Annotated in this window: 37 protein-coding genes and 1 pseudogene (1 of these 38 cut by a window edge); 21 read left to right on the top strand and 17 right to left on the bottom strand. The window is 46.8% G+C overall.

Translation table 11 applies throughout. The annotated features are described in order from the left end of the window. From QUB64_RS07095 to alaS, 4 genes are all read right to left on the bottom strand, one after another. Positions 1-375: the 5' end (the start) of a hypothetical protein gene (locus QUB64_RS07095; RefSeq protein ID WP_333267194.1), read on the bottom strand. Its footprint begins 1,146 nt before the window's first position; only the first 375 of its 1,521 coding nucleotides appear in the window; it begins with the start codon at positions 373-375; its stop codon lies off the left edge, out of view. Beyond that, positions 362-721: a hypothetical protein gene (locus QUB64_RS07090; RefSeq protein WP_333267192.1), complete on the bottom strand. Its 360-nt coding sequence runs from the start codon at positions 719-721 to the stop codon at positions 362-364. Before QUB64_RS07090 ends, QUB64_RS07095 begins: the two co-directional genes overlap by 14 nt. Before the next feature lie 453 nt (positions 722-1,174). Then, positions 1,175-4,645, bottom strand: a complete 3,471-nt coding sequence (locus QUB64_RS07085) for a CHAT domain-containing protein (RefSeq protein WP_333267190.1) — start codon at positions 4,643-4,645, stop codon at positions 1,175-1,177. A 330-nt stretch (positions 4,646-4,975) separates the two neighbouring features. Beyond that, the gene (alaS, locus tag QUB64_RS07080; protein ID WP_333267188.1) at positions 4,976-7,627 is read right to left on the bottom strand and encodes an alanine--tRNA ligase; all 2,652 of its coding nucleotides are present in this window, start codon (positions 7,625-7,627) and stop codon (positions 4,976-4,978) included. Between the two features lie 1,499 nt (positions 7,628-9,126). On the opposite strand from alaS, the gene QUB64_RS07075 reads away from it, so the two are divergent. The 7 genes from QUB64_RS07075 to QUB64_RS07045 all read left to right on the top strand — a co-directional run bounded on the left by QUB64_RS07075 (position 9,127) and on the right by QUB64_RS07045 (position 22,764). After that, complete coding sequence (locus tag QUB64_RS07075; RefSeq protein WP_333267186.1) at positions 9,127-9,735, top strand: hypothetical protein; 609 nt, start codon at positions 9,127-9,129, stop codon at positions 9,733-9,735. Between the two features lie 6 nt (positions 9,736-9,741). Further along, positions 9,742-12,579, top strand: a complete 2,838-nt coding sequence (locus tag QUB64_RS07070; RefSeq protein ID WP_333267184.1) for an OmpA family protein — start codon at positions 9,742-9,744, stop codon at positions 12,577-12,579. 2 nt (positions 12,580-12,581) lie between these two features. Further along, positions 12,582-13,118: a Rab family GTPase gene (locus QUB64_RS07065; protein ID WP_333267183.1), complete on the top strand. Its 537-nt coding sequence runs from the start codon at positions 12,582-12,584 to the stop codon at positions 13,116-13,118. Next, positions 13,115-14,659, top strand: a complete 1,545-nt coding sequence (locus tag QUB64_RS07060; protein ID WP_333267181.1) for a PAS domain-containing sensor histidine kinase — start codon at positions 13,115-13,117, stop codon at positions 14,657-14,659. Before QUB64_RS07065 ends, QUB64_RS07060 begins: the two co-directional genes overlap by 4 nt. 286 nt (positions 14,660-14,945) lie before the next feature. Continuing rightward, positions 14,946-17,735: an adenylate/guanylate cyclase domain-containing protein gene (locus tag QUB64_RS07055; protein ID WP_333267178.1), complete on the top strand. Its 2,790-nt coding sequence runs from the start codon at positions 14,946-14,948 to the stop codon at positions 17,733-17,735. Between the two features lie 204 nt (positions 17,736-17,939). Then, positions 17,940-21,635 (top strand): PAS domain S-box protein, encoded by a 3,696-nt coding sequence (locus QUB64_RS07050; protein ID WP_333267176.1) that lies wholly within the window; start codon positions 17,940-17,942, stop codon positions 21,633-21,635. A gap of 4 nt (positions 21,636-21,639) precedes the next feature. Further along, positions 21,640-22,764, top strand: a complete 1,125-nt coding sequence (locus tag QUB64_RS07045) for a hybrid sensor histidine kinase/response regulator (RefSeq protein ID WP_333267173.1) — start codon at positions 21,640-21,642, stop codon at positions 22,762-22,764. Positions 22,765-23,345: 581 nt separating this feature from the next. Here QUB64_RS07045 and QUB64_RS07040 read toward each other — a convergent pair. Both QUB64_RS07040 and QUB64_RS07035 read right to left on the bottom strand, forming a co-directional pair. Continuing rightward, a complete protein-coding gene (locus QUB64_RS07040) occupies positions 23,346-24,548 on the bottom strand; it encodes an NAD(P)/FAD-dependent oxidoreductase (protein WP_333267171.1) in 1,203 nt (400 codons plus the stop codon). 66 nt (positions 24,549-24,614) lie between these two features. Further along, a pseudogene (locus QUB64_RS07035) lies at positions 24,615-25,893 on the bottom strand (RNA-guided endonuclease InsQ/TnpB family protein). Between the two features lie 507 nt (positions 25,894-26,400). Here QUB64_RS07035 and QUB64_RS07030 point away from each other — a divergent pair. Together QUB64_RS07030 and QUB64_RS07025 are read left to right on the top strand one after the other, a co-directional pair. Further along, positions 26,401-26,679: a hypothetical protein gene (locus QUB64_RS07030; RefSeq protein ID WP_333267169.1), complete on the top strand. Its 279-nt coding sequence runs from the start codon at positions 26,401-26,403 to the stop codon at positions 26,677-26,679. Positions 26,680-26,729: 50 nt separating this feature from the next. Beyond that, entirely contained in the window at positions 26,730-27,269 is a 540-nt protein-coding gene (locus tag QUB64_RS07025; RefSeq protein ID WP_333267167.1) for a DUF2231 domain-containing protein, read from the top strand. Positions 27,270-27,473: 204 nt separating this feature from the next. Here the strand turns inward: QUB64_RS07025 and cutA are convergent, their stop codons facing one another. The 4 genes from cutA to QUB64_RS07005 all read right to left on the bottom strand — a co-directional run bounded on the left by cutA (position 27,474) and on the right by QUB64_RS07005 (position 31,874). Continuing rightward, a complete protein-coding gene (cutA, locus tag QUB64_RS07020) occupies positions 27,474-27,794 on the bottom strand; it encodes a divalent-cation tolerance protein CutA (protein WP_333267165.1) in 321 nt (106 codons plus the stop codon). A 233-nt stretch (positions 27,795-28,027) separates the two neighbouring features. Continuing rightward, on the bottom strand, positions 28,028-28,177 hold the full coding sequence (locus tag QUB64_RS07015; protein ID WP_333267163.1) for a hypothetical protein: 150 nt from the start codon (positions 28,175-28,177) through the stop codon (positions 28,028-28,030). Next, a complete protein-coding gene (locus QUB64_RS07010; RefSeq protein ID WP_333267161.1) occupies positions 28,170-29,069 on the bottom strand; it encodes a pentapeptide repeat-containing protein in 900 nt (299 codons plus the stop codon). The genes QUB64_RS07015 and QUB64_RS07010 overlap by 8 nt, the downstream gene beginning before the upstream one ends. A 252-nt stretch (positions 29,070-29,321) precedes the next feature. Further along, positions 29,322-31,874: a VIT domain-containing protein gene (locus QUB64_RS07005; RefSeq protein WP_333267158.1), complete on the bottom strand. Its 2,553-nt coding sequence runs from the start codon at positions 31,872-31,874 to the stop codon at positions 29,322-29,324. 288 nt (positions 31,875-32,162) lie between these two features. Between QUB64_RS07005 and QUB64_RS07000 the strand changes: the two genes are divergently transcribed. The 3 genes from QUB64_RS07000 to QUB64_RS06990 all read left to right on the top strand — a co-directional run bounded on the left by QUB64_RS07000 (position 32,163) and on the right by QUB64_RS06990 (position 35,929). After that, the gene (locus tag QUB64_RS07000) at positions 32,163-33,134 is read left to right on the top strand and encodes an Rpn family recombination-promoting nuclease/putative transposase (protein ID WP_333267156.1); all 972 of its coding nucleotides are present in this window, start codon (positions 32,163-32,165) and stop codon (positions 33,132-33,134) included. A 251-nt stretch (positions 33,135-33,385) separates the two neighbouring features. Beyond that, complete coding sequence (locus QUB64_RS06995; RefSeq protein ID WP_333267154.1) at positions 33,386-35,044, top strand: CTP synthase; 1,659 nt, start codon at positions 33,386-33,388, stop codon at positions 35,042-35,044. 459 nt (positions 35,045-35,503) lie between these two features. Further along, positions 35,504-35,929 (top strand): hypothetical protein, encoded by a 426-nt coding sequence (locus QUB64_RS06990; RefSeq protein ID WP_333267152.1) that lies wholly within the window; start codon positions 35,504-35,506, stop codon positions 35,927-35,929. Between the two features lie 107 nt (positions 35,930-36,036). Here QUB64_RS06990 and QUB64_RS06985 read toward each other — a convergent pair whose 3' ends face one another. From QUB64_RS06985 to QUB64_RS06970, 4 genes are all read right to left on the bottom strand, one after another. Then, the gene (locus tag QUB64_RS06985) at positions 36,037-37,062 is read right to left on the bottom strand and encodes an ROK family protein (RefSeq protein ID WP_333267149.1); all 1,026 of its coding nucleotides are present in this window, start codon (positions 37,060-37,062) and stop codon (positions 36,037-36,039) included. 96 nt (positions 37,063-37,158) lie between these two features. Next, positions 37,159-37,740 carry a hypothetical protein gene (locus QUB64_RS06980; RefSeq protein WP_333267147.1) on the bottom strand — a complete coding sequence of 194 codons (582 nt, stop codon included), beginning with the start codon at positions 37,738-37,740 and terminating at the stop codon, positions 37,159-37,161. Positions 37,741-38,127: 387 nt separating this feature from the next. Further along, positions 38,128-39,309 carry a murein transglycosylase A gene (gene mltA / locus QUB64_RS06975; RefSeq protein ID WP_333267145.1) on the bottom strand — a complete coding sequence of 394 codons (1,182 nt, stop codon included), beginning with the start codon at positions 39,307-39,309 and terminating at the stop codon, positions 38,128-38,130. A 41-nt stretch (positions 39,310-39,350) separates the two neighbouring features. After that, positions 39,351-39,605, bottom strand: a complete 255-nt coding sequence (locus tag QUB64_RS06970) for a hypothetical protein (protein ID WP_333267143.1) — start codon at positions 39,603-39,605, stop codon at positions 39,351-39,353. Between the two features lie 871 nt (positions 39,606-40,476). On the opposite strand from QUB64_RS06970, the gene carB reads away from it, so the two are divergent. Continuing rightward, entirely contained in the window at positions 40,477-43,788 is a 3,312-nt protein-coding gene (carB, locus tag QUB64_RS06965) for a carbamoyl-phosphate synthase large subunit (protein WP_333267385.1), read from the top strand. 313 nt (positions 43,789-44,101) lie between these two features. On the opposite strand, the gene QUB64_RS06960 is transcribed toward carB, so the two are convergent. Beyond that, entirely contained in the window at positions 44,102-44,341 is a 240-nt protein-coding gene (locus tag QUB64_RS06960) for a DUF6737 family protein (protein ID WP_333267141.1), read from the bottom strand. Between the two features lie 53 nt (positions 44,342-44,394). Then, on the bottom strand, positions 44,395-44,997 hold the full coding sequence (locus QUB64_RS06955) for a Uma2 family endonuclease (protein WP_333267139.1): 603 nt from the start codon (positions 44,995-44,997) through the stop codon (positions 44,395-44,397). A gap of 273 nt (positions 44,998-45,270) precedes the next feature. Between QUB64_RS06955 and QUB64_RS06950 the strand changes: the two genes are divergently transcribed. From QUB64_RS06950 to QUB64_RS06920, 7 genes are all read left to right on the top strand, one after another. Continuing rightward, on the top strand, positions 45,271-45,933 hold the full coding sequence (locus QUB64_RS06950; protein WP_333267137.1) for a vWA domain-containing protein: 663 nt from the start codon (positions 45,271-45,273) through the stop codon (positions 45,931-45,933). A gap of 4 nt (positions 45,934-45,937) precedes the next feature. After that, on the top strand, positions 45,938-46,201 hold the full coding sequence (locus QUB64_RS06945) for a hypothetical protein (protein ID WP_333393999.1): 264 nt from the start codon (positions 45,938-45,940) through the stop codon (positions 46,199-46,201). Between the two features lie 336 nt (positions 46,202-46,537). Next, the gene (locus tag QUB64_RS06940) at positions 46,538-47,317 is read left to right on the top strand and encodes a PP2C family serine/threonine-protein phosphatase (RefSeq protein WP_333267135.1); all 780 of its coding nucleotides are present in this window, start codon (positions 46,538-46,540) and stop codon (positions 47,315-47,317) included. Between the two features lie 38 nt (positions 47,318-47,355). Continuing rightward, positions 47,356-48,024 (top strand): glycerophosphoryl diester phosphodiesterase membrane domain-containing protein, encoded by a 669-nt coding sequence (locus QUB64_RS06935; RefSeq protein ID WP_333267133.1) that lies wholly within the window; start codon positions 47,356-47,358, stop codon positions 48,022-48,024. Positions 48,025-48,175: 151 nt separating this feature from the next. Further along, positions 48,176-48,868 (top strand): hypothetical protein, encoded by a 693-nt coding sequence (locus QUB64_RS06930; protein WP_333267131.1) that lies wholly within the window; start codon positions 48,176-48,178, stop codon positions 48,866-48,868. Between the two features lie 448 nt (positions 48,869-49,316). After that, positions 49,317-51,077, top strand: a complete 1,761-nt coding sequence (locus tag QUB64_RS06925; RefSeq protein ID WP_333267129.1) for an NACHT C-terminal helical domain 2-containing protein — start codon at positions 49,317-49,319, stop codon at positions 51,075-51,077. 338 nt (positions 51,078-51,415) lie between these two features. Beyond that, positions 51,416-53,527, top strand: a complete 2,112-nt coding sequence (locus QUB64_RS06920) for a DNA-binding protein (RefSeq protein ID WP_333267127.1) — start codon at positions 51,416-51,418, stop codon at positions 53,525-53,527. A 523-nt stretch (positions 53,528-54,050) separates the two neighbouring features. Here QUB64_RS06920 and QUB64_RS06915 read toward each other — a convergent pair. Continuing rightward, the gene (locus tag QUB64_RS06915) at positions 54,051-55,163 is read right to left on the bottom strand and encodes a precorrin-8X methylmutase (RefSeq protein WP_333267125.1); all 1,113 of its coding nucleotides are present in this window, start codon (positions 55,161-55,163) and stop codon (positions 54,051-54,053) included. A gap of 498 nt (positions 55,164-55,661) precedes the next feature. Here QUB64_RS06915 and QUB64_RS06910 point away from each other — a divergent pair, with 498 nt between their 5' ends. Next, a complete protein-coding gene (locus QUB64_RS06910) occupies positions 55,662-57,575 on the top strand; it encodes a heavy metal translocating P-type ATPase (protein WP_333267123.1) in 1,914 nt (637 codons plus the stop codon). Positions 57,576-57,671 lie beyond the last annotated feature (96 nt).

The following is a 57,671-nucleotide window of genomic DNA, read 5'->3' as shown; positions in this document are numbered from 1 at the left end:
ATTAACTTTTTCGGGGACGCGAATTTGCAAACCCAAGGCATAGCTGTCATCAATCCGCACTGGTTGGGCGAAACCTTTGAGATTAATTTGCTGGTTGTCGTGGGAAATATCCTTAGCAAAAGCGAGAGAATTGCGGCCGCCCACAACTTGTTTGTCAATCAGGTTAACTCGCCATCCGAGAGGTTCGTCTTTTTTGGATAAATAGCTGCCGTTGAATCCTTTACCCACTGCTAATTTAGCTTGCAATATCTCGTTGCACTTTTCCCACAGTTTGGTTAATTCTACAAGAGAACTCGACTCTGTTTCTGAAGGTTTGCAGAGGTGATAGGCAAATAAATAGACGTTCGGGGCATAGATTTTGCTATTTTGAGTCATTGCCTTTATCAGATTTATGTGCATCGAGTTGTTGAAGTTTTTGGCAAGCTTCTTCAATGGCTTGACGCAGAGTTTGAGTGGTATTGGTTAACATCTGTTGTGTAGTTGGGGTGGGTTCGCCCGCATCGTCGAAATCTTTCCGCACTTGTTCTTTTAAAGTTTCTCCCAATCCATGATGGGCGCACCACTTGCTGATAGTCATAGCAATCGGGAATAATTCATCATCGGCTGATTCAGCTATTTCTGTATCTAGTTTGGGTAAATCTTGCCATGTTGTGGGCATGAAAATGCTCGGATTTTCGCGCAGCCATTTGAAGAAGACAATGATAACTTTTTCAGGTTCCATAAAATAATTCTCCGTTAATAAAATGTCAGGGTTGGTTGGTTGGGTTGGGGCGGGTTTATGTAATTTTTTTGTGGGAATCAAAGATGGTTGGTGAACCCGCCCCAACGAAATTTGGTAATACAATCATACATCTAAAACACCAAGATTTGTAGGGGCGGGTTCGCCGAAATTTAGGTCATCAAATCGCAGAACTCGAAAACCCGCCCCCACCCATCGCAGATACCCAAAAACCTCTGACGCGATCGGGGTTGGTTGGTTGGGTGGGGGCGGGTTTTTGTAAGTTGTTTGTGAGAATCTTCGATTGTTGGTGAACCCGCCCCTACGAGATTTGGTAATACTAAAATACATCCAAAATACTAAGATTGGTAGGGGCGGGTTCACCCAAATTTAGGTCATCAAATCGCAGAACTCGAAAACCCGCCCCTCCATCCCACAACCCGAAAAATCTATATCCTAATATCCAGTAGCACAGAATGCCGCCCAATACTTGGGATGACTAAACGGCCGTTGCTCTGGCGACAATACTAACCACAGTTCCACACTTTCGCCCGATTTTTTATCTAAATTTAAGGATTTAACCCAAACTCCAAAATCCTCCTTACTGACTGCGCGCATCCAGTTTTGGGCGGCGTTCAAAGCCACGGCTACTGAAACTTTCCGTAGCAATTCCTGATAAAATTTTATCATTAAAATCGCCGTCGCCAAATCATCAACTGACCACAACGTGCTGACAACATTCATACTTCCAGCATACAAGAAGCCGCTGGGTAAACCAATATACTCATCAGTCATTTCTGTTAAACCAGTTAACCCGGTTTCGCAGGCGGAGAGTGTCACCAGATTGCACTTGCTTAATTCTAAATCGGCAAAGATTTCTCGCAAAGTTAGGCATTTTTCCGGGATGGCTTTTCGCCCGCTTCGCATCGTCACATAGCGGGGAGTTTCGGGCCTATCCTCTTGAAGCCCCCCCTTACCAAGGGGGGGTTGGGGGGGGTTAATTTCCTCTGGAAGCCCCCCCTTACCAAGGGGGGGTTGGGGGGGGTTAATTTCGAGGATTTGCGGCGGGTTAATTTCTGAGGTTGATTCGATCGCACCAGCGAGGGCTAGAAGGGACAGCAGCGGATAGTCAAAGTTAAAGACTCCGTGACAGGAAAAGTGGATGTAGCTAGCATTGGAGAGGTTTTTGAGGTTTTCGTTGAAGGCGATTTTTGTGGCTTGTTGTTTGATTAATATGTCATGGGGATTGAATCTTTGTTTGATGATTTCTACTTCCATGTCGGCGTTCGATAAATCTTCGGTGGGATTCTGAATCGCAAATAATGGCTGAAGTTCGGGGGCGGGAGATGGGCGGGTTTTGCTGCGTTTTTGTACGAGTTCTAGTAGTTGCAAACTGGGGGCGTATTTCACGCCGCTGGGGAAGCAGTCTAGGAGGTTTTTCGTAGGGGCGGTGCCCCCGTGCCCGCCCTCCGTGAATGGTAGGGCGTGGAGGGGGAATAGGTGCAAGTAGCGATGGGGTACTAATATTAGTTGGCGGCAGCGATTCGGGATTTTGGCGACTATCTCATCTAGCTGCAAGATTTCGGAGAGTTTGTGCAGTTTTGCGGATAGGGTTTTTTGCCAGATTTTTTGTTTGGCTTTGTCGCGGTATTCGTTGAGATAGTCGTTTTTCCAGGTTTCTAATTCGGCTAATTCGGTGGCGGTAATTGGTATTAAGTCTATTTTGTCGCGGGTGATGATGAAGGCCGATCCCCCCCAGTCTTGGTTGTTAAAGTTGTCTGGATTGCCGATGTACCATTCTACAATTGCTGTTTCTGTATCTAATGTTTGCTGGAATTCGGCGATGTTTATGGGTTCGACTTTCTGGGTTAGCTTGAATTCTGGTTCTCGCTGTTTAAAGGGTTCGAGGAATTGGGCTAGTTGGTGCAATGCTGTTGCTAAGTTGTCTGTTTGTTGTTGTTGCGATTCGGGGGTGAGGTTGCGGGATTGAGTTGTGCGTTGTGTGTCTGAGTCTTCCGGAACCCCCCCCGGCCCCCCCTTGGTAAGGGGGGGAGTTGGAGTGGGAGTTGGTGTTTCCGGAACCCCCCCCGGCCCCCCCTTGGTAAGGGGGGGAGAAAGAGTGGGAGAGGATGATTCTGTTTCTAGGAATTGTTGGGCGGCGGCGATTTGGCTGCGTAAGTTTCTGAGTTGTTGTTTTTCGGATTCGGTGGCGGTTTTGGGATAGATTTCGCTGTTGGTGAAGAGTTCGACTAGGTAGCGGGATTTGCTGCGTTCTACGGTTTGGACTGCTTTGTGATATTGTTGGTGGTTGATGCAGGATTGCATCATTTTTTCGTAGATATCGAGGTTTTCTTCTATTATTTCTCGTTTGCGGCTTGGGGATGTTACCCACTCGCGGCTTTGTTCGACTGCTTCGATCGCTTTTTCGTAGCCAAAGATGGCTGTTTCCCACAAGCTTTCTCTAAATCCTAAATCGCCTAAGTTTTGCGCTGTTAGCAGACATTGAAGCGGTAAGGTGGTAGGAGTATAAACTTGTAAAGCTGCTTGATAAAATGCGATCGCCCTTTCTAAATTATCACCCCTGTCTTCCTTGATTCTGTTTTTGTAAGCTTCTCCCAAATTATTTTGAGTCATTGCCCAATCTTGGGGAAAAGCATCGCGGGTGCGAACTTGTAAAGCTGCTTGATAAAATGCGATCGCCCTTTCTAAATTATCACCCCTGTCTCCCTTGATTTTGTATAAGTAAGCATTTGCCAAATTATTTTGAGTCGTTGCCCAATATTCGGGAAAAGCTGGGCGGGTGTAAACTTGTAAAGCTGCTTGATAAAATGCGATCGCCCTTTCTAAATTATCACCCCTGTCTCCCTTAATTCTGTTTCTGTAAGCAATTGCCAAATTATTTTGAGTCATTGCCCATTTTTCGGGAAAAGCTTGGCGGGTGCAAACTTGTAAAGCTGCTTGATAAAATGCGATCGCCCTTTCTAAATTATCACCCCTGTCTCCCTTGATTCTGGAATAGTAAGCAGTTGCCAAATTATTTTGAGTCGTTGCCCAATATTCGGGAAAAGCTGGGCGGGTGTAAACTTGTAAAGCTGCTTGATAAAATGCGATCGCCCTTTCTAAATTATCACCCCTGTCTTCCTTGATTCTGTTTTTGTAAGCTTCTCCCAAATTATTTTGAGTCATTGCCCAATCTTGGGGAAAAGCATCGCGGGTGCGAACTTGTAAAGCTGCTTGATAAAATGCGATCGCCCTTTCTAAATTATCACCCCTGTCTCCCTTGATTCTGTCACTGTAAGCAGTTGCCAAATTATTTTGAGTCATTGCCCAATCTTGGGGAAAAGCATCGCGGGTGCGAACTTGTAAAGCTGCTTGATAAAATGCGATCGCCCTTTCTAAATTATCACCCCTGTCTCCCTTGATTCTGTTTCTGTAAGCAGTTGCCAAATTATGTTGAGTTATTGCCCATTTTTCGGGAAAAGCTTGGCGGGTGCGAACTTGTAAAGCTGCTTGATAAAATGCGATCGCCCTTTCTAAATTATCACCCCTATCTCCCTTGATTCTGTATAAGTAAGCATTTGCTATACTGTTTTGATTTATGGCCCAATCTTCTGGGTAATCTGCGCGGGTAAAAATAGTTAATCCTATATCCAGACAAGCAATAGCAATCTCTATGTTGCTGCTCCGACTGCCTTGCTGAAGACTTAAAAATTCAATATTTAAATTGTATAAAATATTGGCATGATTTTCTGCTCGATCTGCCTCCAAATTGGGCAGTGTTTCCGTTGCCCACTCTCGCAAATATTGGGCAAATTCATCGTCTAATAATTCTAGATTGGCTTGCAGGATGGTGGTTTCTTCTTCGCTGTCCCCGGTGAGGAGAGATTGAATCAGGGTGAGATAGGCTTCGCGGCGTTCTTCGTTCATTTTTGACTACCCATGTTTGTTGAATTTTACATTTTGGGGGGAAATCAAGGGTTTTTTGGGTGGTTTTTAGGGTTCAAGAAACCGGGTTTTTATGGATATTTAGGGTGATTTGCAAGTATTTGGGATAAAAACCCGGTTTCTGGGTGGGTTTCTGGGTTCTGGGATAGACTTTTGTTTACCGCCGAGGCTAGATCCCCCCTAGCCCCCCTTAAAGAAGGGGGGGACAAGATTCCGATCGAAGTCCCCCTTCTTAAGGGGGATTTAGGGGGATCTGGCCTGGGCTATAAACGAGAGATACAAAGAGTTTTAGTCTCCTACACAAAACCCAGATTAACCCAACCCTTCAACCAACAAATTGCGAGCACAATCCAACGCTTCCTGCAACTTACTAGCATCGCGTCCCCCAGCCTGCGCCAAATTAGGCCGCCCGCCGCCTTTTCCGCCGCAAAGTTGAGCAATTCCCCCGATAAACTTGCCAGCTTGCAATCCTTTCCGATTAACTTCTGGACTAAAAGCAGCTACCAAACTTACCTTGTCCGCATCAGCAACCGAAGCTAAAACAACCGCTGCATTTCCTAATTTTTGCTGCAATCTTTCCGCCGCAGTTTTCAGCGCTTCTGCATCCACATCTCCTAATTGAGCTACAATGATTTTGAATTCTCCGAGATCCTCCGCCGCATTTAACAACTGGTCAGATTTGGCGATCGCCAATTCCGACTTCACAGCAGCCAACTGCTTCTGAGTATCCTTCAACTCATTCTGCAAATTAGTAATCCGGTTGGGTAACTCTTCCGGCTTCGCCTTAAATCGATCGCCCAAATCGCGCACCACCCTGTCTCGCACGTTCAAATAATCCAACACAGCTTGGCCCGAAACCGCCTCAATCCGGCGAGTACCGGCCGCTACCCCAGCCTCGGAAACAATCTTAAACAGCCCGATTTCAGCCGTATTGCTGACGTGAGTCCCCCCGCACAATTCCATCGAAACGCCGGGAAAATCGATAACCCGCACCACGTCGCCGTACTTCTCGCCAAACATCGCGGTAGCGCCTTTTTCTCGCGCTTGGGCGATCGGCATTTCGGCAACTTCCGCAGCGTGGGCTTCAGCAATCCAACTATTAATTAAATCCTCAATTTTCTCCAACTCTTCTGCTGTCACAGCGCGGGGAGAATTGAAGTCAAACCGCAATCTGTCTGTCGATACTAAGGAACCTGCTTGGGAAATTGAATCGTCTACAATCTTTCGCAAAGCTGACTGCAATAAGTGAGTTGCTGTGTGGTTCGCTTGAATCCGGCGGCGGCCGCTATTGTCAATTTTCGCAGTCAAACTATCGCCAACTTTCAGCGTTCCCCGTTCCACAAACCCGAAATGCACGAAGAAATCGGATTCCTTCTTCACATCATCAACTCTCACCAACAAACTCTGACCGTTTTCTCCGCTGTTCAAATAACCTTTGTCCCCAAGTTGTCCGCCGGATTCTGCATAAAATGGCGTTTGATTCAACACAACTTGTACCTCAGTTCCCGCCTCTGCTGATTCCACAGCTTGACCGTCAACTAAGATAACTTTTACTTCGGCTAAACTCGACAATTCAGTATAGCCAACAAACTCTGTTCCCTGGATTGTTTCAGCTAACTTATCTAAGGAACCCTGCACTGTTAAATCAATGCTTTGGTGAGCTTCTTTTGCGCGAGTTTGCTGTTCCTTCATCGCCACTTCAAAGCCGTCCAAATCAACAGTTATTCCCTGTTCTTCAGCAATTTCTTGAGTCAGTTCTAAGGGGAAACCGTAGGTATCGTAAAGGGTGAAGGCATCTTGTCCGCTGATTTGGAGGTTGGCTTGCTGTTTTGTACGATCGACAATTTCCTCAAGCAGCTTCTCTCCACGTTCCAAAGTCTTGAGAAACTGCGCCTCTTCCCTTGCCAATTCTGCCTTAATTTGAGCTTCGCGCTGCCGCACGTTGGGATAAGCTGCTTCCGAAAGGGCGATCGCACTTTCGGCCACCCGCACCGTAAATTCGCCCTGAATCCCAATCAGCCGCCCGTGGCGCACCACCCGCCGGATCAAGCGGCGCAAAATGTAACCGCGGCCGACATTTGACGCGCGAATTTCGTCTGCAATCATGTGTACCACAGCCCGAATGTGGTCGCCAATTACTTTCAGCGAAACCTTGACATTTTCATCGCTTTTGTGGTAATCAATTCCGGCAATTTCCGCTGCCGATTGGAGGATCGGAAAAATCAAATCTGTTTCGTAATTGTTGGGGACTTTCTGGAGGATTTGCGCCATCCGTTCCAATCCCATCCCCGTATCAATATTTTGATTTTGCAGCGGTGTTAAATTGCCTTCTGCATCCTTATTGTACTGCATGAAAACCAGGTTATAAAATTCAATAAACCTGCTATCATCTTCGAGGTCAATATTATCGCCTCTTTCGGGGTGGAAATCGTAATAAATCTCGGAACAAGGGCCGCAGGGGCCTGTGGGGCCAGATTGCCAGAAATTGTCTGCTTCTCCCATGCGTTGAATGCGATCGCCCGGAATCCCAATTTCATCGCGCCAAATCGCAAAAGCTTCGTCATCTTCGCGGAAAACGCTAACAACTAAATTGGATGCTGGTAAACCGAAAACCTCGGTAGAAAGTTCCCAAGCCCACGCAATGGCTTGTTTCTTGAAATAATCCCCAAAACTGAAATTGCCCAACATCTCAAAAAACGTGTGGTGGCGGGCGGTGCGGCCGACGTTTTCGATGTCGTTGGTGCGGATGCACTTTTGCGAAGTGGTGGCGCGCGGTGATTCTGCCGCCCGCTGTCCGAGAAATATCGGCTTAAATTGTAGCATTCCGGCGATCGTCAGCAATACCGTCGGATCTTCCGGCACCAAAGAAGCGCTGGGCAAAATTTTGTGTCCCCGCTGGGCGTAAAAGTCGAGGAATGTTTGGCGGATTTCGCTGCCGCCCAGAGACTTAGGAGTAATAGACATGACAAAAACACTTAAGTATGTAAAGTTGTAGCAACAATAGAATTTATAGGAATTGAGCACGGGTGTCCAGAAACCGGGTTTTTCAACCAGAATAGTTGCTTAAAATCCTCAATCTCGGTGAAAAAACGCGGTTTCTTTGCGGGCAGCCGTGCGTGAGTCCTAACTGACATCTATGTGGATATTTATATCATTATACTTAGTAATGTAAAGAGCCATCAAGTTTTACAAATTGTGCTTTACTCCTCCCAAAGACCGTGCTAACTTAACAATAGACACCGGGACAGAAAGAAACAGGAGGTCGCTATATTTAGAAGCAAAGTTCAAGGATATAGACATGGTGTCTCCGGTCTAAATTCCGAGGCGCGGCCGAAATTAACCGAACACAACTTGGAATAGTGGCAAAACTGCCGATCGCGCAGTTCAGCCAAACCGCAGTCGAGTCAGACTAATTGTGCTTGCGGATTAAAAGTAAAGCTGCACAAGTTGTAAACCCTAGTAAGTAATAGTTCTCTACCGGAAACACATCTCGTTTGTTAGAAAATCAAAGGTTCTTATATTATTGGGTCCGATCGTTGTCGATCGGGCCCTACGCTTTTTTATAGGGAAATGGGAAGAGGGGGAGAGAGGGAGAGGGAAGAATGCCGATGGAAGCATCTCTGCGCAAGCTCTTATAGTGCTGTCCCCGAAGAGCGAGTCTTTGATAGTGCGAGCGTCTCGCTCGCTTGCGGAACTCACGTAGAGCGTCCCCGAAGAGCGAGTCTTTGATAGTGCGAGCGTCTCGCTCGCTTGCGGAACTCACGTAGAGCGTCTCGCTCGCTTGCGGAACTCACGTAGAGCGGGGACGGTCGCTTGCGGAACTCACGTAGAGCGGGGACGGTCGCTTGCGGAACTCACGTAGAGCGTCCCCGAAGAGCGAGTCTTTGATAGTGCGAGCGGGGACGGTCGCTTGCGGAACTCACGTAGAGCGTCTCGCTCTATTCGTGCTATCCGGCTCGGACTGCTGTGACTCGATCGAGCTTTTGAGTTATACCTTATACAAAGCGAGCGATCGCCCCCGCCCGCTTTGTGCCGTGGCCCCGGCGCTGTGGCATTAGGCACGGTCAAAGATGCGATATCATTGAAAAGTCAGTACAAGACATGAAAACCTACCTCGCTGTCTGGAGGAAAATCTACGCCCATAGGAGCTTGCTGCAAGGCAAGGATAGCAAACCGCTATTTTTGGGAGCCTCGTTGTGGCTCTGATAATTGCCTCCAAGAACCTGAATTTCACGGAAATTTAGAGTTAAACTTCTCAAGCATCTCATCCCCGACTTTCGGGGTGGGAGTGTCTCAAAGTCGAGCTGTGCCTCAAAAAGCCCCTGTATCTGACAACTGTCACCAATAACAGTCAAAGTCAGTAGCACGTATGAAGGGCCTGCTGAAACGGTTCGACTAGCAGTTTAACAAAAAATATAGTACAGTTCTTAAATTCACAATTTTGGGAGATTCGAGGTAAAATCATGGCCGAAATAACCAAAGAAGAAATGCGCGAACGCCTGGGAAATATTGACCAGATTCGCGATATAATTTTCGGGGCGCAGCTTAGAGAATACGACAATCGCTTCGATAAAATAGATTCCGACTTGTCGATGATGCAGCAAGATATGCAGGCTCGCATCGAACAGGTGAAAACAGTTCTGTCCACAGAAATGAGAGCGGCAGTTGATTCGTTAGAAAAGAAAGTTAAATCGCTCACCTTAAACTCGCAAGAAGAAAGCGCCGATCTCCGGCAGCAAATCGATCGCGTTAACCGCAAATTCTCCAGCACCATCGAAGCCCTCGACGAAGCCATCGACAATCAAACCAGTTCGATTCGCGACGAACTCTCCCAAACCAGAGAGCGACTCTCCGAAGAAACCCGCACTTTGAAAACACAGGTTTTTGAAGAACTCGATCGGCGCTTTTCCATGCTCAGAGATGTTAAAGTTTCCAGAGACGACATGGCAGAAATTCTGTTTGAACTCGGCATGAGGCTCAAAGGCACAGAATTTGTGCCCGAACTTAAAGGCGTTGCTGATAATAAGTTAAATAACGATTTTCTGTTACCGGAGCGCCACCACCACGGATAATAACGCATGGCTTTACCGAAAGAAAATCCGGAAGTTGAAAATCAGCTAGAGGGTTTTGTTTCTCAACCTGACGAGTCTGCTGCCGATGCAGCAACCCAGCTAGAACCCTTGCTGAATCTGTTAGTCGATCTCAAAATTATTGCTGGTTCAAAGCAGCAAAATCCCGAGCCCGAAGGTGACAGCAGCGGCAAAAACGGTCAAGCTGGGGCCCTCGGCGGGTTGATGGATTTGTTAGGTATTTCTGAGCAAGAGCAACAGGAAATTGCAGCCGTCGGGCCAGAAACTCGCTCTCGCCAATCCGAAGGTGACAGCAGCGGCAAAAACAATCAAGCTGGGGCTCTCGGTGGTTTGATGGATTTGTTAGGTATTTCTGAGCAAGAGCCAGAGGAAATTGCAGCCGTCGGGCCAGCAACGGGAGCTCGCCAACCCGAGTCTACTGATTCCCCTGCTGTTGCAGGCGAGTCCAAAAGTTGGCTGTTTGCTACTCACAAACTCAACACTTCTGAACTGGAAAAAAACTATTCTTCAGCTAAAACTATAGATATTTCCGCAGATGTTTCGGATTTGGAGAGAGAATCGCCGCTACAAGAATTGCCCTTGACAATTTCTGATTCTCCCCAGCACCTACAGGGCGAAAAATCCCAGGATTCTGACACCGCTATAGGGGATTCGCCCATTCCCCAAACTCTGGCACCAACCGCAGCAACCGATCGCAATTCCCCAGCGCGCGGACTTTCACAGCCATCAGAAAAAATATATGCAGATCCAAGTGTGGCATCGATTGAACCGAAGCCACAGTCGCAAGCACAGCCGACACCTCTATCGCAGCGATCGGAAATCTTAGGCGAAATTAAACAAGACTTCAGTGAAGCCGACAGCGCGATGGGAAGGCTGCAAAATCTGATTTTTGGTTCGCAAATGTCAGATATCGAGCAAGTGAAAAATCTCCTAGCAGAAACCGATTTGCCGGGGGTGCGCAATTTGCTCGCAAGCATCGACTCTAAATTAGGAAAACTCGAACACCAAATCTACGATCCCCAAGAGCTGATCGCCCTAATGCTGCCTTGGATCGCAGAAATTCTCAGCCGCAAAATTGCCGATTCCCGAGAAGAAGTTGTTAACGCGATAGTCCCAATTATTGATGAAGTAATTAGGGCTAAAACTGTGGAAAACAGGCAAGCAATGAGTTCGGCGATAGGTGAGTTGCTCCCCGACGCACTTGCTCAACAAATAAAAGATTCGCCAGCAGATATTGCTCGGGCGATCGCCCCAGAAATGGGTTTGGCGATTAAAGAGCAAATTCGCCTCGATCAAGAGTCGATCGCCCAAGCCCTCGCCCCGGAAATGGGCAAAGCGATTACAGCCCAAATCGCCCTCGAACGCGACTCTATGGTGGATGCTCTCTATCCCGTCATTGGCAGTACGATCTCTAAATACATGGCAGAAGCTATTAAAACTATCAACGAAAAAGTCTCAAATAGCTTAAGCATGGAAGGAGTTGGGCGCAAAATTCGATCGCAAGTACAAGGAGTCTCGGAAGCTGAATTAATCCTCAGAGAATCAATACCTTTTGCCGTCCAAGCAGCATTCTTAATTCACAAAGCCTCAGGCTTGGTAATTTCCGAAGCTCAACACTCAGGCAATTACCAGTTAGAATCGGAAATGGTAGCAGGAATGCTGACAGCTATTCGCAGCTTTGTGAACGAATGCATCGTTCAGCCTGGGGAAATTTCTGAACTCAATCTAATTGAATACGGCGACTCAAAAATTATGCTAGAAGTAGCGGGATACTGCTACATGGCAGTCATCATTAAAGGAGAACCGCCACAGTCGTTCATCAACAAAGTGCGACAAACAGTTACTACTCTCATCCTTAATTACGCTAAATTAATTCACGAGTTTAACGGCGATCCCGGTACTATACCGGACTCTCTGCACCCGTTGATCGAAAGCTTATTCGAGCCGCTGGAAAAGCAAAAATCAACAAAACTCCCGATCGCCCTGATCGGCATGAGCATGGCAGCCATGAGCTTAATCTTAGTACCTTGGGGAATTTATCAGTCTCGCAGCAGCGTTGACCGCAACCTCGCAACAAATGCCGCTTTAGCTTTAGCATCGACCCCAGAATTAGCCGTTTACCGCTTAAACGCCGAGGTTGAGGGCAACACTCTCAAGTTAACCGGAAAATTGCCAAATCCAGAATTGCGCGCCAAAGCCGCCAAAATAGCCGCATCAACTGTACCAAATCTGAAATTAGACAATAAAATTGTCGCTGTAGATGTACCTCCAGATCCCGTGTTGACGGCGGGTGAGGTGCAGCGGATCACCGCTGTCTTGAACCGCTTGTCGGGCGTTTCTATTTCTAGTCGGTATGGCGATCGCAAAGTTACAGTAGAGGGTACAGTCATGGAGGGTGCAGACTCACAGAAAATTGCTCAGTCCCTGAAGCAAATTCCCGGCGTTCAGTCGGTCGTCAGCACTGTTAAACTAGATCCGCTCAAAATTGCAACCCGCATCTACTTCGACCAAGGATCGACAACATTAGACTCAACATCGGGAGCAATCCTCGCCAGTGTCAAAAGTTTCATGGATCAATATCCTCAAAAACATATTAAGATAATTGGACACAGCGATCGCACAGGGGAACTTGTCACAAATCAACAGTTGTCGATCCAGCGTGCCGCAGCAGTGCGAGATGCTTTAGTGCGGCAAGGTGCTGACCCGAAGCGCCTCCAAGCGCTCGCCAGCCCCAATCCTCCGGCCGGCGTGGAGCCCAATCAACCGCTACTTTTAAGCAGATGCGTGCTATTTGAACCAATAACTAAGATCGTAAACAGCAAATAATTATGTCAGTTACTATATCTAAAAAAATGTGCATGATCGGCGACTTTGGCGTCGGTAAAACCAGCCTGATCCGCCGTTTTGTCGATCGGGAATTCAGCGACCAGTACCTCTCGACTGTCGGAGTGAAAATTTCCCGCAAAAGTATCATACTAGAAAACACAAAACAGCAGGAAATCGTCACAGCACAGTTGCTGATTTGGGACTTAGAAGGGCATACAAAATTCAAAGGAATCGCACCGACTTACTTGCAGGGAGCTAGCGGCGTCTTAATCGTTGCCGATGTCAGCCGCTCCGAAACAGTTGAGCGAATCTCCGAACACGTTAAGCTTTTTTCTTCAGTCAACCCCAAAGGGTCAATTATCATCGCTTTGAACAAAGTAGACTTGATTGACGAGGAAAAATTGGCACTGCTAGTGGAAATCTCCCACTCGATCGGTCAAGACAAAGTAATAGCAGTTTACACCACATCGGCTAAAACAGGCAAAGACGTTGACGAAATCTTTCAGAAACTAGCTTACACAATGGTAGAACAAGTATGAACCCCCTTTTTAAGAAGCTCTTGGGCCCGCGACAAACAGAGTATCTGGTAGTAAATCACAATTTCATCATTCAGGAAACCTCTGGCGAAGTGCAGCATTATGCCGATACTCCCGGCGACGCGCTCCCCGGTGCAGATGCTCGGATCAGTTTTCCCGAACTGATTGGGATTGAAAATATCCTGATGTCGATCGTGATGGGACGGCGGCCGAGTTTTGAACTCAAAGGTATCGCTCGGTTTGCCGACAACAACCGCCCTTTATACTTTGATATGTTGGCTATAGAACATGAAAACGAACAAGATATGGCAAGTAATTTGCTAATTTTGATTGAAGATACCACCGAAAAAATGGTGATGAAGCAATCCTTGATGCAGAGGGCGAATGAAGCTAATCTTTTGGTGAGCGCCTTAGCCGCTTCTAAAGATTATATAGATAAAGTTATTCGCTCGATGGGTGATGCTTTGTTGGTGACAACAACCTCAGGAATTATCAAAACAGTCAATCAATCGGCACAATGGTTATTTGGGTACAGCGAAGCAGAATTACTCGACCACCCCCTTTCCATAATAGTTGTCGAAGAAAAATTGCTTTACCAAGCTCGCCACCGCTATATTTTGTCTCAAAAAGAACTGCTCAGAGAATTGGAAGTAGTCTGCATTACTAAAGCAGGAGAAGAAATTTGGGTGGAATTTTCCTGTTCGGCAATTCAGACAGAATTAAAGGGGCTGTACGATTTCATCTATATCGGCAGGGATATTACAGGACGCAAGCAAGAAGACATAGAAATTCGTCGCTCTTTGGCAAAAGAGCAAGAACTCAGACAGCTAAAATCTCGTTTTTTCTCGATGCTCGCTCACGAATTCGGCAATCCTTTAAATACAGTATTATTTGCTACTCAAATCCTCAAAGAATACGGCGACGAAATCACCCACGCGGAAAAACAAGAATACCTCGAACACGTTAAATCAGCATCTAAACACATGGCTCAGCTATTAGATGACGTGCGGTTGCTCAGCAGCGCCGAAGCAGGAAAACTCAAATTCAATCCCGCACCAGTTGACTTGCGAAAATTTTGCAGCGAGTTAGTAGAATCAATTAAAATTAGTTACGGACAAAATCATAAAATTCACTTTATTTGCCGAAAATCTCTTCCGCCCGCGAAAAACCCCGCTCGGGAGTCGGAGGAAACACAACACTGGCCCGCACTGGATTCCAAATTGCTGCGGCACATATTGACAAATTTGCTGTCAAATGCTGTCAAATATTCGCCGATCGACAGCTATATTGATTTTGAATTAAATTGTCATAATGAAGAAGCTACATTTAAAATAAAAGACGCAGGCATTGGCATTCCTATAGAAGACCAAGAACAACTGTTTGAATCTTATTACCGAGCCCAAAATGTCGGAAAAATACCCGGTACAGGACTGGGTTTATCCATAGTCAAGCAGTGTGTAGACTTGCACGGAGGTCAAATCGAATTTTCTAGCGACACAGGGTTAGGCACTACATTTATAGTCACAATTCCATTTGACAAATAAAGGTAATACGATTTTCGTATTGAAGATTTTCGTATTGAATATTTGGGAATGACCCCTCCCAAAAACGAGTACCGTGCCAGGTACGCGAGCGTCAGCGTCGATCCCAAAATTTTAGACAAAAGTTCAAGCTGCCAGATTCATCTATGCAGTAAATTTCAAATCTCAAATCGACTAATGACGGCAGGACTAATGACGGCAGGACTAATGACGGCAGGACTAATGACTCATGACTCATGACTCATGACTATCACGAACAGAGGGCGCGTTCACCACTAAAAAATCCAACATGACAACCCTGTTAAAAAAACTGTTGGTTCCCCACCACTTGGAGTACCTAGCACTGGATCGAGACTTTTTAATCCAAGAGACATCTCTCCAAGTGCAGCGCTTTGCCGACTGTCCCGAGGAAGTAGCGGCCGGCAACGATGTCCGCATTCCCTTTCCCGAATTGGTGGGAACTGAAGAAATTTTAATCGATATTTTTGAAGGGCGGTTGCCAAATTTTGAATTAAAAGCGATGACGCGAGTATTAGAAAATGGCTCGCGGCTTTATTTTGATATGTATATCGTCGAGTTTAGCAATGACGATAACGAGCAGAGATTAATTGTATTTTTTGAAGACGTAACCGACAGGATGGGTTTGGAACAAACTCTAGTCCAAGCTACCAATGAAATGAATATTTTATTGAGTACCTTAGCGGCAACTAATAATTATGTTGAAAAAATTATTACTTCCATGGCCGAAGTTTTGTTGGTGACAACGGCATCGGGAAAAATCAAAAAAGTCAATCAAGCGGCTCAAGATTTGTTCGGTTACAGCGAATCAGAATTAGTAGGCCAGCAAATAGACGCTCTTGGTGCTGAGGGATCGTCTTTGCAAGCAGTCAGCCAAGAGCAGCCTCAACAATCTCAAACTAACACCGAAGTAATTTGCACGGCAAAAACCGGAGAAAAGCTCACAGTTTCCTTTTCCTGTACGGCGATTCCGACTGACATGAAAAGTATTTCTGCAACTTCTGCAGCCCTCCAAGATTTCGTGTACATCGGTCGCGACGTTACGGACAGACAGCGAGCCCGCAAGCGCAAAGTAGCTCAGTACGTCACCACTCACATCCTCTCTACATCCGAAACAATCAAAAAAGCTCTAGAAGCAATTCTCCCGGCAATTTGTGACAGTTTGGGGTGGGATACTGCTGAACTTTGGATGCCACCGGAAGCTGGGGAAAAACTGCTGTCAGGAAATAAGAGAATAACTGCGGTTTCCGACCCCAATTCGCTGCGGTGCATCGCCAGTTGGACAAAACCCTCTGTTTCCATCCCCAAATTTGCCGAATTTGCCCAACAAATGACCTGTGGATTCGGCGAAGGATTACCCGGTCTCGTTTGGGCCAGCGGTTCCTCTCAGTGGATTGCAGATGTCACAGAAAGCGACAGTTGTCGGCGCCGAGAAATTGCGGCTCAAGAAGGACTGCACGGAGCTTTTGGTTTCCCAATTTTGGGCGACTACGAGCAGGAAAATTCGGAAAGATCTGTGTTGGGGGTGATGATTTTTTTTAGTCGCGAAGTGCAGTGTTTTGATGAAGAATTGCTGCAAACAATGACAACAATCGGCAGCCAAATTGGTCAATTTCTCAAGCGCAAGCAAGCCGAAATAGCTTTGCGGGAAAGTGAAGAACAACTGCGAGACTTATTTGAAAATGCTACTGACTTAATTCAAAGTATTGGAGCTGACGGTCATTTTTTGTATGTAAATAGTGCTTGGCGGCAAACTCTGGGCTACAGCGAAGCAGAAATTGCTCAAATGACTGTTTTTGATATCATTCATCCCAACAGTTCCCCAGAGTCTATGGATATATTATATCAAGCTATAACTAAAAAGAATGTTAATGAAAATACATTTTATCCCGACTCTATTCAAGTAATATTTATTACTAAAGCTCACGAACAAATTTTGCTAGAAGGCAGCATAAACTGTAAATTTTTGGAAGGTTCGTTAGTAGCAATTAGGGCAATTTTGCGAGACATTACGGCTCGCAAGATGGCGGAAGAGGCTCTAGCAAAATCTGCGTCCCTGCTGCAAGCAACCTTTGATTCTACTGCTGACGGTATTTTAGCTATTGATAGGAGCGGAAAAATAGTTACTTTCAATCGAGAATTTGTGGAAATGTGGGGCGTACCTAGCGATGTGATGGCGCTGCGAGATGACGCAACAACGATCGCCTTTGTGCAGAACCAACTCAAAGACCCGCAAGCATTCCAAGAGAGAATAGAATCGCTTTACGAGCAGCCAGAAGCCGAAAGTTTCGATTTGTTGGAATTTCAAGACGGCAGATTTTTTGAACGCCATTCGGAACCGCAGCGGCTGGGAGATAAAATTATCGGCAGAGTTTGGAGTTACCACGATATTACGGAACGCAAGCAAGCAGAAGATGCTCTGCGGGAAGAACAAGTAAAATCAGAAAAGCTGCTGTTAAATATCTTGCCGAACCCAATAGCAGAACGGCTCAAACAAAACGAAACTACTATTGCCGAATACTTTCCGGAAGTGACTGTTTTGTTTGCAGACATTGTGGGGTTTACAGCTTTATCTTCTGTCATGAATCCGATCGACCTCGTGGAGCTTCTGAATAAGATTTTCTCAGGATTCGATTTGTTGTGCGAGCGGCACGGCCTAGAGAAAATTAAGACCATCGGCGACGCATATATGGCGGTAGGAGGGCTGCCCTACCCTCGGGCAGACCACGCAGAGGCGATCGCCCAAATGGCCCTAGATATGCAAACAGAAATAGCTCGGTTTAATGCTCAGAATAAGAAATATTTTAGCATCCGCATCGGCATCCACAGCGGCCCGGTTGTTGCCGGAGTAATTGGCATCAAAAAGTTTATTTACGATTTGTGGGGCGACACGGTAAATATTGCTTCTCGCATGGAATCTCATGGTTTGCCTTGGCGGATTCAAGTCAGTGAAACTACTTATCACTTATTGAAACACAATTATTTGCTTGAGGGGCGGGGAACTATTGATGTTAAAGGTAAAGGGGCTATGAAAACTTATCTGCTTGTTGGTAAAAAATAAGCTTAGTCAGTAGTCAGTAGTCATTAGTCATTAGTCAGTAGTCATTAGTCATTAGTCAGCAGTCATTAGTCAGTGGTCATTAGTCAGTAGTCAGTAGTCAGTGGTAATTAGTCAGTCATCAGTTATCTGTCATCAGTCATCAGGCCGATCGCTAAAAGTGTTGCTAAAGTTAGTTAGGAATACTTTTCGGCTAATACTTATCTTATGGAACTTGCTAATTTGTCGGTAAATTTACGATCGCCTTTAGAATTTGTCGATCGCCCAACGGTGACAGTTGCGCCCTCAACTTCCCTCGGGGAGGCGATCGCCCTGATGCGTCGGGCGATGGACGCTTGTCCGCTTCCCGACTCAAACGAAACGGTAAAAGCATGGATTAGTTGCGTCTTAGTTGTCGAGGAAAATCAGCTAGTCGGACTGCTAAGCCCGCCAGATGTGCTGAACTTAGCCGCCGCCGAATCCGGATGGCAAGAAATGCAAGTTGCCGACGCCATGACGCGGAATTTAGTTGTCTTAAAAGAATCTGAATTTACCGATATTTTTACCGCATTTAAGCTATTTTGTCAATACTCGATCGATTGCTTGCCAATTGTGGACGAACAAGGGCAACTCATAGGTTTAGTCAGCGAAGAAAAGATGCGCTCAGAAATTTACAGCGCGGTCATAATGTTGCAGCAACAAGTTGTACAACTTCAGCAAAAACAGTGTGAACTCTTAGAAAGCAAGTCAGAAATCGAAAAACAAGTCAGCGATCGCCAAAATGCCGAAAATGCACTGCGGGAGAGTGAGGCGCGCTACCGGGCGATTGTGGAAGACCAAAGCGAACTAATTTGCCGCTACCTCCCCGACGGCAAATTCACATTTGTCAATCAAGCTTACTGTCGCTATTTTGGTGTGCAACCAGAAGACTTGCTGGGTAACAGTTTTATGCCACTGATCCCAGAAGCAGACCGAGAATTTTTTCAAGAACAAAATGCTTCTCTGTCTCCGGAAAAGCCTATGTTTACTTGCGAACACCGAATTATTTTGCCGAGTGGGGAAATTCGCTGGCAGCAGTGGAGCGATCGGGCTATATTCGACAAAAATGGAGAAATTGTGGAGTATCAAGCTGCCGGTCGGGATGTCACCGATCGCAAACAAGCAGAAATCGCTTTGCAGCAACTCAATGCAGAATTAGAACTGCGAGTCCAGGAGCGCACTAAATTCTACGAACTAGCAGTATCGGCGGGCCAAGTGGGGGTTTGGGACTGGAATTTGGAAACCGACGAAATCTATGTCGATCCGTCTTTAAAAGCTTTGTTGGGCTATCAAGACGCAGAGATTCCCAACTGCATGGAACATTGGGGTTCTCTGGTTCATCCCGACGATCGAGTGGCAGTCGGGGCAGCAGTAAATGCTTATCTAGAGGGTGTGACAGAAATTTTTGAAGTCGAACACCGGATGCTGCGCAAAGACGGCAGCACCTGCTGGATGCTGGCTCGCGGCACTGCTGTTCGATCGCCCGACGGCAAGGCCTACCGGCTGATGGGAACTGACACCGACATTACCGATCGCAAATTGACCGCAGAAAAACTGCAAAACTCCGAAGCTGAACTGCTGGCGCTGTTTAATGCGATGACGGATATCGTGCTGGTTTTCGACGAGAAAGGCCGCTACCTCAAAGTCGCCCCCACGCCTCCCCAACTGCTGTACAAACGGGCTGCTGCTGTGCTGGGCAAAACCCTCGCCGAAATCTTCCCAGAAGCGGAAGCTAATTTTGTCCTCGCCCACATTCGCCAAACCTTGGCATCTGGACAAACCCACAGAGTTGAATACAGCATGGAAATTGAGGGCAAGTTAATCTGGTTTGATGGCAGTATTTCGCCGCTGGGAGTCGATCGGGTGATGTGGGTGGCGCGGGACATTACCGCTCGCAAACAGGCAGAAGCTGCACTGCAAAAGAGTGAGGAAAAGTTTCGCAATTTGTTTGACGATGCTCCAATTGCGATCGGTTTGGCAAGCGTGCGCGATTACCGCACGATCGAGGTGAATGAAGCTCACCGCCAGATGTTGGGCTACAGCGATGCGGAGTGGGCAGCAATGAGTTTCGCTGATGTCACCCACCCAGAAGATTTAGAAGCAGATATCGAGCAAGTCAAGCAGTTGGTCGAGGGCAATATTCCTCGCTTCCAAATGGAAAAACGCTTGATTAAGAAGAATGGCGAGTTGGTGTGGGCAAACTTGACGGTGACGCTGATTCGCGACAGCGAGGGCATTCCTCTCTACAGCATGGCGGCGATCGAAGATATCAGTTACCGCAAGCGGGCAGAACTGGAATTGCAGCAGTTAAAAAAACGCCTGCAATTTTTACTTGCTTCTAATCCGGCGGTAATTTTTACTGCCGCATCGGCGGGCAAATTTTGTACTACTTACATCAGCGACAACGTTCAGGCAATCGTTGGCTACGACCCCCAAGAGGTCTTAGCAGATTCTCACTTTTGGTCGAGCCGGATTCACCCTGAAGATCGACCGCAATTTATAGTAATTTTTTCTACTTTGTCGGAGGGGGCAAATTGCATTTGCGAGTACCGCTTTCTGCATAAAGATGGAATGTACCGCTGGCTGCGGACGGAACTAAAACTATTGGTTGACAGCAGGGGCATTCCGATCGAAATTATTGGTTACGCCGCCGATATCAGCAATTCTAAATGCGCTGAAATAGCTTTGCGGCAGCAGTTCGAGCAAGAACGGCTAGTGGAGGCTATCGCCCGTCGCGTCCGCCAATCTTTGCAATTAGAGGAAATTCTCAACACCACGGTTGCCGAACTCCAGCAAGTCTTGTTAGCCGATCGAGTTTTGGTTTATCAACTTTTACCGGAAAGAAGCGGCCGAGTCATTGCGGAAGCGGTGGCCGAAGGATGCAGCCCACTGGTGGATAGATGTTTTGGCGAAGAGGTTTTTCCGGCCCAAAATTATCAGCTTTATTTGCAAGGGCGAATTTGTGCGTTATCCGAACTAGATAACGCCTCCATTACACCTTGTATGGTGGAGTTTATGAAAGAAATTGAAGTTAGGGCAAAGTTAGTCGTGCCGATTGTTCAGCACAGCCAACTTTGGGGATTGCTAATCGCGCACCAGTGCGATGGGCCCCGAGAGTGGCAAGAATGGGAAATGAATTTATTTCAGCAGTTGGTGAATCAATTGGCGATCGCCATTCAGCAATCTTTACTTTACCAGCAACTGCAAGCTGAACTGAGCGATCGCAAACAAGCGGAAGCAAATTTGAAAAACTCCCTCAAAGAAAAAGAAATTTTGCTCAAAGAAATTCATCACCGCGTTAAAAACAACCTCTGCGTAGTTGCCAGCCTGTTAGAATTGCAATCTAACACAGTTGCCGACCCGCAATTAGCCAAAATGTTTGAAGAAAGTCAGAACCGCCTGTACTCTATGGCTCTGATTCACGAGAAACTGTACCGCTCGACCAACCTGGCACAAATTAATTTTGGCGAATATCTAGAAGATTTGGTCAGTAACTTGTTTCACTCTTACAATATAAGTGACAACCGCATTCAGTTGCAGGTATTAGCTGAACAAATATCCCTAAATATTGAGACTGCTACTCCCTGCGGCTTAATTGCTAATGAATTGGTTTCAAATACTCTGAAACACGCTTTTCCTCACGGTACGAGCGGTACAGTTAGTGTAGAATGCTATCAGACTGGCGATCGGGAAATCCACCTCTTCGTTAAGGACAACGGCATTGGCTTTCCTGAAAACATAGATTTTAGGAAAACTAACTCGATGGGCTTTCAAGTTGTCTGTACTCTAACCGAGCAGTTAGAAGGAACCATCGAAATGTCAAGACAAATCGGCACAGCCTTTCACTTAGTATTTAACGAGTTAAGCTACTCGCAAAGGTTCTAAAATCATGAGTTTCCCCGACCCAAAAATTAATATTAATATTTTAATTGTAGAAGACGAACTATTAATCGCTAAAAACTTATCTCACAAATTAGAAAAATTGGGATATCAAATCGCCGATATTGTTTCTTCAGGAGCCGATGCCATCCAGCGCGCAGGCGAACTCAAACCAGATTTAATTTTAATGGATATAGTAATCAAAGGCGAGATTGACGGCATAGCAACAGCAGAAATAATTCATCAACAATTAGATATCCCCATTATCTATACAACTGCCTATGCCGACGACGAAACTTTGCAGCGAGCCGAAAATACTGGTTCTTATGGCTACCTCCTCAAACCTTTTAAAGAAAGAGAACTGCACGCCACCATCAAGATAGCGCTGAGCAAACATCAAGAAGCAGTTAATATGCAAAAAATCATTGCACTAGCAGCAGCGAAAAGCGAAAACAGGTCGCGATTTATTTCAATGGCATACCACGATTTAAACACTCCTTTAACTACCATACAGCTCTCGGCTGAAATGCTGGAAGATAGCGAATTGCAGAAAACTCCAGGAACGACAAATAAAAATGTCGCTCGCATTAAAAAAGCCGTCAGCAATATGAGTGAATTGCTGGACGATATTTTAATGCTCAGCAAAGCAGAATCAGGCAAACTTTCCTTGAATGTAAATCTGCTAAATGTGACGGAGTTCTGCACCTCTATTTTAGAAGAACTGCAACCGATCGTCACCGACAAACACCTTGTAACTTTCCTCGCCCAAACAGAGCCGCTGCTGGCTAATGTCGATGCTAAACTGCTGCACCACCTCCTGACTAATTTGCTTTCAAACGCTATCAAATATTCTCCCAACGGCGGCAATGTCAGTTTAGAATTAAGCTGCGAAAATCAGCAAGTGATTTTTTGCGTTCGAGATGAGGGAATTGGGCTGACAGCGGAATATCAAGGAAAACTATTTCAGCAGTTTGAACGGGGTGCGAATGTAGGTAAGATTAAAGGATCGGGTTTGGGACTCTGCATTGTCAAACACATAGTTGACCTCCACGGCGGTACAATAAGTGTGGAAAGTGCGATCGGTAAAGGTACTACATTTATTGTGGCGCTGCCTTTTTTAGTCAGTAGTCAGTAGTCCTGCCGTCCTGCCGTCCTGCCGTCATTGGTCATTGGTCATTGGTCATTGGTTATTAATTGTAATTATTAAAAAAATAGTATTTACCAATGTTGATATTTTAGATGTATTATTGTATTAGCGAATCTGTAGGGGCGGGTTCGCCAACCATCTATAATTAACCTCGAAAATATTAATAAACCCGCCCCCACCCAACCAACCAATTCTGACTAGAGGACAGGTTTTTGGGTATCTGCGATGGGGGCGTTTTTTGAGTTAGGCGATTTTATGATTTAAATTGGGGTGAGCCCGCCCCTACTAATCTTGATATTTTATACCAATTCAAAAAAATCTTGCTACAATAATTGAGCCTGAAGAAAGTTTATTCAAATATTGTCGGTGGTGCGTCGCTCGCTAGATGCTCCGTCTTTTTTAGATACTATCGATGAATCCGCACCCTACTAATATTGTTGCATTTATTTTTAAAATTGGTATTAGATGTATTCTTGTATTAGCGAATCTGTAATGGCGGGTTCATCAATATCTAAAATTCCCATTAAAATATACATAAACTCGCCTTCCGAACCAACAGTTAAAATTAGTCATTTCTCAGCAAATCTATCCGGAGACAAAAGCTCATGAAGCGAAACTATCCCGAAGGGAATCGCCGAATCTTTTTCTCCCGCCGCCCAATTAGCAAATCGCTCAGCCAAAGCAGGTACAATCGCCAACGGATTGCTCAAACCCGAAAAAACGTGCAATCCCGGGCGATCGCGAATTTCCCCCACTACGGGCAACCTATCAGCGCTAAATGCCACAATACAATCGTGCCAAGTTGCCGGTAAATCTGCCGCATCTGGCAAAACCTTGCCGATTCCTGCACGAATTGCCGTTTCGCTGGTTTTGCGATCGACTTTAGCATTCAAATCGCTCAAAGTGCGAGACAATTGCCCGATCCGCAAACTGCCATCATTAAACCCAATTGCACCGACATCTAAAATCGGCGGTACTAACTCTTTCCCCGGTTCATCCCACAGAAAGTCTAGCTCAATCTTACTAGATTCTGCTTCCAATTCAAAACGTTTTAATAGCGCAGGCATCACCAAAGTCCTGAGTTGAAAATCCACAGGTGCCGTCTCTAAAATCTCCGCGCGACTAAAATAAACTCCCACAGAAATACCTGAGGCTTTTAGCAAACTGCGACTCCAACCTCCAGCACAAATCACCGCATTTTCGCAAGCATAACTTTCTTGTACCGTCTTGACTCCCGAAATCCGATTTTTGTCTGTTATTAAACCAGTTACTTCAACAATTTCGAGAGTTCCTCCCAACCGCAAAAACCCTTGACAATAAGCTTGACTTGTGGCAGTCGGCGAAATGTGACCGTGACGGACAGTCAGAGCTCCGGCGATCGCACTTTTGTTCAGCAAAGGTTCCAAATCCCCAGCTTCTACAACGCTCAAAAGCTGCGGAGGAATCGCAAAGTGCGCGTAATTAGCTGCTACTTTTTCCGGATCGGTACCCGCATCAATTGTCAGCAACAAATCCAACTCGCGAAACTCAGTATCAGCATCTAATTGGGCAGATAAATTGCGGTGGCGTGCGATACCTTCTGCACACAATTGACGAGTCAAATCAGTCGTACCAGACCAATAGGCCAAGCCGCCGTAACTAAAACGAGTAGCATTTTGCATGGTAGCATCTCGTTCTAAAAGCAACACAGCAAAACCTTTTTTTGCGAGTTCGTAACTCAGTGCTGCACCAGTAATCCCGCCGCCGACAACAATCCAGTCGTAATTTTTCATGATGGGCAATTCACAGGGAAGGATTCACGAATGCTTCGATTTTATAGCTGGTAAAAGTATAGTCATCTATGACATGACATGGGAGGCGTTGAGTCCCTCCCCTTTCGCTTTCACTTCGAGCGGATTAACCCGCATTCGCTGAACTACGCAGCTCCCTATCCCATCGCTGAACGCATAAGGGAAAAGCTTTTCTTAAAATATTGTAAGACCCATTAACATCGGCGTTAATCAATTGACCGCACGATGTTCTGTACAATCCTCTCTTAATTCGCTTCCCGCTAAATATGACATCTTGAGCGCCAATACTCCCGTAGACAGGAATTGGATCTAAAGAAAGGAAGTTCGATTGGGAAGTATAGGATTCCTCTTGCTCTATTACCTTTATTCCCATCAATTCTGCTTTGTATTTCAACATTTCAATTAGTCGAGCATGAGGACTACTGACCAAATTTTGATTGGTTTTCATTCCTAAATTAATCTCGTTTTTCCATTGTTGGTTTTTGCCAATTACTAGCGTCCCTATCTTTGGTGATGCCAGCAGATTGACTATCTGCCGACTGGTGTGATGCAAGTAATTATCGACTTTTTGATTGCGGCAACGAGTGAGGCACTGAATCCGTGATGAGGAGAAGCGATTTCCTTTTAATTGAGATTGTAGTTGTGCCTTACGTTTGTTGTAGAATTGATTAATTGATTTCCGTGGTCGCCCGTTAATCAGTAAAGGGACAAATCCTGGCTGATTTGAAGTTAGCGCTACTAAATTATTCAATCCTAAATCGATACTAGCTACTGATTCTTGCTGATTCTCATCAATGGTGGACTCCGGCTCATGATAAATCACCTCGATTACATAGGAATCACATTTGGGAACAACTCTAACTTGACAAAGTTCTTCGGGCTTGACAAGAGTCTTGATTAATATATTAGTACCGGAAAGCTTGATAATTCCTTTCTTTAGTTGCTTGCTACTAATCGCCTGAATCGTGTAAACGAGAATATTCCGACCTTTGACTTTATGTTTGTACTTCGGTAACTTTGGGCGACCCGTGAATCTCGTCGGCTCAATTTTGTAAGCTTTGACTGCCGCAAAAAAAGCTTGCCAATTCTTGTCCAATATCATCAATATTTGTTGACTTACCTGGGCGGGTAAATCTTTGTATGTTTGATGAGATTTCATCAAACGGTTGATTTCGTTGTAATTGAGATATCCCCATCCATAGACAAAACTCTGACGAATAACGTAGTTAGCCGCGTTGTACAAATTTTTCGATTTAAAGGCTAGTACGTCTATTTCAATAAAACGGTGTTCGGTGGATTTAATGATATGTCTTTCTGCTAGTTGCATTCAGACTCTCCATTTTTTAACGAGTGCAATGATTCTCGCTTGTTAACTTTCCTGACTCGATGATACTACCATTGCTTACTACTGCTTACAAACTTAATAAAGTTTTATAATACCAATTCCCAAAAGTAGGGAATTGGCAATGCCGTGTCCGGTGCGGGGATTAGGACACGGCATTACCATGTTCCTACTTTTTCCCAAATCAGGATGCTCCGGAAAAGCCTCTACTTAACGCACAAAAAAAAATTTTTTGAATTTTTATTTGCTTCTTCCTTCTTCCTTATTCCTGATGACTAATGACTATTGACTAATGACTACTGACTAATGACTACTGACTAATGACTACTGACTAATGACTTCTTCCTTCAAAAAAGCCTCTACCTACAGAAAGAGCTGAGGTGCGATCGCCCTAACAGAAACTTCCACCCCTTGGGAGATGCTCGCAACCGGAGATTTTTCGTTCAATAGTAGTAATTACAAGCAGAAAATTAGAAACACCAGAGAGGTTTTATGAGTATCGACAAACCGGGTAAAGATATGCGCCGCACTGTCAATCCGGGCGATCGCATTTCCGAAGAACCGCAAAGCATCGAAGAAAAAGCTCAGCAATTAGCAGTTGACCACGTGCCAGACATCACGGGAGATACAGTTACAGTTCCCACTTATTTCATCGTAGAGGAACCTGACGGGGAAAAGAAAGCTTTGCACCACGTCAAAGACGCCGAGGAAATTTCTGACGTAATTCGGCAGGCCCGCGTTGACGAAAATGGCGAGCGGATTTGGGATTAAGTTCGATCCAATAACAAACGGGTTTTGTAGAAAACTTATCGCTAGAAATCATGGAAACAAATCAAAGAAATAGTACGCCCTTTCCCAATGTTCCGCCGATTCTCGAAAGCGACGACAGAGAGTATCGCGACGCCGGCATTACCAGTACAGTTTCAGTTGCAGGCCATCCCCTTCACCCCGTAATCGTCACCTTTCCGGTAGCCTTTTTAGTCGGAGCTGCGGGTACGGATATCGGTTATTGGCTGACAAGCGATCCTTTTTGGGCGAGAGCATCGGTTTGGCTAATTGGTGCAGGTTTTGCTGCGGGGATTTTGGCGGCTATCACGGGCTTTTTAGATTTTACGAGAATTAAAAGAGTGCGCGAGCGCAGTGCTGGCTGGTTGCACATGGGCGGGAATGTGGCGGCTATGGTACTTACGCTGATTAACCTGGTATTGCGCCAAGGAAATCCGGCGGAGCCGATCGTCTTTACAGGTTTAGCTTTGTCGATCGTAGTTGCCACCTTGCTGGGCGTTACAGGCTGGTTCGGCGGCGAACTAAGTTTTCGCCACAAAATTGGCGTCATCGGCCCTGGCAGTCAAAATATGTAGATTTCCGACGGTTCGTAGTGCGGACTTCAGTCCGTCTTCACAGATGAATAATAGAGGACTAAAGTCCTCACTACAAACCTAAATCTTTAGGTTCGTAGTGCGGACTTCAGTCCGTCTTCATAAGTGGATAATCAAGCACTAAAGGTTCGTAGTGCGGACTTCAGTCCGTCTTCATAAGTGGATAATCAAGCACTAAACTCCTGACTACGAACCTAAAGATTGTCCGATCCAATTGAGATAAGCCTCACTACCGGCGACAATCGGAATCGCCATAATTTCGGGAACTTCATAAGAATGGAGTTCCTGAACTTTTGTTTTTAAAGCCTCAAATTTAGCCAAATCAGTTTTAATCACCAACTGCCACTCCGACTCGGCCTGAATTTCACCTTGCCAAGTATAAATCGATCGAATTGGCGACAAACTCACACAAGCAGCCAGCTTGTGTTCAACTAGAGATTTAGCGAGCTTTTCCGCCTCCGCCTCCGATGCAGCAGTTACCAGCACCACCCCAAAATTAACAGTCATAACGATTTTAGATTAATTTGAATAAAAAAGCTCGATCGCTTGTAGGCAAACGGCACTGCCGTCTCCGGCGCGGCTCTCTACCACTTTTAATAATTCTAGTTATACCAATTTCTACTCGTTACTTTCGCGATCGGCTGGTAGCGCAGATAGGCGAGGAAGAGCAAGAGTGATATGGTTTCCCAGGCTAAAGCTTAGGAACCAGTTACCCTCAATTTTATATAAATTATCTTTCATTAACGCCTGCCGCGCACCGGACACGGCAATGCCGTTTCCCTACTTGCCATTTGACAACCAACAATTACCCATGCCCCATGCCCCATGCCCCATGCCCCATGCCCCATGCCCCATGCCCCATGCCCCATGCCCCATGCCCAATTACCCATTCTTAACTTCCGTAACTTCCCAAGAATTGACTTTGCACGCCCCAGCTAAGGAAAAGTAGCGCCTAGTAGATTCCGGCAAAATAGCTCCCGCCAACAAAGCATTATCTAAATTAGCTCCTATTAACGTCGCCTCGCTCAAATCCGCCGCCATCAAATCTGCTTGACACAGCTTCGCCCAATTCAGATTTGCCCCTCTCAAACAACTTCCTCTAAACTTAGCTCCGGTTAAGTTTGCTCCCGCCAACTTCACCCCCCGCAACTGAGCGGCGCTGAAATTCGCCCCCGCCAAATTCGAGCCTTCCAAATTAGCTCCCATCAGTTTAGCTTCGCTGACGTTGACGCCGCTCAAATCCGCACCGCAGAGATTCACCCCTGTCAACTGCGCTCGCCGCAGGCTGACTCCGGTTAATTGAGCTCCAAAAAGTTTGGCACTGTTGAGCTTTGCACCGTAAAGGTTTGCCCATTTAAAATTAGCTCCCGTCAGGTTTGCGCCCAGAAAGTTAACTAATTGCAAGTCGGCGCTGCACAAATTGGCATTCCACAACACAGCACTCCGCAGGTTGGCGCTGGTTAAAGTTGCGCCGCTTAACTTTACTCTCGGCATTTTTGCTTTTACCAAGAAAGCTCCGCTCAAATTAGCTTTTGTCAAATCTGCGCCTGAGAGTTTGGTTTCGCCCATTTTGGCAAAACTCAGATTTGTTCTGTGCAACAGTGCGCCTTTGAGTGTTGCTTTGGTGAGAAATGCTCTGCTGAGGTTCGCCCCGGAAAGATTAGCTCGCGAAAGGTTAACCCCGATCAAGATTGCTCCGCTGAGGTTTGCACCGCTGAGGTCGGCTCCAGCAAAGTCTCTTTGTCCTTTTTCGTAATTGTTGAGCAGTTCGCTAACTTCCATAGGGCGTGATACCTTCTCTGATTGGGGGGTTCGATCGAGAAATCTTTACTCTTAGGGTTGTTTCAGAAATTCTACTGTTAGAAAAATTAGACTGTTTCAGCGTTGGTCTCAAACGGTATAACTTCTGCTAACATCACTTTCTGTTCAAAGGCGATCTCTTAATAAAGATTTTATATTGTTTTCGCGGTAGAGATCGCCATTTCGGTACTTTTGACTTAAAAGTTAATGTTTCGTGACATAGATAGTCATTGCTTAACGATCGGCATTAATCTGCAATTTCAGCCTCAGCGTGCCCTTGAATCCTGCGGGAGGTTGCCAGGAGTTCAAGGCTGCTTTGAGACTCTCAAGGGCGTCTGTTGCTTGCAGCGTCGAGGTTTGAGTGTCGCTCGCCACTTTGACAACGCGGCCATTTTCTACTGACAACTCCCACACCGTAAAGCCGCTAACCCCCGCCGGGAGATTGACAGATTGCAGGTATTGATTTAGAGATGCGATCGCCCCAGCATCCAACCCGATCGCGCTGACTACTTGCAAGCGAGCAGCCTTTGCTGGCTGGGGGAGTGGCTGGCTGTAAGGGGCTGGCAGCGGGCGAGGAGCTGCCGCTGGCGGTGCAAAACCACCACTCGAACTCCTGATGCGAGTGCCGCCTCTCGTTTGCTCGCTCTCCTCCCGCTGGAAAATACCGTCATAGCTGACACCCTGCGGCAATTCCACAGGCACTTGCACGCGACGGCGAGATCCATCTGGTTCGACTCGCACTTCGGAGCTCACAGCCACAAAAGCCGTGTATTCCGACAGCAAGTGATAAGTCAGAGCAGTATTAGTCACAGCTTCCACCAGAGATTTAGTCTCGCCACCAAACATTTGATTCATTAAATCTTGAATGCGCGATCGCCCCCAAAGTTGAGCTACCGCCGGATTGCCAAAATCCGTAGCAGTTGCTGCGACTGAAGTTGACTCCCGCTGTCGCCCGCCGCCGGATTGAGCAAAATTTACAGGTAAAATCTGCTCGTAAGCTTTGCCGCCCGCTTGAGTGCCGCGGATGCGAAGTTTGCCGTTAGTTCGATCGCCCTTTTTGCCAAACAACACTAGCGGCTGACTCGCAAACAAATCCGGCGGTGCGATCGGATAAATCTCCGGTTTTTCCCCCACTCCTTCCCAACTAATTTGAATATTAGTCAATACCGGACTATTAATTTGGCGGAAAAACTTTTCAGCAGCGGATGCTGACGGTTCATCTTGACGAATCACTTGAGACGTGCCTCTTCCCACTTGGGCCAAACGGTTGAGCAAAAACCGATTCACAGAACTGCCCACACCAAAACTATAAAGTCGATTTCCCGGTTTCAGACTCCGCTGCACCAGGGCCAACACTTCATTTTCATTACCAATGTAACCGTCGGTAATCAGTACAATACTCCGCAGCCTTCCCGTTGCCGCCGCCGGAAAATTCATCACTGCTTGAATGCCGTTGAGCAGTTCAGTGCCACCGTTAGCCTGCAACTTGTCGATATAATTAATTGCCAGTTGTCGATTTTCGGCAGTATTTGCTAAAGGAGTAGTTGAAAGCGCTTGCGCAGTATTGGCAAAATCAATAATTGTAAAAGTATCGTTGGGATTGAGCCCTTGAATGAAGCGGCGCATCAACTCCTGAGATTTGACTAGCGGTTCGCCCTGCTGAGAACCGGAAGTATCCATCAGAAACACGACATCTTTCGGTACAATTTCATTAGTTTTGTAGTTTAAGGCCGGAATCAAATAATTAGCAAAATGCCCGCCCCGCTGGTCGGATTGAGTCAAGACTGTGGCGCGAGTATTTTCACCCGCTACTCGATAGCGCAAAATTAAATCTTTATTGGGAATTGTGTCAGAATTGGCTAATTGGACTTGCACAATATTGCCGCTGCGGTTTGTGGTAATTTGATGGGAAGTAGAGCGGACATCGCCGATCGCAACTCCGGCATCGATTTCTACCGAAACAGCGATATCGTGACCCGATCGCGTGCCGGGAAACAAAACAGGCGGGTTAATGCGAGTAGGATCGGTATTAACCCCCCCCTGCCCCCCCCGGGCTTCGGGCGGGGATGGAGCATCGCCCCCCCGAAGCCCGGGGGGGTTGGGGGGGGTCGTATTTCCCGAAATATAGCGCGGGCCTACCACTGTAGGAAATACAAATTCGTAATCGCCGCCGGCAAATTTGAGACTTTCGGTGTAGCGAATTGTAACTTCAATTTTTTCTCCCGGTTTGATATTAGCGAGAGACTGAGTAAAAATATTAGATCGTTCTTGTTCCAACAAACCCGCAGTCCGGCCTTGCTCTCGGGCTTTTTGGTAAATTTTCAAAGCTTCATCGCGGCGTTTGATATCAGCTTTAATAGTGCGATCGCCTATTTTAATTTCCATATCGTCCACCGCCGCTTCGTCGGGGAGGGGAAATACGTAAACAGCTTCTAAAGATTCGGGAAAAGGATTTTCAAACTTCTGAACAACCTCGACGCGGGAGATATTGCCGGCAATTTTCGCTTTAACTTCAGTCCGCTTGAGAGGAAAGGCTTTTTCTGATTCCGTATTTTGAGTCTTGACGAACAAACCGCCGACTGGACAGCGAGTTTCGGGCGATCGGGCGCCATTGCAATTAACATCGTTACTAGCGAGGATTTTCGGCGACAGAGACAAATAATTTTGCCCGGGAGCGTTGGCCCCGGCCTGATTGGGAGCGAGAATAGCGCCGCACTCGATCGCTGCGAGCAATGCGATACCAGCAGAAAGCAACCGTTGACGGGATAGAACGCAGACAAACTTCATAGCTGTTTTTTTATCAGACTTGAGGTGCTCTCTATACCATGACCTTACGATTCGCGAAACGTTCCTGAGTTAGCTGTTTGGGAAAAAGGACTGAGGGGCTGGGTCGATTTTCCATTTTTCGATTTGAGATTAAAGACTTGACTCTCCAAGCGCGGACTGGGGACTTGCATCGGTATTGGGGTAGGTTTGGGCGATCGACCGCGAACCCAACCTACAAGATTGTATAATAGTTAAATAATTAAATAACACTAACCTCAACTTCTCAACTTCTAATAAATTAAAAATGCCATGAATTTTATCAACCCCAAAACCGACTTTGCCTTTAAAAAAATCTTCGGCTCTGCTGACAGCAAAGACATTTTGATTAGCTTCTTAAATGCCATCCTCTACGAAGCACAGCCAGTCATCGAAGACTTAGAAATACTTGACCCTTATTTAGCCCCCAAAATCAAAGGATTCAAAGACACTTACTTGGATGTCAAAGCTAAAATTGGTGGCAGCAAAACTGTGATAATTGAAATGCAGGTATTGAACGTAGAATCCTTTGAAAAGCGGATTCTGTATAATGCTACTAAAGCTTACTCAGTGCAATTGAAAAGAGGAGAAGATTACAATTTATTAAATCCCGTGATTGCCTTGACGATTACCGATTTCCAAATGTTTGAGCATCTGGAAACAGTAATTTCGCGGTTCTGCATTAAAGAAAAAAACAATTTGGCAGAGTATTTAGCCGAAGAGTTAGAATTTGTTTTTGTTGAATTACCAAAATTTGACAAGACTTTAGAAGAATTAGAGACTCTGACTGACAAGTGGATATATTTCATGAAAACCGCTCGGACGCTAAGGTCTGTGCCAGAAGAGTTGGGGAATGTACCGGAACTCCGCAAAGCTTTTGGAATTGCTAACGAAGCAAATCTCGATCCTGATGAATTGGACGATTTGGAAAGGCGAGAAATTTTTATTCAAGACCAGCGCGGTGCAATTACCAAAGCTACCAGAATCGGGATTGAACAAGGAATCAGACAAGGCATCGAACGAGGTATCGAACAAGGCATCGAACAAGGCATCGAACGAGGTCTCAAACAAGGAAAGTTGGAGTTAGTTGTGTCGCTGTTGGAGTCCCGTGTCGGCCCGCTGTCGCCGGAGATCCAAATTCGCATCAGTCAGTTATCCACTGAGAAATTAGAGAATTTAGGGAAGGCTGTTTTAGATTTGGCTAGTGTGTCAGATTTGACAGCTCGGTTGCAGACATATTTTTGATGAAGGGAAAAGAAGCCTTGGTTTCTGGGCCGCCCTTGGTGTCCTCTAAAAGCGAACTGAGGAACAATCAACTGTTTTGAAATTGGCGATGAGAGCTCAAAACCCATGCCAACCGCGCGATCGAGCAAATGCCCCACTCGTCGTATCCCACCGGTATTTGAGAAATGCTGAAACCCTGCTGGACAATTTTGGATTTTAGCTCTTAGATTTGAGTGTTACCTTAACTGAGAAAGATCTAAAGTCGAAAATCTATGACCAAATTTGTGTTTGTGACCGGCGGCGTGGTTTCCAGTATCGGCAAGGGAATTGTCGCATCTTCCCTAGGCCGTCTATTGAAGTCCCGAGACTACTCCGTCTCAATTTTGAAGCTAGACCCCTATATTAACGTTGACCCCGGCACCCTCAGCCCGTTTCAGCACGGAGAAGTCTTCGTCACCGAAGACGGTGCGGAAACTGACCTGGATTTGGGACACTACGAGCGTTTTACGGATACTTCCATGTCGCGCCTCAACAGCGTCACCACGGGTTCTATTTATCAAGCCGTGATTAATAAGGAACGCCGCGGCGAGTATCAAGGGAGCACGGTGCAGGTGATTCCCCACATCACTAATGAGATTAAGGAGCGAATTTTTCGGGTAGCAAAAAATACCAATCCTGATGTCGTGATTACGGAAATTGGCGGCACGGTGGGAGATATTGAATCTTTGCCGTTTTTGGAAGCAATTCGCCAATTTCGCAAGGCTGTCGGGCGGCAAAATGTGGTGTATATGCACGTGACGCTGATACCTTGGATTCCGTCGGCTGGGGAGATGAAGACTAAACCGACTCAGCACTCGGTTAAGGAGTTGCGGTCGATCGGCATTCAACCAGATATTCTAGTCTGTAGGTGCGATCGACCTTTACCTTTGGGCCTCAAACAAAAATTGTCAGAATTCTGCAATGTACCCGAAGAATGCGTCATCACGGCTCAAGATGCGAAAAGTATCTACGAAGTGCCTTTGATGATGGAACAGGAAGGTTTGGCGGAACAAACCATCAATTTGCTGCAACTCGAACAGCGGCAACCCGATTTGACTCAATGGCAAACCTTAGTCAAGCGGCTTTACAGCCCCAACCACAAGATTGATATTGCTTTGGTTGGCAAATACGTGCGGTTGAACGATGCTTATCTTTCGGTGGTGGAAGCTCTGCGGCACGGCGCAATATCGATCGGCTGCGACCTGAATTTGCACTGGATCAACTCAGAAGATTTAGAATCGGGAAACCTCGAAAATCATCTCTTTGAGATGAACGGAATTGTTGTCCCGGGAGGTTTTGGGATTCGGGGAGTTGACGGCAAAATAGCGGCGATTGAATATGCCAAACACCATAAAATACCCTTTTTGGGATTGTGTTTGGGGATGCAGTGTGCTGTGATTGAATGGGCGCGCAACACCGCCCAACTACAGGATGCCAACAGCGCAGAATTTAATCCGGATACGGCAAATCCAGTCATTAACTTATTGCCAGAACAGCAAGATGTAGTCGATTTGGGCGGTACGATGCGACTGGGTTTGTATCCGTGCCGCGTCAACCCAGACACGCTAGCTTTCAAACTTTATCAAAAAGAAGTGATTTACGAGCGGCACCGCCACCGCTACGAATTCAACAACGCCTACCGCAATCTTTTCTTAGAATCAGGTTATGCAGTCTCGGGCACATCTCCCGACGGCCGACTGGTAGAAATGATCGAATTGCCAAACCATCCCTTTTTCATCGCCAGTCAATTTCACCCCGAATTCCAATCTCGCCCTAGCGCCCCCCACCCCTTGTTTAAGGGGTTTATCCAGGCGGCCAGCACCCAGGGAAAGCAGGATGTTTTAGAAGCTGAGGCTCGCGACTTGGTGGCCGGGAAACTTGCAGGAAGCTAATCTGCCCTAAATGTGCGATCGATTAGTTCTGATATATTAGATGTCTGTGGGGGCGGGTGAATGCACGCAATATTCAAATCGGGCAGACAATCTCTGTACAAAACCCGCCCAACCCAACAATTGGATTTGATTCGGGTCGCACTTACCAGACATGATATCGGGGAGCATTCTCAATGACTGAAAAACCTCACCTCCGGGCCCTAGCTGACAGGGGTTCGGGGGCTAGTACCCGAAGGGAGAAGGGATAAGGCAGCAGGTAAAAATGCTGATATTTTTACTTAACTTTTTAGCTTTAATTTCAAGGCTGATACCAGTTTCAAAAAATAATGCGACGGTAGACAAGCTCCAAACCCTTATGGAATATGTCATTCCCAATCGCCAATCAGAAATCGAAAATGGTATCAGTTGTCAAACTATCCTAAAATACCATGAAACGCAGGTTTGAGGAGGTTTTGTGTTGTGGCTTACTGGAGTAAATTTACTTATGAGAAAATTACATACATAATTGACCTTGACACTATTAGTGCTTTTTCTAGTGAACTGGATAACAAGCGTATCACATTTTGGCTGCCTAACAGCAGTCAGCCGATTATCCTCAATCCCCAAGGGAATCATGAGGCTTACAAGCAAATTCTCGAATACATCAAAAAAACGATTGAGCGCAATTCTAAAGGTTCGTGGATTAAAATCAATTACGATCGGAAAGAATTTGCGATCGATCTGAGTCGAATCAGCTCTTTTGCTTGCGAACAAAACGGTCGGTTAATCAGCTTTTGTCTGCCTGACAGCGCTACTAATATTATTATCATGCGCGAAGGCAAGTCTGACGACTATCAAAAAATTCAGGAATACATTAAAAATATGACTGGACACTCTCTGCCATGAAGAAGTCATTCAGTTGGCAGTTGGCAGTTGGCAGTTGGCAGTTGACAGTTGACAGTTGACAGTTGACAGTTGACAGTTGACAGTTGACAGTTGACAGTTGACAGTTGTCATTGGTTATTAGTGATTTTAGCGACTTGCCAAGCTAATTTGGCTGCACCTACCATGCCTGCTTCATTGCCCAATTTAGCAACTAATAACTGCAAATCTTCGCGAGAACTCGGCAGCACTCGCCGCTCAATCTCGGCTTGAACTGCTGGCAAGAAAAACTCTGCCCCGGCACTAATTCCGCCGCCGATAATAATAGCTTCCGGCGTTAAAACATAAATGAGACTTGCTAAACCGATACCGAGATAGCGCCCATAATTTTGCCAATATTCTAAAGCTTTAGCATCTCCCGACTTTGCTATATTGGCTAATTCTAGGGGTTCTAAACCCGTTTCGCGGCGAATTGCTTGCACCGAAACGTATTGTTCTAAGGAGCCGCGATTGCCGCTGTTGCACTCCGGGCCATCGGGATTTATGGCAATTAATCCGAGTTCTCCGGCGGCGCCTTGATGACCTGCAAATAGTTTGCCGTCTAGGATAATTGCACCGCCGACTCCTGTTCCTAATGTTAGTAAAATTAGGTTTTTAAAGTTTTTTCCTGCACCTAACCAAGCTTCTCCTAATCCGGCACAGTTGGCGTCATTTGCTAATATTGTCGGCAGTCCGGTTTTGGCTTCCAACCAGTCGGCTAGGGGGACGTTATGCCAGTCTTTGAGGTTGATTGCGACTCTGGCTATGCGGCCGGTTGTGTCTGCTGGGCCGGGGGTGCCAATGCCGATCGCACATATTTGAGCCCCCCCCAGCCCCCCCTTAACAAGGGGGGGAGTTTGAAGTTCAACCCCCTTAAGAAGGGGGGGAGTTTGAAGTTCAACCCCCTTAAGAAGGGGGGGAGTTTGAAGTTCAACCCCCTTCTTAAGGGGGGGAGTTTGAAGTTGTAAAATAGCATCGGCGATCGCGGCTAAGACGGCCTCGGGCGTAGCGGGTTGAGGAGTTGGGACTGTTAAGGATTGGTGACAAATGCCGTCTTCGCTGAATCTGCCGAGTTTGATTGCGGTGCCGCCTAAGTCAATGCCGATTACTTGTGCCATTACGATTTAAGTTTGTAGTGAGGACTTCAGTCCTCTTTCGTCCTATTTGAGTGTGTGAAAATTACCGACGGAATCGGTGCTTAATTGCTAAGAATATCATGCCGATCGATCTGAGTCTATTAAATTTTTAGCCTCAGTATCTACATCCGATTCATCCTCCGCATCCCTGCGATTCCCATCCCCAGAACCACGCAAACCATCCCCAACAAACACCGCCTCAATCACATTCCCATACCCACCATCATCCTCAACCACCGGCAGTGGAAATCGCGTCAAAATCTCCCGCCCAATATTCCCCGCCACCTGCGACAATTCCCCGCTACCAATTCTCCCCAACAATCCCATCCGGCGCGCCAATTCCTGAAGTGAAGCCACCGCATCCGTAGGGGCGGTGCCCCCGTGCCCGCCCTGCCAATTTTCGCCCTCAAACAATCCATTCCCAAACCGTCGCAACCAAGCCGCCAATTCACCATCTTTCAGGCGTTTTGCGATTAAGAATCCCGTGACATCGCCTCGACTCCAGTCGGCATTTACTCCTTCGAGAATTTCCATGAATTTCGATTCGTATTCGGCGTCTGTTAGGGTGGGGCGGGGCGCAGCAGGTGGCGGTGGCGGCGGTGTGGTTCCCAATAGGCGCTGGATTAGTTGTTTGAGGAATTGCCAAATTTTGTTTAGCATTTGTGGGGTTGGGATGGGTGGGGTTGTTTGTATTTTATCGCAATGGGAACAGGTTTATCGGTATCTGCGATGGGTGGGGGCGGGTTTTTGAATTCCGCGATTTGATGACATAAATTTCGGCGAACCCGCCCCTACCAATCTTCGTATTTTTGATGTATTTTTATCTTACCAAAATCCGTAGGGGCGGGTTCGCCAATCATCTTTGATTCACATCCCAAATATTGATAAACCAGCCCCCACCCAGCGAAAAAATCCCGATCGCGGAACAGGTTTATCAGTATCTGCGATGGATGGGGGCGGGTTTTTGAATTCCGCAATTTGATGACATAAATCCGGGCGAACCCGCCCCAACGAACGATCGCAATCACAGGATTTAGTAGAATTAATCTACTTTAATAGCGGATAATATAGTTCTCCAGTAGAGTTGATATAACCCGCCCGATCGCCCGCCAGGTTTCCGGTACCCATAAATACGTCTACTCTCCCCGCGCCTTTGATTGCACCACCCGTATCTTGATCCAATACAAACCGATTCACCGCATTTTGTTCGAGTTTTCCCGCCGCATTGGGATAGGGCAGTTTCGTGCTAATTAATGCTAGCGCGCCGGGGGGCATTAAAGCTTTATCGGTGGCGATCGACCTTTCGGCAGTTACGGGCACTCCAATGCTGCCCGTAGCAGGTGCTCCGTTAGTATCCCGGAAGAACACAAAGCTTTGATTCTTCGGCAAATACTTGTCCATATCTGCTGGAAAATTGGTAAAATATTCGTTTAGTTTCGGCAATGTTAACTGATCTAAAGTAAACTTGCCGTCCTTAACTAATTCTCGCCCGACACCTGTATAACTATGACTGGTTTTCCCCGCAAAACCGACTGTCATGACGCCACCGTCTGCTAACTGCAACTTCGCGGAACCTTGGACGTGCACGAGAAATGCTTGGAAGCGATCGCGCAACCAGACTAATTCCAATCCCCGCAACAATCCCTTACTTCCCTGCAAAGCATCCGCACCTTCCAATTCCAATCTAGTTGGGTGAGGTTTCGGCCAAGAACCGAGGTTTGGCGGCGCTTTGTACAGGGGATAACGGTATTCGGAATTAGGCGTGCGAGAAGCTTGGTAAGTCGGCTCGAAATAACCAGTAAATGCTACTGTGCCTTTGTTGTCTTTGCCGATCGACTTATAAAACACAAACTCCCGCTTGACAGATTCCTGGAGTTGTGCTGGAGTTGTAGAAGTGACTACTAATTGGCGGAATCGCTCGAGCGATCGCCTAACTCGATCGCGCGTAACTGCTGCTACTGGATAGCGGCTGTAAGCGCTAGCAGCGGCCGATGTATCGAGATAGCCGAGGCTGTTGTCGATCGACCTTAACAGCAATTGCCGATCGCCCGGTTTGCCATTTTCGCCCCAGATTTGAGCATCAAAGGCGATCGACTCCAACTCACTCGGTTGTAATTGACTTACAGTCATTGGTTGCAGTGGGGGAACTGCAACGGCTGGTACAGAAAAGGCGATCGCCAAAACGCAACAGGCGATCGCCAATAGCCGATAACGAAAAATCTTGCTCAACTTGCAATCTTTCCTACTCAATTAATAATTTTCCCGATCGATCATTCATCATAGCGCTCGATGCTAGAACTAAATACCGGTTCTACGCGAATTGCGAGAATGCTGGAAGGCCGAACTACCATGTATTCTCCTTGAATATTTTTGATCGGAACATTGACAAATTCTGACGAATCTTGTTTCGGAACCAAGGTTTTATACCACTGTTGAAAATCTGGCAGAGTTGAAAAACGTATTTCTTCGCGGTGGCCGCCATCAAGCAGCAGGTGCACGGAATATTCGCTGGGTGTTCTAGGCATATGTGTATTTTAGATTTTAGATTTTAAGCTTTTAGAACAGTTTCACATTTTACCTGATACTCGGCGCATTCCCTCATCTAGTAGGTTGGCTAGAGGGACGGGAGAGGGGGAGATGGCGGGAGTGGGAGACATTGGTACCCACTTAGATTGTCACATCCGATCGGGCGATCGATGTTTTGGGGTAGGGAAACGCCACGGTGCGGTGTCCTCCCTCCATCTACCGCGCCTACATGACTGGATCTACGATTGTCACATCCTTGGCGGGCTCAGAGGGCAATTTCATCATCCCATCCGGTGAATTTTACCCGTTTCCCACAGTCAGGAGACGGCGCCGTGCCCAAAGCCGTGTCAATTTAAGCCTGAAAACCTTTGTATCTCTCGTTTATAGCTGAGGCCAGATCCCCTAAATCCCCCGGATAGTCGGGGGACTTTGAAGAATTCTTGCTCCCCCGACTATCCGGGGGGCGCCTGGGCGATCTGGCCTTAATCGCTAGACAGAAGACCAGCACTACGTTTGACCTTAAGTTGACACGGCTTTGGGTAGTGCCGTGTCCCTACCACGATCGATCGCCAGACAAAGATTGTGTATTTTACAGCACGATTTGACCGCAACACTTAAAATAGTCTGGATCTAGCGATCGACTCCACCCTTTCCCCATCAATATTTCTCCTTAGCTGGCGGTGTCTGCCAGCCGGAGTTGCGAGGTTCCGCTTCCAAAATGCTGATAATAGTGCACAATTTCAAATTAACAACAAAACTTGCACTGTTTTGAGTAAGCTTTTGGTGGAACAGCTCAGAGAGCCTGTTTCTCAGAATGATGCAAAATATCAAATTTATCATCAATCCTGTCCAATTACCAATTACGAACCTATGCCCCGCCGCCAAGACTTAAAAAAGATTCTCCTGATTGGTTCCGGCCCAATTGTTATCGGCCAAGCGTGCGAGTTCGACTATTCGGGGACACAAGCTTGCAAAGCTTTGCGAGAAGAAGGTTATGAAGTAGTGCTGGTGAATTCCAACCCTGCAACGATTATGACCGATCCGGAAACTGCCGATCGCATTTACATCGAACCTCTAACGCCGGCCATCCTCGAACAAATCATCGCTAAAGAAAGACCACAAGCAATTTTACCGACAATGGGCGGTCAAACGGCACTGAATTTAGCAGTTGCAGTCGCTAAAAATGGTGTTCTGGAAAAGTACAATGTAGAATTGATTGGCGCTAAATTGCCAGCAATTGAAATGGCAGAAGACAGGCTGTTATTTAAGGAAGCAATGGCACGAATTGGTGTCGCTGTTTGTCCTTCGGGAATTGCTAACAATCTCGACGAAGCCAAAGCAATCGGCCACCAAATCGGTACTTATCCGTTAATTATCCGTCCGGCATTTACAATGGGCGGCACGGGAGGCGGCATTTCTTACAATCAAGAAGAGTTTGAAGAAATGGCCCAAGGTGGTGTTGATGCGAGTCCCGTATCGCAAATTTTGATCGAACAATCTTTGATCGGTTGGAAAGAGTACGAACTGGAAGTGATGCGGGATTTGGCAGATAATGTAGTGATTATTTGTTCGATCGAGAATCTCGACCCCATGGGCGTCCACACCGGCGATTCGATCACCGTCGCCCCGGCTCAAACCCTCACAGACAAAGAATATCAGCGCCTGCGCGATGCTTCGGTGAAAATTATCCGCGAAATCGGAGTAGAAACCGGCGGTTCTAACATTCAATTTGCAGTGAATCCAGTCAACGGCGATTTCATTGTCATTGAAATGAATCCCCGGGTTTCCCGTTCCTCCGCCTTGGCCTCGAAAGCAACGGGTTTCCCGATCGCCAAAATGGCGGCAAAATTAGCAGTAGGTTACACCCTAGACGAAATTTCCAACGATATTACCAAGAAAACTCCCGCGTCTTTTGAGCCGACAATTGACTACGTGGTGACGAAGATTCCCCGATTTGCCTTTGAAAAGTTCCCCGGTTCCGAACCGACTCTGACAACGCAAATGAAGTCAGTAGGAGAGGTAATGGCGATCGGGCGCAGCTTCAACGAATCTTTCCAAAAAGCGCTGCGGGGATTGGAAACAGGCCGCGCCGGTTTCGGGTGCGACAAACCGGAAAAGTTGCCGAGTTTGGAACAAATTCGCGCCGGATTGCGCACGCCAAATCCCGATCGCATTTTTACAGTCCGTCACGCGATGATGATGGGAATGTCGGTGGAAGAAGTCTTCGAGCTTACAGCAATCGACCCCTGGTTTTTGGATAAAATGCAGGAATTGCTGGAAGCAGAGAAGTTCTTGAAACGAACTGCGCTCAAACAGTTGACAAAAGAGACAATGTTTGAAGTAAAGCAGTTGGGATTTAGCGATCGCCAAATTGCTTACGCCACCAAAACATCGGAAGATGAAGTCCGCGCCTACCGCAAAGATTTGGGCGTAGTACCGATTTACAAAACAGTTGATACCTGTGCCGCTGAATTTGAAGCGTTTACACCTTATTACTATTCCACCTACGAAGTGGGAGCAGCAATTTGGGAATTGGGCGATGAAGAAAAGAAAGTTTCGGCTGTCGCTCACAGTCTGGCGCCGGAGTCGGAAGTTTTGCCTTCTACCAAGCGCAAAGTCATGATTTTAGGTGGCGGGCCAAACCGGATCGGACAGGGGATTGAGTTTGATTACTGTTGCTGTCACGCTGCTTATTCCCTAGGGGAAGACGGGTTTGAGACAATTATGGTTAACTCGAACCCGGAGACGGTTTCGACAGATTACGATACCAGCGATCGCCTGTATTTTGAACCGCTAACCAAAGAAGATGTTCTTAACATCATCGAGGCGGAAAATCCCGAGGGAGTAATCATTCAATTTGGCGGACAAACACCACTAAAATTGGCGCTACCTTTGCAAAAAGCTCTCGAAAATCATTCGGAAGTACAAACAAAAATCTGGGGAACTTCGCCGGATTCCATTGATGCAGCAGAAGACAGGGAACGATTTGAAAAGATTCTGCGGGAGTTGGATATTCAGCAAGCTGCTAACGGTTTGGCGCGCAGTTTTCAGGATGCTTTGATCGTAGCTCAACGCATCGGTTATCCGGTGGTGGTGCGCCCCAGTTACGTGTTGGGCGGGCGAGCCATGGAAATTGTTTATTCCGATGCGGAATTGGAACGTTACATGACTTATGCGGTGCTGGTAGAACCGGATCACCCGATTTTAATTGATAAGTTCCTGGAAAATGCGATCGAGGTTGATGTAGATGCGATCGCCGATACGACTGGGAATGTCACCATCGGTGGTATTATGGAACACATCGAAGAAGCGGGCATCCACTCCGGCGACTCGGCTTGTTCCATCCCTTACCAAACGCTTTCCGACGCAGCTTTAGTCACAATCCGCCGCCAGACAATAGAATTAGCAAAAGCCTTGAAAGTCATCGGCTTGATGAACATTCAATTTGCTGTTCAAGGCGAGGAAGTTTTCATTTTAGAAGCCAATCCGCGGGCTTCTCGGACAGTACCTTTTGTGTCCAAGGCGATCGGGGTTCCGCTGGCAAAAATGGCCTCCCGAGTCATGTCTGGCAAAACTTTGGAAGCATTAGGCTTTACTAAGGAGATTGTACCAATTCACGTTTCTGTGAAAGAAGCCGTGCTACCGTTTGCTAAGTTTCCGGGAACTGATACTTTGCTAGGGCCGGAAATGCGATCGACTGGTGAAGTCATGGGAATTGACACGGATTTTGGCAAAGCCTTCGCCAAAGCTCAGCTCGGCGCGGGCCAAGTGATGCCGCTTTTTGGGACTGTGTTGGTTTCGATGCGCGATCGCGATAAACTAGCAGTTGTACCTGTTGTCAAGGAATTCTTAGAATTGGGTTTCAAAGTAGTAGCAACCCACGGTACACGGAAAGTTTTGCGAGAGCAAGGTTTAGAGGTAGATTTGGAATTGAAACTGCACGAAGGGCGGCCGAATTTGTTGGATTCGATCAAGAATGAGAAAATTCAACTAATTATCACCACGCCTTCCGGCGAAGAATCCCGCGCTGATGGGATCTTTATCCGCCGCACAGCTTTGACTTACAAAATCCCGATTATTACCACAATCGCCGGTGCTAAGGCGACAGCAGCGGGAATTCGATCGCTCAAATCTCACCCGATGGAAGTGAAAGCAATTCAAGACTATTACCCGCAAGCGTAGGGTGATTGTAGGGCGCGAAATACTGCTCGCTCCTGAGGCCACAGATCCCCCCTAGCCCCCCTTAATAAGGGGGGGACAAGAAATACTCAAAGTCTCTCTTCTTGAAGGGTAGATAAGAAATGCTCAAAGTCAACCCCTACTCCCCTTTTTAAGGGGGATTTAGGGGGATCGAGACTCGGCTATAAACGTAGAGGCAGGAAATGCTCAAAGTCAACCCCTACTCCCCTTCTTAAGGGGGATTTAGGGGGATCGAGGCTCGGCTATAAACGTAGAACACTGATGGCGCACCTTACTCAAACTCACCGCCCAAAATCTAATCTGAATGAGAATCCAAAGCACCGCTAGACAGCATCAACCTCGGCCAAACCAACAAGAAAAATCCCATCCAAGCCAATAAAGGAATCGCGACTAAAACAGTTATCCAAACAGTTTTAAGCAAAAACCAACTACCGGAAATCAAACTTATTCCAGTCAAAAGAATTGACCAAGGCTGGCACCACCAAGGTTTGTAATTCCAAGGACTAATAGCTTTTTGATCGGAAACAGTTTTCATATTTGCAGTAATTTTGTATAGATTGACGGACTGGCTCTCTAGAACAAACCAATTTAAACATTCATCACCTGTTCGGCTGTCAGCGTTAATTCGGGAAAAGTCCGCGACACAATTCGATCGCTACCCTTAAATGCAGTTGTTTGATAGTTACCGTCTGCATCCAAAAGGTGGACAAATATAGTTGGAACTTTGGGATTTCCCAGAAAATCCCTACTACCAATTGCTAAATAATCGACAATCCAATACTCAGGAATTCCGAGGCGCTGATACTCGTCCAATTTATCAATATAATCATCATCCCAATTTGTTGATGTTACTTCGACTGCCAATTGAATTGGTTCTCGCAAAGCAGCATAATCAGAACGGTTCGAGCGCCATAAATCGCGATCTATCACGCTGACATCTGGTCTCCGCCCTTGTTCGATTCCGGCTTTACTTACAGTTCTGATAACGGCTGTAATGTTGACTACATAATTCAAATTTAGTCGCCTAATTTCATCATTGAAGTCAAATAACATGAAATTAGCAACATCATAATGATTTCTTGTCGCATTCATCTCTACGATCTCTCCGTTCACCAGTTCATAGAGTCCATCTTCTGGACATTCTACAAGAAATTGGTCAAAAGTAATTTTTTGTGTGACTGTTGCAATCATAAGATTTATCCTTATTTTGCAGGAATACTATTAGTCTATACTAGCACAGCCAGGAATAAATCTGTTTTTTTGACCGCAGATGCACGCGGATGCACGCGGATGAAGCCAAGGATTAAGAAAAGCACGCGTGCCCTTCTGATATTTAACACACTATATTTCACGAAAATGGTAAAATGCGATCGCCCTAGCAAGTTGCACTTAAATATGTTACTGAGTTGATACAGTAAAGTAACAATGCTAAAAACCGAGCCACTCCAAGGTCAATCCTGAACCATGAGACTAGACGAAGCCGTAGAATTTGCCGAAAACCCAGAGCCACGGTGTCCCTGCGTCCTCCTGCTGGACACCTCCGGCTCCATGCAAGGCGCACCCATAGATGCCTTGAATGAGGGGCTGGAAGTTTTTAGGAATGACCTCATTAAAGACGAACTAGCTAAAAAGCGAGTCGAAGTCGCGATTATTTCATTTGACAATCAGATCAAAGTCGTGCAAGACTTCGTGACGGCAGATCAATTTGAGACGCCGCTGCTGACAGCTCAAGGACAAACCCATATGGGCGCTGGCATTCAGCTAGCACTAGATACCATTGCCGCGCGCAAATCCGAATACCGCAACAACGGCATTACCTATTACCGCCCGTGGGTATTTATGATTACTGACGGTGAACCTCAAGGCGAATCGGACGATGTTGTGGAAATAGCAGCACAGCGGATTAAAGAGGAAGAAACTAACAAGCGCGTGGCATTTTTTGCTGTCGGAGTTGAAGGTGCTAATATCTCGCGTCTGGCGCAAATTGTCGAGCGCACTCCTGTAAAATTGAGAGGATTAGATTTTCGAGAGATGTTCATCTGGCTGTCGGCTAGTATGCAGAGAGTTTCTCACTCAAAAATTGACGAACAAGTAGCACTTCCACCGCCCGGATGGGGAACTGTTTAGTCAGTTGTCATTGGTCATTGGTCATTGGTCATTGGTCATTGGGCATTTTAGACTGAGCGAAGTCGAAGGCTGGTCATTGGTCATTGGGCATTTTAGACTGAGCGAAGTCGAAGGCTGGTCATTGGTCATTTTACCCGCTCGCGAAGTCGAAGGGTGGTCATTGGTCATTGGTCATTTTACCCGCTCGCGAAGTCGAAGGGTGGTCATTGGTCATTGGTCATTGGTCATTGGTCATTGGTCATTGGTCATTACTAGGAATAAAATCTAAAAAGGTTATTCTAAGGGAATCAATGAAGACTAATGATTGAGAATCATGATTGTAAAGCGGATACACGAACTAAGGATTTTTTCCGGTTTTTGTTAAATAGTTCAATCTCGATTGTGTCTGGCATTTCGTGACTAATGACTAATAATAAGAGTCGCGAGCGAGGATAGCACTAAGAAAAAACGACAAACAATAAACGACAAATGACAAACAATAAATAATAAATAACAAACAATAAATAACAAATGACTATTGACTAATGACCACCCTTCGACTTCGCTCTGGGTAAAATGACTAATGACCAATGACTATTGACTATTGACTCAGGACTATTGACTAATGACTAATGACTCAGGACTATTGACTAATTGGCAAGTTGTAGCGGCATCGGTGACTGGTACGAGCCATGAAAAACGATCGCAACCCTGTCAAGATGCCCACTGCTGGCGCGTCTTACCTAACGGTGTTTTGGTAGCAGCGGTGGCTGACGGGGCGGGTTCGGCTGCACTCGCAGAAGTGGGGGCGAAAATTGCTGTGGAAGCGGTTGTGGAAACGATTTGTCAACAGGATTTGCAGCCTGAAAGTGACGAGGAATGGCAGGTATTTTTAACGGCTTCTCTGCAAGTCGCGCGGGCGGCTGTGGAAGCAGAAGCTGCAACCCGGGAAGTGGCGGCGAGGGATTTGGCTTGCACTTTAATTGCGGTTGTGGCTACGCCGGAATTGATCGCAGTTGCTCAAATTGGCGATGGTGCGGCGGTGGCGGGCGATAGTGCGGGAAATCCGATCGCCCTTACTATACCTCCCTGCGGCGAATATATCAATGAAACCATATTTTTGATTTCGCCAAATGCGATCGAAACAGCGCAATTTCAGGTAATGCGGGAACAATTGCCGCACTTGGCCGTGTTTTCCGACGGCTTGCAAATGCTCGCTCTCAAAATCCCCGAAGGTACGCCCCACGGGCCGTTTTTTGCGCCTTTGTTTCGGTTTTCCGGCGCAGCGAAGGAAGATGCGGATGCGAAAGAGCAATTAGAGTCGTTTTTGCGATCGCCCAGAGTATCCGAACGCACCGATGATGACTTAACATTATTATTGGCAACTTTTTCTAGCAATGTCTAATCTGTTCCAATCCACTTAGAAAAGCCTGCTCGAAAATTATGACAACTCAACCAATTAGTGCCATAAACTTGTTGCGAGAAACATTTGCTGCTATTAGAGATCTATACACTCCTCTGTTGATAATTAACTCTCCTAGTTTGATATTTGCCGTGCTGGAAATTTTCAACTTAGGTTCCGCCGGTGTTGGCTTGACTTTTATCAACTTGTACGTGGTAATTCCTTTCTTGTCGGGAGCTATGATTTTCTACATTTGCCGAAGTTTTACGGAAAATCCAGTAACTGTGAATGAGGCTTTTCAGCAAGCAAATAGGAGATTGCTACCAATACTTTCGAGTTATATTTTGTCTATGTTGTTCATTTTATTAGGTTTTATTGCACTGATAATTCCTGGATTTTATGTATCATTTCGCTTGACATTTTCACTTTTTGCTGCTGTCCTAGATAACTCTTCAGCCCAGGACAGTATTAGAAAAAGTTGGGAGTTGACTAAAGGGCACTGGTGGTTAGTATGTCGATCGACTTTTCTGATAGTTTTGGTGTTTCTTATGCCATTGATATTGATTGTTCTCTTGGTCGATTTGACTGGCCAATCTCTAGCGTCTCAGATTGTGAGTAATATACTGGTATTTTTGATTTTGCCATTCATGACTGTTTATATAGTTCTATTGTACCAGAGTCTGCAACAATCGGCAACAACTATTGAATAGGCATCTACTCAAATAAAGTCAAGGGCTGGCAGAATACCTGCCACCACAATAATTGTTATAGATGTCTAACGAGCGGCGAAAATTTGGTGCGCTTCTATAATAAAATCGAGGTGTCAACAATTCTGGTTTAGTCTGTACAGTAGGTCGTCACTTGCAAGCACAAGAGATTAAGGATAAGCTCAACTCCCTAATTAGCACAGCAGATCCAATAGATCCGAATTTAGCGAGAAGATTGGATGAAATCAATCGCTGGGTGAAAGATGTTAGACCCGGTTCGCTAACTGCTAAAAAATTTGTGATGGCTTTTTTACTACAGCTTATCCGAGATTCTCAGGTTTGGCTGGCGGTTCAATCTCTACCTTCGGAAAGAGAACGACAAGCGGCGTTTGAGTTAATGACTCCGGGGGAAAGGTATTGGTACGGCTATTTATTTCCTAAATGGCTGAGTGAAAACGATCGCAAATTTTATATTTGGAAACAAAAACTAAAGGCCGGTAAATTCGATCCGGGTGACGATCGCGTCATTCGTGCGATCGCAGCCCGGATAGTCGAACGCCAAGGCAGTGTTTTGTATCGCTATGTTGCAGATCTTTCTATGGCCACCGATTCGATCGTCAGCAACCGCCAACAGCAGCCCCTCTGCATTCAAGTCACTACTCTTTCTGATGAGTTTTCGGAACAAAAATATCAAAAATGGCAACAAACTCTTCAAGGCTGGGGGATTGACAGAGGACTATTTTTAAGTTATGATACAAAAGATGCAAATTTCCTGAACCAGTTAGTTAACATTGCATTATATAATAGTGATAATTTGCCCGCAGGTCGTTACCTAAAATTCCCGTAAATTAACCAGATCTGCTGCTGAGAATAGTTCGACTGCTAAAAACTCCGTGAACAAAAAAAATTGACTGGCCTCACATATTGCAGAATTCTCGACAATGGCAAAAATCTAATCCTCAGCCCGCTTCCCGGAAAAGGGAAGGCTATGCCAAGATTTTTCCTCCCATTTTCTGTTTCCGGGAGGGATATGGCAAACTGTGGCAACAGGCGCGAACTACGAATGCTAAGCAACGGGAAGATTTACCGCAGCAATCAATAGCGGTAAGGTGCGCCCCTGAGCACCCTACGAAAGATAGAGGTTCTGCGTAATTCCTGGCTAAGCAACCGGAAGATTTACCGCAGCAATCAATCAGAGTGAAATAACTAGCAACTAGGGCTAAATTGAAGTGAGATTTGATTGAATCGCGGTGAAGTTGTTGGAGAAAAAATATAATTAGATAAAAATCAATACTATGACATTACAAGGTACAAACACCGTTGAAAAAAACTTGCAAAAAGTATTGGAAGAACTGGAATCAGCCAGAAAAATGCAGGATGATTGGATGAATCACGGGGTGGATTTTGTTGAGTTGTATGTGGAAGATGCGGGCGGTGATTGGTTGGAAAAGTGGGGTAAATGTGAAGAAGAATTAGAGCAGATAAAAATCCAAAAGGTAGATGTTGAAGCAGTCAAAGCAGCGATCGCCCTGGAGGACTTTGGGCAAACCAAACTGCTGGAAATTGCCTTGACTCGCCCGAACTATAGCAGCGATTCGGGCGGTTTGCAGGAGTCTCCCACCGGGCCAGAAATTAAGCACAAACGGCTGTCACTCCTAGGCGGAGCGATTTTCGGTGCTGTTGTTACCGATTACCTGTACCGCGCATATCCGCACCTCGATGCGGAGGCTATCTCAACCTTAAAAACAGGTTTAGCAGAACCGAAAAAACTTGCAGAATTAGCTCAAAATTTCAAATTGAACGACCTCTGTCGGCGCAGCGAACTCTGGAAAGAAACAGACAAAATCGAGTCAAATAGATTTTTGTCCCAGAGTTTTGAGGCTTTGTTTGGTGCGATTTACTTGGAGTTCGATCGCAATTTTTCCCGTGCGGGAAACTGGCTGATTCAGCGCTCGATCGCACCAACACTCAGCCTGCACCTCGATCGGAGTCAGCAGCCGCAAATGGCGCCATCAAACGATCTAAAACGGCGGGAAATCCTGGGTGCGGATATTTTAGAGGCGATCGCGATCGACTATCTGTACCATCGATTTCCCGAACGGAACGCCAGCCAGCTAACTCGCTGGAAAAATCTGTTAGCCACCAAAGAGATTTTCCCCCAAGAGTTTAAGGCAAAATTAGGCAGTCATTACCTGGAATTGGAGAGCAATTTCTCGCGCACCCGCGACTGGTTGGTGGATAACTTTATCAAAACCGCAGTTGACGAACTGGTAGAGGAAACCGACACTCAACCAGAATATTTGATTGACACTGCTAACCCGGAATCGCTGCCAGAATTGGTCAGCAGGATTACAGACAAAAAGTGGAAAAATGAATTTTTGAGAGTCGCCAGCATTTTGCAGCCGGCTGACGAACTTGTGCTGCTGATGCAAGAAAAAATTGATAATATGACTGCTAAAAATGAAACTTTGCAACAGTTGCTAATCTGGGCAAATCACAAGTCGGCGTCAGTGGAAAGGAATTTCCCACCGGCGGAAATTCGCGCTTTTTATGTGGCCTTAGTTTGCGTCTTGGATTTGACTTTGACTCGCGTCCTCGATCCGAGTCTGGAGTTTGATAAATCGAAAGTCCGCAAGTTGCGTAATTCTTTGGCAACAGCGAGAAAGAATGTGGAATTTGCTGCTGTTAGGGGGCTTGGGAAACAAGCTTTTGATGGTGATGTGGAGGCGATATTGGTTGGCATTTTTGGGCTGGACATGGAACCGGAACTCAAACAACTGCTGGAACAATTTCAGAGTCAGATGCCGGATTTGCAAAATTGGAAAAAGTGGCGCAAAGAGTGCGGTAAAAGTTGGCTGGCAAAATTTAAGAGCGCGATCGGCTACAATCTAGACTTTCGCCCCCAACAGAAAACTTTGCTGAAACAGTATTACTACGCCTACAATTTGCTGGTGGAATGCCTCAACACCGATAATTGTCAGGTGACACCGGCCGTCAAGCAAAAAATTGAGGATAGGATGTTATTGTCCGTGGATTTGAAGCGGGTTCACATCTAATTTGCAGGGGACGGGCAGGATGCCCATCCCACAAACAACCACAATAAAATTGGTTCGTAGTGAGGACTTCAGTCCGCATCCACTCAGACAGGACTGAAGTCCTCACTACAAACCTTAATAAAATTGGTTCGTAGTGAGGACTTCAGTCCGCATCCACTCAGACAGGACTGAAGTCCTCACTACAAACCTTAATAAAATTGGTTCGTAGTGAGGACTTCAGTCCGCATCCACTCAGACAGGACTGAAGTCCTCACTACAAACCTTATAATAGTGGTTTGACAGGTCAAGTGTATTGAGTGCTGTTGACTTCCAAATCCTCTATCCCCTAACGGAATTCTATGCAGTTGCAACGCCAATTTAGCGGACAACTGATTGCGATCGACAGCAACAGCCCGATCGCCAGCGGCGGTGAAGGTCGCATCTACCCGATCGCCCAAGATCCATCCCTAGTAGCAAAAATCTACCACAAACCGACAGACGAAGACGGCGACAAACTCACAGTCATGTTCAGTATGCCGCCGGATGCGCCGATCGCGGAACCGGGACACGCCTCAATTGCTTGGCCGCTCGATTTGCTGCATACTGTCGGCGGGCGCGAAAAAATCGTCGGTTTTGTGATGCCGCGCGTCAACAAAGTGCTGCCGGTACACACTTTCTACACTCCCAAAACCAGGCGCGAACAAAAACCCCTATTTAACTATCTTTACCTCCACCGCACCGCCAGAAACCTCGCTTCGGCTGTAAACGCCCTCCACGTCAGGGGTTACGTCATCGGCGACGTGAACGAGTCGAATATTCTTGTCACGGATACGGCTTTAGTAACGCTGGTAGATACGGATTCGTTTCAAGTGCGCGATCCTTATACGGGTTACGTTTATCGGTGTCCCGTGGGGAAACCCGAGTTTACGCCGCCAGAATTGCAGGGCCAGACTTTCCGCGATATCGATCGAGCTCCAGAGCACGATTTGTTCGGTTTAGCGGTATTAATTTTTCAATTGCTGATGGAAGGTACGCACCCGTTTTCGGGAGTTTATCTCGGTAGCGATGAACCGCCGTCTTTGGAAGCGAGAATTCGATCGGGCCATTTCCCCACCGGTACCAAGCGAATTCCCTACCGCCCGATGCCCGCAGCGCCATCTTTCGAGATGCTGCATCCCCGGCTGCGACAGATGTTTGTCCGCTGTTTTGAGGAAGGGCACAGCAATCCGTTGGCCCGCCCGGATGCGAAAACTTGGGTGAATGCGATTCGGGAAGCGGAAGATTCTCTAATTACTTGCACCAAAAACAGTCAGCATAAATACGGAAATCATTTGAGTCGGTGCCCTTGGTGCGATCGGGCAAAACTCCTCAAAGGTCGCGATCCGTTTCCTTCGCGACAGGCAGTCAGCAACGGATTGCACTTGCAGCCCGCGAAAATCAAGCGTCAAAAGCCGTTACCACCGCCGCCCGTGAGGGAGACCGCAGTGCGCCGCCAACACCCCGCCACGGGGCTGCCGCGCCAACTCGGCCAGTACCAAGTGCCGATGCTACCTCTGCCTTCTCGGAGTCGGACTCCGGCGCCTCAGATTCCCGCTAGCAAGTTTGAGCGAATTGTTCAGGATGCTGCTTGGGGCGGTGTTTGGGGGACTTTGTGTTTAGCGGCGGTGGCGGGGATTTTTTCGGCGATCGCTGAGGGCGGCGGCGCGATTTTGGGGGCGATTTTTGTCGGTTCGATTTGGGGCAGTTTTTTTGGGATGATGTGGGGTATTTTTACTTTGTCGCCGAACCAGATTTGGCGGAAGTGGGGGGGAGTTTTGCTGGGGACTCTCTGGGGGGCTTTCTTTTTGGCTGCGATCAGCGGTGTGGTGTTTGGGGCGATTAGTGACAATGCGGCGATCGGGGAAGCGATTTTGTCAGGCGCAGGCGTTGGTACTGTCTGGGGCGGTATTTGGGCGGCTTTTTCGCCTCCTCTGGCGCTGCCGGTGGGCAGAGTGTGGGGGAGGCGGGGAGCGTTTTTGGGGGCGGTTTGGGGAGCGTTTTTGGGGACTTGGGCTGGTGTTTTGCTAGGGGCCGGGTTGGTGGTTTGGCAGCAGTATAACGGGCAGATGCGGCCGGCGATCGAGTTTGGGGGTTTGTTGCTGGGTGTGGCAATTGTGGCGGCGGGTGTGGGTGCTGTTGGGGGTTTGGTTTCTGGGAGTTTATTGGGTGTTTGCGGGTTTGCGCCGAAGCTGCCGGTGTCGTTTCAGCCTTCGGGTGTCAGCGGTGCGGCTTTGGGTTCGATTTGGGGCAGTTTTTTGGGGACTTTGGCGGGTGCAGTGTTGGGGGCGGGGGTGTGTGCGGTGCTTCCGGCTCTCAGCGGTGGGGTGCCGGTGCAGTTGGCGCCTGTCGTAGGTGCGATCGTCGGGGCTGGTTTGGGGGCGATTTGGGGGGTAATTTCGGGTACTGTTTGGGGGGCTCTGGGGAAGTGGTGATTGGATTTAAGGGTGTTTGTATAGCCTTTCTCAAAAAGGTGAGGTATGTCGGGCATAGGGCATAGGGCATAGGGCATAGGGCATAGGGCATAGGGCATAGGGCATAGGGCTATCCTCATGTTTTTGAGAACCGCTATATACATCTTTGATTAATACGAAAACCGCAGATTTAAGACAGATAAACACAGATGAACGCAGATAATTTCAAGACTTGAGAGCGCATGAATGCAATACAAGTCTAATCAGCTATTATAAACCTAAATTCCTCGTTTTTTACGAAAATATTTCATCGCAGCCCGCAGATTCGGTAAAAACCCGGTTTCTTTTACCAAAATGCGTCCAGGAATTTCAACCTAAACCCTATTAAGGATGGAAACCCAACTAATATCAATCCCATTTTCCCTTGTAGCAACTGCCACATCCGTAAAGAGATTAATAACTTCATAAACAGAGTCGCTTATCCATCACGCAGAAACAGTTTGATTCCCGTATCATATAACTGACAACTGTCAACTGCCCACTGTCAACTGTCAACTGTTCTAAGATGACAGTGACAATTCGGCTTTGCAATCAAAGACTCAACCAAAGCATTCAAAGCAACCGCCGCCAACAACCCGCCGCCAAAAGTTCCCACCGTCGTAATATAAGGAATTCCCGATCGCATTAACCGCCGTTTCGCCACCGGAGAATGACTGAAGCCGACCGGCATTCCAATAACCAAAGCCGGTTGCAGTTGCCCGTTGGCGATCGCCTCACAAACCGCCATCAGCACAGACGGCGCATATCCTACTACTAATATACATCCTTTTTCCAATTTCAATAACTGTTCAAACCACTCGCGCTCGTGCCAGAATTCCAGTTCCGCTTCCGGTGCAGCATTAATGTGCGGGTCATCAATTAAAGTTGTGATACTTGTTTCCAAATGCGCCAATCTTGTACTATCCAAAGCAGCAAAAACAGGCGGCACGTCAGCCACAATTTGACATTGATTTTTCAAAGCTTCCCGCGCCGATTTAATCGCCGTTTCGCTCAACTTCACAAACGGCAGCAGCGAACAATCACCGGATGCTAACACCAGTTTTGATAGCAAGTCTACCTCAATTTCCGAGCGATCGCTCAAATCCGGCAACAAATGCTGCAACGACTCCCCAAACGCCTCCGGGTGAGTGTGCGCCCCCGCATCCCAAGCATCCCAAAGTTGTTCCAACTGTTCCAATCCCCCCTCACTTTCCGCTTCCAACACCCTCAATTGCGCCAGTGCGCCCGCCTGCACCGCTTGACAGGAAAGATCCCGCCCCAGCAATCCTTCGAGGGCTGATGCCGTTTCTCGCAGGCGCACAATCTGCTGAATTACCGACAGATATTGCTGTTGGAGAGTCGCCACCAGCGCGTCTGGGGAAGCCTCCGCGTCTGTTTCTAACAGTTGGCGGATGTGAGACAGTTGAAAGCCTTGCTGCTTGAGTGCGACGATTCTTTGGAGTCTTTGCACGTCGCTGCGGGTGTACAGTCTGTAGTTAGAAGTCGATCGCACGGCCGGAGATAGCAGCCCCAAAGCGTGATAGTGCCGCACCATCCGAGGAGTAATTGTGCCTTTTACCGCTTCAGTAAGTTGTTTGATGGTCAGGTATTGCTGCATTGAATTTTTTCACAGGATTTTGAGATTTTCACATTCGGTTCGTAGTACGGACTTCAGTCCGCAGCCTGGCCTGAAAGCGGACTGAAGTCCGCACTACGAACCGTTGCAAAATTAGATTCCATTTTCAGTAAACTTCAGTCGTCTTTGAGACGACTTTTGCTTTGAGACAGGGGTTTTCCGTTCGTAGTGCGTCCTGGCGTCCGCTATAAAGCTGCGGACGCCAGGACGCACTACGAACCGTTTTTGAACCGCTACTGCTTAATTTCATTTAATTTATTTTAGTTTGACTCTTGACATTGACATTAATGTCAAGGTTTACGATACAGGAGTCATTCTACCAAATCAAATTTCTCCCATCACCGAAAGCAATTTCGTTCGAGACACACGGTAGAGGCTGTGGAAACAAATCAAAGTTCCGCATCCCGACAACCAGCCCCCGGATTCAACCACGGGCTTAATTCTTCAATCCCAAATCTAAAATCCCAAATCTAAAATCGAATGACTCCCAACTCCCTCCCCATCTCTCGCCTCTCGCGCCTCGCCGAAGAACATCCCGATGCTTTAACAGCCGCCCTGTGCGGAATTCTCGTAATTTTGGGTTCGATCGCCCTACAACTCGGTTGGCTGGGCTTAGCGGTGCTAATATTGCCCGCTGCTTACGTGATCGGTGGCTATTCCAGCACCCGCGAAGGGTTGACTACGCTGTTTGAAGAACGCGAATTAGATGTAGATTTGTTAATGATTGTCGCTGCTTTGGGCGCGGCCGGTTTGGGGCTGTGGCGGCGAGAATATCATTTAATTGTGGATGGTGCTGTTTTAATTTTAATCTTTGCCATTAGCGGCGCCCTGGAAGGTTATGCGATGCAGCGGACTGAACGGAGTATTCGCAGTTTGATGAGCTTGACTGCGGATACTGCGCGGGTGCTAATGTACGATGGAGAACGAGAAATTGCGATCGATAAATTGGCAATTGGCGATCGTATTTTAGTCAAGCCCGGAGAAATCATCCCCACAGATGCGATAATTATCGAAGGCTACAGCGCTCTCAATCAAGCCTCGATTACCGGCGAATCGATGCCCGTAGAAAAAACCGCCGGCGATGAAGTCTATGCAGGCACGATTAACGGTGCGGGCGCCTTAAAATTGGAAGTTCACAAAAGTCCAGAAAGCAGTTTGATTCAGCGAGTGATTCGGCTGGTACAACAAGCGCAAACAGAAGCGCCGCCTTCTCAGCAGTTTGTGGAAAAATTAGAGCGCGGTTATGCTAAATTAATTGTCGGTTTAGGCTTGCTGCTGGCAACTTTGCCCCCGTTTATTTTAGGCTGGAATTGGGAAGACACGATTTATCGGGCGTTGATTTTCCTAGTAGTCGCATCTCCCTGCGCGCTGATGGCTTCGATTATGCCGGCGCTGCTGTCGGGGATTGCTAACGGCGCGAGACAGGGGATTTTGTTTAAAAGCGGCGCGCAATTAGAGATAATAGGTAAAGTTCGGGCGATCGCCTTTGACAAAACCGGAACCCTCACCACCGGAAAACCGCAAGTTATCCAAATTGTACCAGCAGCCGGGTATACTGAAACAGAAGTCCTGCAATTGGCTGCTGCTCTGGAAGCTCATTCCGAACACGCGATCGGCCAAGCAATTGTCCAAGCCGCCCAGCAGCAACAGTTACCATTGTCAAGTGCTACGGACGTACAAGCAAAAATTGGTAGCGGAATAGTCGGCAAAGTTGACAATGAAACGATTACCATTGGTAAAGCCGGTTTTGTCGGAACAACTGCCGAGTTGACAGAAGTAAGCCATCAGTTGCAAGGAGAAGGAAAAACAGTTGTTTGGGTAGCAAAGGGCGATGAACTTTTAGGAATCATTGCAGTAGCAGATACCGTGCGCCCCGAAGCAGCAGCCACAGTAAAACGCCTGAAAAAATTAGGCGTAGAACATATCATAATGCTGACCGGCGACAACCAGCAAACCGCTCAACATATCGCCCAACAATTAGGCATCAATGAAGTGTACGCCGAACTTTTGCCCGAAGACAAAGTGCACCTAATTAAGAAACTGCAAACCCAGTATCAAACCGTAGCAATGGTAGGAGACGGCATCAACGACGCCCCCGCCCTCGCTCAAGCTTCCGTAGGAATTGCAATGGGGATTTCTGGTAGCGATGTAGCTTTAGAAACGGCCGACATCGTATTAATGGCAGATAAGTTAGAACAACTAGCTAAAGCAATTAGTTTGGGCCGTCGCGCTCAAAATGTTGTCAAACAAAATATTGTGTTTGCGCTCAGTTGCATTATACTGTTGTTAGGTGCTAATTTTATCGGAAACATCACAATGCCGATCGGCGTTATCGGTCATGAAGGGTCTACAGTTTTAGTCACATTGAGCGGTTTGCGGTTGCTGAGACATTAATTGAATTACTCGTTACAGTACCCAAATCCCAGAAACCGGGTTTCTCCCTAAATCTCTCGCACTCAACCCAAACCTTCATAGAAACCCGGTTTCTCG

The organism is Microcoleus sp. Aus8_D2 (genome assembly GCF_036702665.1).
Lineage (GTDB): Bacteria > Cyanobacteriota > Cyanobacteriia > Cyanobacteriales > Microcoleaceae > Microcoleus.
The sequence above is the reverse complement of the archived record's forward strand: the minus strand, read 5'-3'. Positions and strand labels throughout refer to the sequence as shown.

Coding starts and splice junctions, on each gene's coding strand:
- QUB64_RS07090 (WP_333267192.1), bottom strand. CDS start 721: ATGGAACCTGAAAAAGTTATCATTGTCTTCTTCAAATGGCTGCGCGAA.
- QUB64_RS07085 (WP_333267190.1), bottom strand. CDS start 4,645: ATGAACGAAGAACGCCGCGAAGCCTATCTCACCCTGATTCAATCTCTC.
- alaS (WP_333267188.1), bottom strand. CDS start 7,627: ATGTCTATTACTCCTAAGTCTCTGGGCGGCAGCGAAATCCGCCAAACA.
- QUB64_RS07075 (WP_333267186.1), top strand. CDS start 9,127: ATGGCCGAAATAACCAAAGAAGAAATGCGCGAACGCCTGGGAAATATT.
- QUB64_RS07070 (WP_333267184.1), top strand. CDS start 9,742: ATGGCTTTACCGAAAGAAAATCCGGAAGTTGAAAATCAGCTAGAGGGT.
- QUB64_RS07065 (WP_333267183.1), top strand. CDS start 12,582: ATGTCAGTTACTATATCTAAAAAAATGTGCATGATCGGCGACTTTGGC.
- QUB64_RS07060 (WP_333267181.1), top strand. CDS start 13,115: ATGAACCCCCTTTTTAAGAAGCTCTTGGGCCCGCGACAAACAGAGTAT.
- QUB64_RS07055 (WP_333267178.1), top strand. CDS start 14,946: ATGACAACCCTGTTAAAAAAACTGTTGGTTCCCCACCACTTGGAGTAC.
- QUB64_RS07050 (WP_333267176.1), top strand. CDS start 17,940: ATGGAACTTGCTAATTTGTCGGTAAATTTACGATCGCCTTTAGAATTT.
- QUB64_RS07045 (WP_333267173.1), top strand. CDS start 21,640: ATGAGTTTCCCCGACCCAAAAATTAATATTAATATTTTAATTGTAGAA.
- QUB64_RS07040 (WP_333267171.1), bottom strand. CDS start 24,548: ATGAAAAATTACGACTGGATTGTTGTCGGCGGCGGGATTACTGGTGCA.
- QUB64_RS07030 (WP_333267169.1), top strand. CDS start 26,401: ATGAGTATCGACAAACCGGGTAAAGATATGCGCCGCACTGTCAATCCG.
- QUB64_RS07025 (WP_333267167.1), top strand. CDS start 26,730: ATGGAAACAAATCAAAGAAATAGTACGCCCTTTCCCAATGTTCCGCCG.
- cutA (WP_333267165.1), bottom strand. CDS start 27,794: ATGACTGTTAATTTTGGGGTGGTGCTGGTAACTGCTGCATCGGAGGCG.
- QUB64_RS07015 (WP_333267163.1), bottom strand. CDS start 28,177: ATGGGTAATTGGGCATGGGGCATGGGGCATGGGGCATGGGGCATGGGG.
- QUB64_RS07010 (WP_333267161.1), bottom strand. CDS start 29,069: ATGGAAGTTAGCGAACTGCTCAACAATTACGAAAAAGGACAAAGAGAC.
- QUB64_RS07005 (WP_333267158.1), bottom strand. CDS start 31,874: ATGAAGTTTGTCTGCGTTCTATCCCGTCAACGGTTGCTTTCTGCTGGT.
- QUB64_RS07000 (WP_333267156.1), top strand. CDS start 32,163: ATGAATTTTATCAACCCCAAAACCGACTTTGCCTTTAAAAAAATCTTC.
- QUB64_RS06995 (WP_333267154.1), top strand. CDS start 33,386: ATGACCAAATTTGTGTTTGTGACCGGCGGCGTGGTTTCCAGTATCGGC.
- QUB64_RS06985 (WP_333267149.1), bottom strand. CDS start 37,062: ATGGCACAAGTAATCGGCATTGACTTAGGCGGCACCGCAATCAAACTC.
- QUB64_RS06980 (WP_333267147.1), bottom strand. CDS start 37,740: ATGCTAAACAAAATTTGGCAATTCCTCAAACAACTAATCCAGCGCCTA.
- QUB64_RS06970 (WP_333267143.1), bottom strand. CDS start 39,605: ATGCCTAGAACACCCAGCGAATATTCCGTGCACCTGCTGCTTGATGGC.
- carB (WP_333267385.1), top strand. CDS start 40,477: ATGCCCCGCCGCCAAGACTTAAAAAAGATTCTCCTGATTGGTTCCGGC.
- QUB64_RS06960 (WP_333267141.1), bottom strand. CDS start 44,341: ATGAAAACTGTTTCCGATCAAAAAGCTATTAGTCCTTGGAATTACAAA.
- QUB64_RS06955 (WP_333267139.1), bottom strand. CDS start 44,997: ATGATTGCAACAGTCACACAAAAAATTACTTTTGACCAATTTCTTGTA.
- QUB64_RS06950 (WP_333267137.1), top strand. CDS start 45,271: ATGAGACTAGACGAAGCCGTAGAATTTGCCGAAAACCCAGAGCCACGG.
- QUB64_RS06940 (WP_333267135.1), top strand. CDS start 46,538: ATGACTAATGACTCAGGACTATTGACTAATTGGCAAGTTGTAGCGGCA.
- QUB64_RS06935 (WP_333267133.1), top strand. CDS start 47,356: ATGACAACTCAACCAATTAGTGCCATAAACTTGTTGCGAGAAACATTT.
- QUB64_RS06925 (WP_333267129.1), top strand. CDS start 49,317: ATGACATTACAAGGTACAAACACCGTTGAAAAAAACTTGCAAAAAGTA.
- QUB64_RS06920 (WP_333267127.1), top strand. CDS start 51,416: ATGCAGTTGCAACGCCAATTTAGCGGACAACTGATTGCGATCGACAGC.
- QUB64_RS06915 (WP_333267125.1), bottom strand. CDS start 55,163: ATGCAGCAATACCTGACCATCAAACAACTTACTGAAGCGGTAAAAGGC.
- QUB64_RS06910 (WP_333267123.1), top strand. CDS start 55,662: ATGACTCCCAACTCCCTCCCCATCTCTCGCCTCTCGCGCCTCGCCGAA.